The following is a 56,839-nucleotide window of genomic DNA, read 5'->3' as shown; positions in this document are numbered from 1 at the left end:
CGCGGTCGGAGGTGGGGCGGGTGCCGGTGCCGGGCGGCACCGCGAGGCGACGTCCGCCGGCTGCACCGGCGATCACGCGGGTCATCTTCGGTCCTTGGTCGTGGGGTGCGGTTCCGTCCTAGTGTGGCTGGTCGCGCAGTTCTCCGCGCCCCTGGGTGGGGACACTTCAGCCTTTTTCCAGGTACTGCTCCCGCTCGTCGTCCACGAGGGCGTCCAGAGCCGTGCGCAGCCCCGGGAACTGCTCCAGCTCCGGATCCGCCGCGACGACCGCCGTCGCCTCCTGTCTCGCCTCGGCGATGACCTCCTCGTCCTCGATGACCGCGAGGACGCGCAGGCTGGTGCGGGCGCCGGACTGGGCCTGGCCGAGGACGTCGCCCTCCCGGCGTTGTTCGAGGTCGATGCGGGAGAGCTCGAAGCCGTCGAGGGTGGAGGCGACCGCGTTCAGCCGCTGGCGGGCCGCGCTGGCCTCCGGCATCTCGGTGACCAGCAGGCACAGACCGGGGGCCGAGCCACGGCCGACGCGGCCGCGCAGCTGGTGGAGCTGGGAGACGCCGAAGCGGTCGGCGTCCATGATGACCATCGCCGTGGCGTTGGGGACGTTGACGCCCACTTCGATGACGGTCGTGGCGACCAGGACGTCCGTCTCGCCGGCCGCGAAGCGGCGCATCACCGCGTCCTTGTCGTCGGGGTGCATACGGCCGTGGAGGACCTCGACCTTCAGGCCCTTCAGGGGCTCGCGGCCCAGTTGGTCGGCCACGTCCAGGACGGCGAGCGGCGGGCGCTTCTCCACCTCGTCCTCCGGGGACTTCTTCCCGGCGGCCTTCTTCGGGTCGTCCTCCTCGTCCCCGATGCGGGGGCAGACGACGTACGCCTGGTGGCCGCCCGCGACCTCCTCGCGGACCCGCTCCCAGGCGCGGGCGAGGAAGTGGGGCTTGTCGGCGGCCGGGACGACATGGCTGGCGATCGGGGAACGGCCGGCCGGGAGCTGGTCGAGGACGGAGGTCTCCAGGTCGCCGAAGACCGTCATGGCGACCGTGCGCGGGATCGGGGTGGCCGTCATGACCAGCAGGTGCGGGGGCTGTTTGCCCTTGCCGCGCAGGGCGTCGCGCTGTTCGACGCCGAAGCGGTGCTGCTCGTCGACCACGACCAGGCCGAGGTCGTGGAACTGGACCTTGTCCTCGATCAGGGCGTGTGTGCCGATGACGATGCCGGCCTCGCCGGTGACCAGGTCCAGCAGGGCCTGGCGGCGGCCGGCGGCGCCCATGGAGCCGGTGAGCAGCACGACCTTGGTGGCATGCTCGGCGCCGCCCAGCATGCCCCCCTCGGCGAGCTCGCCCATCATCTCGGTGATCGAGCGGTGGTGCTGCTGGGCGAGCACCTCGGTGGGCGCGAGCATGGCCGCCTGACCACCCGCGTCGACCACGGCGAGCATGGCCCGCAGAGCCACCATGGTCTTCCCGCTGCCGACCTCGCCCTGGAGCAGGCGGTGCATCGGGTGTTCGGTGGCGAGGTCGGCGAAGATCTCCTGGGAGACCTTCTGCTGGCCCTCGGTGAGGGTGAAGGGCAGACGGTCGTCGAAGGCCGCGAGGAGGCCGTCGGGCTCGGGGCGGCGGGGGACGGCCGGGAGTTGGGCGTCGGCGTGGCGGCGGCGGGCCAGGGCGACCTGCAGGACGAAGGCCTCGTCCCACTTCAGCCGGGCGCGGGCGTCGGCGATGTCGGCCTTGGTGTGCGGGCGGTGGATCTTGAGCAGGGCCTCGGTGAGCGGGAGCAGGCCGCGGCCCGCGAGGAGGGGGCCGGGCAGCGGGTCGAGGGCCTCCTGGGCCGTGGGCAGGACCGTCTGGACCGCCTTGCCGATCTTCCAGGACTCCAGCTTTGCCGTGGCCGGGTAGATCGGGATCAGGGCGCCGGCCCAGCTCTCGACCGATTCGTCGCCGTCGCCCCGCAGCAGCTCGTAGGCCGGGTGGGCCAGCTGGAGGCGGCGGTTGAAGACGGAGACCCTGCCGGAGAACATCGCGCGGGTGCCCGGCAGCAGCTCCTTGTGGGGTTTGTGCACGCCGTTGCCGAAGAAGACCAGCTGGAGCCGGCCGCTGCCGTCGGTGATCGTGACCTCCAGCCGCTGGCCCTTGCCGCGCGGGGCCTTGGCGGAGGCGAAGGAGTGCAGGCGGGCGTCGGCGACCTGGGCGACCACCGTGACGTGCTCGTCCATGGGGAGGTCGGCGAGATGGGTGAGCTGACCGCGCTCCTCGTATCTGCGCGGGTAGTGGTGGAGGAGGTCGCCGACGGTGTGCAGGCCGAGGTGCTCGGCCATCACCTTGGCGGTGGCGGGGCCGAGCACTGACTTCAGTGGCTGTTTCAGTGGTTCTTCCAGTGCGGGCACGAGATCCATTGCACACCACGGCACTGACAATGCCGTAGACGCTGCGCTGCGGATCCGCGGTGGACGCGCCGTGACCGGGCCTCGCCGATTCGTCCCCGGCTGCCGTCAACATCCGGAAGCCCCTGGTCAGGCGGGCAGATCCGGCTCTAGGATGACGCGCTCCGGCCATCCTTCGCGGTCACCGGCCCCGCCGGGACCGCCCGACCCCGCGCCGTACGCACTCCCCCTCCGGCGCAGTGACGATGGACTCCCAGACCTCACAGTCATCCCAGGCATCCCAGTCACCTCACCCACCTCACACGTTCCAGGTCGACCTGCGCGGTCTGGTGGACCTGCTCTCCCATCACCTCTACTCCAGCCCCAAGGTCTATCTGCGCGAGCTGCTGCAGAACGCCGTCGACGCCGTCACCGCGCGGCGCGCCGAGCAGCCGGACGCCCCGGCGGTGGTCCGGCTGCACCCGGCGGACGGCGGGCTGCGGGTGGAGGACAGCGGTATCGGGCTCACCGAGGCGGACGTGCACGATCTGCTGGCCACCATCGGGCGCAGCTCCAAGCGGGCCGAGGGCCTGCAAGAGGCCCGCGCGGACTTCCTCGGCCAGTTCGGCATCGGCCTGCTCGCCTGCTTCCTGGTCGCCGAGCGCATCCGGGTGGTCAGCCGCAGCGCCCGTACGCCGGGCGCCGCTCCGGTGGAGTGGACGGCGTGCGACGACGGCTCGTACACCGTGCGCACGCTGGACGGCTCGGCGCGGCCCGAGCCGGGCACCACCGTGTATCTGACCGCCCGCGCGGGCGCGGCCGAGTGGCTGTCGCCGGAGCGGGTGCGGGCCCTGGCCCGGGACTTCGGCGCACTGCTGCCGTATGACGTCCGGGTCGGCGAGGAGCCGGTCGCCGAGCTGCCCGCGCCCTGGGACCGGCCGTATCCGTCGCCCGCCGCACGCCGGGGCGCGCTGGCCCGGCACTGCCGCGAGCTGTTCGGCTTCGCGCCGCTGGACTCGATCGACCTGGCCGTGCCGCTGGCCGGCGTCCGCGGGGTGGCGTACGTGCTGCCCGCGGCCGTGAGCCCCGCCCAGCGGACGGCCCACCGGGTGCACCTGAAGGGCATGCTGCTCACCGAGCGGGCCGAACAGCTGCTCCCCGACTGGGCGTTCTTCGTGCGGTGCGTGCTGGACACCGACAGTCTGCGGCCCACGGCCTCGCGCGAGTCGCTGTACGAGGACGAGACGCTGGCCGCAGTGCGGGATGCGCTCGGCGAAAGGATTCGCTCGTGGCTCACCGGGCTGGCCGCCGGTGATCCCGAGCGGCTGACGGCCTTCCTCGCCGTCCACCACCTGGGAGTGAAGTCCCTCGCCCGGCACGACCGCGCCATGCTGCGCACGATGCTGCCGTGGCTGCCGTTCGAGACGACGGACGGGCAGGTGTCCCTGGAGGAGTTCGCGCGGCGACACCCGGTGGTCCACTTCACCCGGACCGTCGAGGAGTACCGGCAGGTCGCGCCGATCGCGTCGGCGCAGGGCATCGGGGTCGTCAACGGCGGCTACACGTACGACGCCGAGCTGGTCGAGGCGCTGCCGTCGGTGCGGCCGGGGACGGTCGTCGCCGAGTTGGACGCGGACACCGTGACCGCGCACCTGGACGCCGTCGACCCGGGCGAGGAGCTGGCCCTGTCCGGCTTCCTGGCGGCCGCGCGGGCCAAGCTCGACCCGCTGGGCTGCGAGGTCGTACTGCGTGCCTTCCACCCGCTGTCGGTACCCGCGCTGCACCTGGACGACCGGGCCGCCCGGCACGAGCAGGCGCGCGCGGCGGCCGAGGAGCAGGCCGACGACCTGTGGGCGGGCATCCTGGGCTCGCTGCGCGGCGGCGCGCCACGCGCGCGTCTGGTGCTCAACCATCTCAACCCGCTGGTCCGGCGCATCGGTTCGCTCAGGGACCCGGAACTGATCGGCACCGCCGCCGAGTCGCTGTACGGACAGGCCCTGCTGATGGCGCAGCGCCCGCTCAGGCCGGCGGACTCGGCGCTGCTGAACAGGTCGTTCATCGGCCTGCTGGAGTGGGCCACGCACGGCGGGTCCGCGCACGGCGAGTCCACGTACGGAGAGGACGGTCGCTGATGGGAGACATCGCGGACTTCGACGCGCTGCGCCGGGCGATGGCGGAGAACTCCGAGCAGCCGGAGGGCCCGGCCCGCAACGCGCGCGCGGAGCAGCTGCTCGCCGAGGCCGAGCGGCTGGACGTCCCGCTCGCCGTGATCGAGGCGCTCGGACACCAGCTGAAGGTCTACAACTACAGCTCCGAGAAGGACAAGATGTTCGTCCCGTTCGCGCGGCTGTTGCGCATGTGGGACGAACGGCCCGAGGACTTCGACGAGTACGAGGCGCACTCGCTGCACTGGGTCTTCAAGTGGATGTCGGCGGGCATGCTGGACCAGCCGCACATCCCGCTCGCCTCGGTCGAGAAGTGGCTCGGCGAGATGGAGCAGCGCTACCGGCTCGCCGGGCACTCCGAACGGGCCGTGCGCAGCGCCGAGTTCAGCGTGGCCGAGCATGTCGGTGACCTGGCGCGGGCGGAGCGGGCGTACGCGGCGTGGCTCGCCGCGGACCGGGACGCGATGGCCGACTGCCACGCGTGCGAGCTGCACGGGCAGGGCACCTGGCAGGTCACGCGCGGGCGCGACGCGGAGGCGCTCGCGCTGTGGCGGCCGGTGCTGGAGGGCGAGTTCGCCTGCGCGCACGAGCCGCACACCGTGCTGGCCGCCTCACTGGCCCCGCTGCTGCGCCTGGGGCGGACGGACGAAGCGCGCGCCCACCATCTGCGCGGCTTCCGCCTCGTCCGCCCGATGGAGTCGATGCGCGGCGCGTACGCCGACCATGTGGAGTTCTGCGCGCTGACCGGCAACGAGGCGCGCGCCCTGGAGCTGCTCGCCGAGCGGCCGGCGTACTTCACCGACACCGGGCATCCGCGCAGCCGGCTGGAGTTCCTGGCCGTGGTGGCGCTGCTGATGGACCGGCTGACCGAGCTGGGGCTGGCCGGGCAGCGGGTTCCGGGGCCGGCCGGGCGGGCCTGGACGGCCGGGGAACTCGCCGGGCACGCGCGCGTGGAGGCGCTGGAGCTGGCCGAGCGGTTCGACCGGCGCAACGGCACGCCGTACGTCGGCGAGCAGACACGCGCGCGTATGACGCAGCGACCGCTGGTGGACCGGCTTCCGCTGGGGGTGCGTACGGTGCGCCCCGCGCCGGCGCAGGTGGTCGTGCGCCCGGCGCCCGAGGTCACGGACGCGCCCGACCTGGCGGCCCTGCTGGCCCAGGCGCGGCAGCTGTCGGACACTCTGCGACCACACGCCCTCCAGGCCTGGGCGGCGCTCGCGCGGGCCGCGGGCGACACCGAGCTGGCGCCGCGCGACCGCGCGGAGATCACCGATCACGAGGCGATGGGCCGCGGCCCCGAGGGCGTCGAGCTGTTCGAGCGGGCGGCGGCCCTGTACACGGAGGCCGGCGACCTCGGCGAGGCACTGGCGGCACGCGCGCGTGGAGCGTACGTCCGCGCCCTGGCGGGCGAGGTGGACGCGGCCCTGGAGGCGGTCACCGGCTTGTACGACGAGGCGCTCGCGCTCTACGCCGACGAGGCCACCGGCCTACGGCAGACCGCCTCGGTGGTGATGAGCCGGGCCCGGATCCTCCTGCGCCACGTGCACGAGGGAGCCGGGCAGCCGGCCGCCGAGGACAGGCTCGCACGGGCCGAGCAGGCGGCGCGCGAGGTGCTCGCGCTGGTCGGGGGGCGGGTCGCGGACGATGTGCGGCTGGCCGCCCGGGACGCGGAGGCGCGCGGGATGCTCGCCGAGCTGGCGTGCCTGCGCGGGGACGGCGGGCGGGCCGCGGAGCTGTTCCGGCGGGCGGCGTCCGCGTATGTGAGCGCCGGGCTGCCGTGGTTCGTGGTGGAGTACGAGGCGCAGGTCGCCGCCCTGGCCCATCAGGCCGGTGATCCGGCCGAGGCGGAGCGGGCGCTGCGCTCCGCCCTGGAGCACGGCGGGCCGTACGTGGAGCCGGTCGGGCGGGCGCAGCTGCATCTGCAGCTCGCCGAGGTCCTCGGCGGGCGGGGTGAGGTCGTCGAGGCCGCCGAGCACGCGTGGGAGGCCGCGCACTGGGCCGACGAGGCGGGCGCCGGGGACGCTCCCTCGGGGGCGGGCGCGCTGGGCGGCTGGGCGCGGCAGCAGCTGGGCGGGCTCCTGCTCCGCCAGGGCCGCTGCGCGGAGGCCGCCGAGGTGCTGGAGTCGGCGCTGGCCGACCTGTCCGCGAAGACGCACGGCGACGGGGCCGTCGTACAGACGCGGTGGTGGCTCGGCGACTGCCTGAGCGAGCTGGGCGACCACCGCGCGGCCGCCGAACACCGGCTGCGCGCGGCGGAGATCGCCCGGCACTGGCCCGAGCAGCAGGACCACGCCACGCTCGCCCACCTCGCCGCCGAGTCACTGGGCAAAGCCGGTCTGCCGGAGGAGGCGGAGCAGGCCTACGCGCGCGCGGGCGAACTGTGGCGCGCGCTCGGCAACACGCCTTTCCTCGTCCGCTCGTTGCGTGCGCGCGGCTGGCTGGCGCTGCGCGGCGACGGCGGGGCCGGGGGCGCGCGTGAGCTGATGACCGAGGCGGTGCGGGAGTGCGAGCGGGCGCTGGAGGCCGCCGCGGACCCGCCGGCCCGGGAGCAGCTCGGCTTCGAACTGGGCTGCACCCACCGCCAGTTCGGCGACCTGCTGGCCCGCTCGGCGACGGAGCGGGCCGAGGAGAGCGGAGAATCCGGAGAGACCGGGGAGGAGGCCGAAGACGGTCTGATCCAGGCCGCGTTCGAGGCGGCGCTGGTCCAGCTGGAGCGGGCGGCCGTGCTGTTCGGCGCGCTGGGCGCGGACGGCCTGCACGACCGCACCGGCGCGGAACTGGCCGCCGGATGGCTGGAGGCCGACCTGGGCCGGCCCGCACAGGCCGCCGCACGCGCGCGTGCCGTGCTCGCGGCCTACGAGGACGCCGACGACGAGGACGAGACCGTCCTGGCACGCCGGGCGGAGGCCGCCCAGCTGCTGGGGGCGCACCAGTGAGTCCCGCTCACTCCACGCCGATGAGCAGCAGCGTCCCCTGCCGGCCGCCGCGGTACACCACGGTGTCCACGGCGAGGTAGGCCTCGCGGACGCGGGCCTCCAGGTGCTCGGCGATGGTCTCGGGGGCCTCGTCGCCGACGACGAGGGTGACCAGCTCGCCGCCGGCCCGGAGCATGCGGTCCAGGACGGTCGCGGCGGTGGCGGTGACGTCCGGGCCGATCACCGCCACGTCGCCGTCGATCAGCCCGAGCACGTCCCCGGCCTGGCAGATGCCGGCCGTCGTCCACGACTGGTGCTCGGCGACGACGACCTCGGCGTACCGGGTGGCGCCCGCCGCCGCGGTCATCTGGACGACGTCCTCGTCGAACCGGCGCTCCGGTTCGTGCACGGCGAGCGCGGCGATGCCCTGGACCGCCGAGCGGGTCGGGATCAGTGCCACCCGGATGCCCTCGGTGCGGGCCTGCTCGGCGGCCGCGGCGGCCGTGTGGCGCAGCTCGGCGTCGTTGGGCAGCAGGACGACCTCGCGCGCGTGGGCCCGCCGTACCGCCTGCACCAGCTCCCCGCTGGCGGGCGGCTCCCCCGGGCGCGCGAGGACGGTGGTGGCGCCCGCCTCGGTGTACAGCCCGGCCAGGCCCTCGCCCGGCACGACGGCGACGACGGCCCGCTGGACGCGCTCGCGCGGGGGCCGACCGCGCCCGGTGTGCACGTCCCCGAGCCCGAAGTGGGTGATCCGGATCCGGTACGGCCGCCCGGCCTCGACGCCCGCCTCCACGGCGGCGCCCGCGTCGTCGACGTGCACATGGACGTTCCACAGCCCGTCGCCGCCGACCACGACCAGGGAGTCGCCGAGGGCGTCGAGGCGGGCCCGCAGCCGGACCACGGCCGCGTCGCCGGCCTCGAGGAGATAGATCACCTCGTAGGCGGGCCCGTCGTCGTCACCGGCGTCCGCGCAGGGCCCGGCGTCGGAATCGGCCGCCCCGCACGCGTGCGCCGGCGCGACCGCCACGCACGCGTACGCCTCGGGTATGGCCGCCTCGCCCGTGAACGCCTCCACCAACGCCCCCAGCACCGCCACGAGCCCGCGTCCGCCCGCGTCGACCACCCCGGCTCGGCCGAGCACGGCCAGCTGGTCCGGAGTGGCCGCCAGGGCCGTCCGCGCCCCCTCGTAGGCCGCCCGCGCGACCGTCGCGCAATCGCCCTCGCTCGTCTCGGCGGCCTCGGCGGCGGCCGAGGCGACGGTCAGCACCGTGCCCTCCACGGGGTGGGCCACGGCCTGCCGGGCGGAGTCGGCGGCCCGCCGCAGCGCCCGCCGCAGCCCGGCGCCGTCGGTATGGGGCGGCTCACGCCCGGTGTCGTCGGCGAGCACCTGTGACATGCCGCGCAGCAGCTGCGCCAGGATCGTCCCGGAGTTGCCGCGGGCCCCGATGAGCGCCCCGTGGGCCATCGCGCGCACGGCGTCCGCGAGGGACGGCTCGCCGGCGCCCGTCTCGTACCCGGCGAACACCGCTTCCACGGCGGTGGCCGCCGACTCCAGGGTCAGGTAGAGATTCGTTCCGGTGTCGCCGTCGGCCACCGGATAGACGTTGATCGCGTCGATCTCCTCACGCGCGCGTCCCAGCGCCGCGAGCGCCAGACCGCACCAGGTGCGCACCGCGAGAGCATCGAGGAATGTCTGCGGCACCTGCGCCACCTGCGCTTCCCTGAACTGGCTGGACGTGGGACGCAGCGTAGACCCCGGGGCGGTGTCCACCGGAAGAGGGCCGGGAACCGGGCCCCGAGTTGCCATGGTAGTTTCGTTGTACGGACGCAGCCGTTGTATGCTGCTCCGGTTGGCCCGATCCGATCGGGCCGTTCCCCTGGCAACGCCACTCAGATCTCAGGTCGTACGATCTCGATCCCGGCATGCCGGGATTATCCGTAAGTGCATCTGAAGTCTTTGGAGTGACCCGTGGCTGCCAACTGCGACGTCTGCGGCAAGGGGCCGGGCTTCGGCAACAACATCTCGCACTCGCACCGCCGTACGTCTCGCCGCTGGAACCCGAACATCCAGCGTGTGCGTACCGTGGTCGGCGGGACGCCGAAGCGCGTGAACGCTTGCACCTCGTGCATCAAGGCCGGCAAGGTCTCGCGCTGACGCCAACAGCTGAGCGCGCGGCCACTGCTGGTTCGCTGCACTGAGCCGGTCCACCTGAGGGTGGGCCGGCTTTTTGCCGTACCCGAAAACGCCCTTGCCGTGCCCCGGCATGCCGACCGCTGCCAGAAGATCTCCGGCGACGCGGGCCCGTTCTTCACACCTGCCGGGCGGCTTCTTCAAGCGGCTCACCGAGAAGGCGGCCACGGACGTCGAACCGTGCGACTACCCGGCGTGAGTCGCGCGCAGCGCCCACGCGTGGTCCACCGGGCCGATGCCCGCGCCCAGCGCGAACCCGGCCGCGATCGCCCCGGTGACGTACTCCTTGGCCCCGGTGACAGCTTCGGGCACGGTGAGCCCCTTCGCCAGCCCCGAGGCGATCGCGGAGGCCAGGGTGCAGCCCGTGCCATGGGTGTGCCGGTTGTCGTGGCGGGGCGCGCGCAGCCAGTGCTCGCACGAGCCGTCCGTCAGCAGATCGAGGGCGTCCCCCGAGAGGTGCCCGCCCTTGATCAGCACCCACCGCGGCCCGTACGCCAGCACCGCTGCCGCCGCCCGCCGCAGATCGTCCTCGGACTCGACGCGCACTCCGGTGAGTTGGGCCACCTCGTCGAGGTTGGGGGTGGCCACGGTGGCCGCCGGCAGCAGCTTCGTCCGTACGGAGTCCAGGGCGGAGGCGGCCAGCAGCGGGTCGCCGTGCTTGGAGACGCCCACCGGGTCCACGACGACCGGCGCGTCCGTGCCGGAGATCAATTCGGCGACCGTCTCGACCAGTTCCGCCGAGGCCAGCATGCCCGTCTTCACGGCCTGGACGCCGATGTCGTCGACGACGCTGCGGTACTGGGCGCGCACGGCCTGCACGGGCAGCTCCCAGGCGCCCTGGACGCCGAGGGAGTTCTGCGCGGTCACCGCCGTGATCACGCTCATCCCGTGCACGCCGAGCGCCAGCATCGTCTTCAGGTCGGCCTGGATGCCGGCGCCGCCGCCGGAGTCCGACCCGGCCACCGTCAGCACGCGGGGCGGCACCCGGGCGGGCACAGGCGCGCTCATGACTCGATGTCCCCGAAGTGGTCCCAGCCGCCCTTGCTGGTCCAGGGCGCCCCGTCGACGGTCACCTGGGGCAGCGCGGAGGGGTTGAGGACCTCGCCGATGACCTTCCAGCGGGCCGGCAGCTTGGTGTCCGAGGGGAAGGTCGCGACGATCGCGTGGTCCTCTCCCCCGCTCAGCACCCACTGCAGCGGGTCGACGCCGACGGCCTGCCCGATGTCGTTCATCTGGGTCGGGATGTCGATCGCGCCGGAGCGGATGTCGATGCGGACCTTGCTGGCCTCGGCGATGTGCCCGAGGTCGGCGATCAGCCCGTCGCTCACGTCGCACATCGCGGTCGCGCCGAGGCCGGCCGCCGCCGGACCCGCGTGGTAGGGCGGCTCCGGGCGCCGGTGGGCCTCCACGAAGGCGCGCGGGGAGCGGAAGCCGCGGGACAGGACCGCGTACCCGGCCGCGGACCAGCCCAGCCAGCCCGTGACGGCCACCAGGTCGCCGGGCTGGGCGCCGGCGCGGGTGACGGGCTCCTGGTTGCGCAGATCGCCGAGCGCGGTGATCGACACCATGATCGTGTCGCCGCGGACCACGTCCCCGCCGACCACGCAGGCGCCCGCGACCTGGCACTCGTCGCGCAGGCCGTCCATCAGCTCGCTGGGCCAGGTCACCGGTAGCTCGGCGGGGACGACCAGGCCGAGCAGCAGGGCGGTCGGTACGGCGCCCATCGCGGCGATGTCGGCGAGGTTCTGCGCCGCCGCCTTGCGCCCGACGTCGTAGGCCGTGGACCAGTCGCGGCGGAAGTGCCGCCCCTCCAGCAGGATGTCGGTGCTCGCCACCACCCGCCGGTCGGGCGCGGCGACCACCGCGGCGTCGTCGCCGGGGCCGATCCGGACCGCCGGGGTGGTGGTGAGCCGAGAAGTCAGCTCCCTGATGAGCCCGAACTCCCCCAGCTCGCCGACAGTGCCCTTCATTGCCCTTGCTTCCCTTCTCTGCCTCGCCGTGCCCACTCGCGCGTCATCAGTGTCCCCGATACGGTCGAGATGACCGTCGCCACGGTCCCTCACAGCCGTCGACACGGTCACGAACACCGTCAACTTCCGTCGTGCCTGCACCCTGGCGCGCAAGCCCGGTTCCCGCAGGTCTCCCCGCGAGGAGCGGCGACGCGATACCGTGGCGTTCCTTTTCCCCACATGATCCTCGTGGCCGCCCTGGAGGTTCCGTGGTACAGGCGTACATCCTGATCCAGACGGAGGTCGGCAAGGCGTCGACCGTCGCCGAGACGATCAGCAAGATCCCTGGAGTGATCCAGGCCGAGGACGTGACGGGTCCGTACGATGTCATCGTGCGCGCCCAGGCCGACACGGTCGACGACCTCGGTCGCATGGTGGTCGCCAAGGTCCAGCAAGTGGAAGGCATCACCCGCACCCTGACCTGTCCGGTCGTGCATCTGTAGCCCCCGTCTACGCTTGGCCGGTGAACTTCTTCCGTCACCGGCCCTTCGGCCTGCTCGCGCCCGCGCTGCTGATCGCGGTCGCGGGCTGCTCATCGGCAGACGTCAGCGCCACGGTGGCGGTTCCCAGCCCCGACGCGAAGACGGCGAAGGTGTGCCGGGATCTGCACCGGGTGCTGCCGCAGAAGCTCGACGGACGCGACCGCGACGACCCCGAGCCCCGGTCCGCCTACACGGCGGGCTGGGGAAACCCGGCGATCATACTGCGCTGCGGCGTCGCTCGGCCGCCGAAGATGATCGACCCCAAGGTGGCCGAGGGCGACGACCCCGACGCCATCGCGGGCGGGGTCAACGGGGTGGACTGGCTGATGGAGAAGCAGGGCGACGGCACCTGGCGGTTCACCACCGCCAATCGCGTGGCCTATGTGCAGGTCGGTCTGCCCAAGGGGATGTCCGCGCAGAACGAGGGCACGGCCGTGCTCACTGATCTGGCCGCCCCCGTCAAGAAGGCGATCCCCACGGGGATCGCCTCCATGAGGTGAGCCCGCGGGCTCAGCGAAGTCCGGTCGAGCGGCGCAGCGCGGCCTGCACCAGGCGGTCGATCAGCTCCGGGTAGCTGACGCCGCTGGCCTGCCACATCTGCGGGTACATCGAGATCGGCGTGAAGCCGGGCAGGGTGTTGATCTCGTTGATCACGAACTCGCCGTCCTCGGCGAGGAAGAAGTCCGCGCGGACCAGGCCCTCGCAGGAGGCCGCCTCGAACGCCTCGACCGCGAGCCGCCGCACCTCGGCGGTCTGCTCCTCGGTGAGCGGCGCCGGGACGATGCCGGGCGTGGAGTCGATGTACTTGGCGTCGAAGTCGTAGTACGCGTGCGCGTCCGGCGGCGGGATCTCGGCCGGTACGGAGGCGCGCGGCCCGTCCTCGAACTCCAGGACGCCGCACTCGATCTCGCGGCCGCGCACCGCGGCCTCCACCAGGATCTTCGGGTCGTGCCGCTGGGCCTCGGCGATCGCCTCGTCCAGGCCGGAGAGGTCGTCGACCTTGGTGATGCCGATCGAGGAACCCGCGCGCGCGGGCTTCACGAACAGCGGCCAGCCGTGCTCGCCGGCGAGGTCGACGATCTTCTTGCGGGCGGCGGCCTCGTCCTGCTGCCACTCGCGGGGGCGGATCACCACGTACGGGCCGACCTTGAGCCCGAAGGAGGTGAACACCCGCTTCATGTACTCCTTGTCCTGGCCGACGGCCGAGGCGAGCACACCCGAACCCACGTACGGCACCCCGGACAGCTCCAGGAGGCCCTGGAGGGTGCCGTCCTCGCCGTACGGGCCGTGCAGCACCGGGAAGACCACGTCGACCTCGCCGAGGGCCTTGGGCACCGATCCGGGCTCGCTGTAGACGACCTCGCGGTTGGCGGGGTCGACGGGGAGCACCACACCGCCCTCGGTGGACTCGGCCAGCTCCTCGACGGCGGGCAGGCGGCGGTCGGCGATGGCCATCCGCTCCGGCTCGTCGGCCGTCAGCACCCAGCGGCCTTCCCGGGTGATGCCGATCGGCAGGACGTCGTACTTCGTCCGGTCGATGGCGGCGAGGACGGCTCCGGCGGTGACCATGGAGATCCCGTGTTCGGAGCTGCGCCCGCCGAACACGACGGCCACACGGGGCTTGCGTGAGGCCTGCTCAGGGCTCTGGGGAAGGTTCTCGGTGCTCATATCGCGTTGAGAGTACCCGGTGGTAGAGCCCTGATACAGCGGCGACTCAGGGGGTTCGCTCAGCGTCGCTCGGGCTTCGCGCTGCGCGACATCAGCTCCTTGAGGGCGACCACCGGCGGCTTGCCCTCGTGCACGATGTCGACGACCGTCTCGGTGATGGGCATCTCGACCCCGTGCCGGCGGGCCAGATCCGCCACCGACTCGCAGGACTTGACGCCCTCGGCGGTCTGCCTGGTCACGGCGATGGTCTCCTCGAGGGTCATGCCCTTGCCGAGGTTGGTGCCGAAGGTGTGGTTGCGGGACAGCGGCGAGGAGCAGGTGGCCACCAGGTCGCCGAGGCCCGCGAGTCCGGAGAAGGTCAGCGGGTCGGCGCCGAGCGCCACCCCGAGCCGCGCGGTCTCGGCGAGGCCCCGGGTGATGAGCGAGCCCTTGGCGTTGTCGCCGAGCCCCATGCCGTCGGCGATGCCGACCGCGAGCCCGATGACGTTCTTCACGGCACCGCCCAGCTCGCAGCCGACCACGTCGGTCTCCGTGTACGGCCGGAAGTACGGCGTGTGGCAGGCGGCCTGCAGGCGCTGGGCGACGGCCTCGTCGGTGCAGGCGACGACGGCCGCGGCGGGCATCCGGGCGGCGACCTCGCGGGCCAGATTGGGCCCGGTGACGACCGCGATGCGGTCCACGCCGACCTTGGCGACGTCCTCGAAGACCTCGCTCATCCGCATGGTGGAGCCGAGTTCGACGCCCTTCATCAGGGAGACGAGCACGGTGTCCGGGGCGAGCAGCGGGGTCCACTCGGCGAGGTTGGCGCGCAGGGTCTGGGAGGGGACGGACAGGACCGTGAAGTCCGCGCCGGCCAGGGCCTCGGCGGGGTCGGTGGTGGCCCGGATGTTCTCGGGGAGTTCGACGCCCGGCAGATAGTCGGGGTTGATGCGGGTGGTGTTGATCGCCTCCGCGACCTCGGCGCGACGGGCCCACAGGGTGACCTCGCACCCGGCGTCCGCGAGCACCATGGAGAAGGCCGTACCCCACGAACCGGCGCTGAAGACCGCCGCCTTAACCGCCTTGCTCACTTGCTCTGCCCCTCCGGTTCCTTGCCCTGCGTCTGTGCCTGGGTGCGGCGCCGCTGTTCGATGCGCTCGCGACGCGGGTCGTAGGGCGTCCTTGGCGCCTTCTCGCCGCGGATCTCCTCGAGCTGGCGGGTGACGGCCGCCATGATGACCTCGGTCGCCTCCTTCAGCAGGTCCGGGGTCATCTCCTGGTCGTAGAAGCGCGACAGGTCCACGGGCGGGCCCGCGAGCACGCGATGGGTCTTGCGCGGGAAGAGGTTCGGCTTCTTGGCGTACGGCGGCAGGAGTTCGTTGACGCCCCACTGGGCGACCGGGACGACCGGGCACTTGGTCTGCAGGGCCACACGGGCGGCGCCGGTCTTGCCGGTCATGGGCCAGCCGTCCGGGTCGCGGGTGAGGGTGCCTTCGGGGTAGAAGGCGACGCACTCGCCGCGCTCCACGGCGTCGATCGCGGCGCGGAAGGCGCTGAGCGCGTCCGTGGACTCGCGATAGACGGGGATCTGCCCGGTACCGCGCATGGCGGCGCCGACGAATCCCTTCTTGAAAAGTCCGCTCTTCGCCAGGAATCGCGGAACCCGTCCGGTGTTGTACTGATAGTGCGCGTACGCGAAGGGGTCCACGTGGGAATTGTGGTTCACCACGGTGATAAATCCGCCCTCGGCCGGAATGTGCTCCATTCCACGCCAGTCCCGCTTGATCAGAACCACCAGCGGCGGTTTGCAGATCACCGCGGCGAAGCGGTACCAGAAGCCGATTCTGCGGCGGGGCACAAGGACACCTTCCTCTAGGGCTGTCGCCCCGGCGGGGGGCCGCACAAGTCTCGCCCCGAGCCGCCGGTCTGTCGAGAACACCGTACGCCCGAGGCCCTGGGCACCAGATGACCCGGGGGACAATGATCGCGACACGAGAGGGACGGTACGCCAGTGCAATGGACCTTGGTCATCCCGCTGAAGCCCCTGACCCGGGCCAAGAGCAGACTCTCGGACACCGCCGCCGAAGGCGTGCGGCCGGGGCTGGCGCTGGCGTTCGCGCAGGACACGGTGGCCGCGGCGGTGGCCTGCGCGGCTGTTGCGGATGTGGCGGTCGTCACGGACGACGAGCGGGCCGCGCGCGAGCTGGCCGCGCTGGGCGCGCGCATCGTCCCGGACACCCCGGCAGGCGGGCTGAACGCCGCGCTGGCGCACGGCGCGGGCGTCGTACGCGAAATGCGCCCGCGCACACCGATCGCGGCGCTGAACGCCGATCTGCCGGCGTTGCGCCCGATGGAACTGGCCGTTGTCCTGGCCGCGGCGGGCGAGTTTCCGCGGGCGTTTCTCGCGGATGCGGCCGGGCCGGGCACCACGTTGCTGGCCGCGGGGCCGAACGGGGAATTGCGGCCGGAGTTCGGCCCCGATTCCCGCTCCCGACATCGCATCTCCGGGGCGCGGGAACTGGAACTTCCCGGCGTCGATTCGGTACGGCAGGACGTGGATACCGGTGACGACTTGCGGGCGGCATTGGCTTTGGGCGTGGGTCCGTATACGGCCGCGGTATCGGCGGGATTGCTGATCCCGGGCTCCTGAGGGCGCCCGGCGGGCGACGGCCCCGCACCTCGCGGACGGCCCCGGTCCCCACGGCGGTCCCCGTCGTCAGAACCACCAGTACGCTGCAGTCATGCAGGCCACCGCATACACCTACGACCCCGCGACCCGCAGCGGACAGGTGCTCCTGGACGACGGCACCCCGGTGCCCTTCGACTCCGCCGCCTTCACCGCCGGGGGTCTGCGGCTGTTGCGCCCCGGGCAGCGCGTGCGCATCGAGACCGAGGGCCGGGGCGACGCCCTGCGCATCACCCTCGTAACCCTTCAAACCCTGTAACCGCCCTTACCGCCCTGAACACGCCGCGGGCCGGGCTCCCGAGGGGAGTCCGGCCCGGCGCGTGAGTGCCCTGGCGTGCCCTGGCGTCCTTACGACGTCGCCTTGCGGGCGGTGGCCTTCTTCGCGGTGGTCTTGCGGGCCGTCGACTTCTTGGCCGGGGCCTTCTTCGCGGTGACCTTCTTCGCCGGGGCCTTCTTCGCCGTCGCCTTCTTGGCGGTGGCCTTCTTCGCGGCGGCGGTCTTGGCGGTCGCCGTGGCCTTCTTGGCGGTCGTCTTCTTCGCCGTGGTCTTCTTGGCGACGGCCGTGGTCTTCTTCGCGGTGACCTTCTTCGCGGTGACCTTCTTCGCGGCCGCCTTCTTGGCCGTGGTCTTCTTCGCGGCGGCCTTCTTGACCGTCGCGGAAGCACCGCCGGTCAGGCTGCCCTTCGGCGCCTTCTTGACCGAGACCTCGCCACCGCGCGGCAGCTTCTTCGAGCCGCTCACCAGGTCCTTGAAGCCCTGACCGGCGCGGAAGCGCGGCACGGAGGTCTTCTTGACCCGAACCCGCTCGCCCGTCTGAGGGTTGCGGGCGTAACGGGCGGGGCGGTCCACCTTCTCGAAGGACCCGAAGCCGGTGACCGAGACCCGCTCGCCCGCGACGACCGCGCGGACGATGGCGTCCAGGACATGATCGACAGCCTCGGCGGCCTGCTGGCGGCCACCCACCTTGTCGGCAATCGCTTCTACGAGCTGCGCCTTGTTCACGTCTTCCCCTTCGGAGACATCGCCAGAACGAAAGTGTTCAAGCTTTTTCGCACGTTAGGCAGATATATACCGCAAATCAAACACGAAACGGGCTTATCACCCTTGTGCCGCAACGGACTCGGTGGTCTCGGGCTGTTCAGTGGTCCTCGTCGGGGATCCGACCCTCGTCGAGGTCCGCGTTGAACCGCTCGAGCCGCCTTGCCGCAGCGGCGAGATCGTGCTTGGCCGCGGCCGTAATGACCAGCAGCTTCCGGGTCAGCGCCATCCGTACGCCCTCCGGGACTTGCAGTGCGCGCACCCTTGCGTGCGCTTCCTTGAGCTGGTTCGCGACTGCCGTATAGAGCTGGAGTTGGCCGTCGTGTTCCATGCACAGATTGTGCCATCTGGGGCGAGTTGTCGCCTGCGCAGGGGGCAACTGCCGCCTCAAATGGCCTTCCAGGCACTTGCGGCGGCCGCGATCCCAGCACTCACGTACCCCGACAACCTCCTTCGTAACGTGGGAAGTTGAGCGCCGCGTAAGAAGCGTGCGGGGTGATTCGGGGGCAGACATGCCGGTACCCCCGATCGTGGCGATCGGGGGTACCGGCGGGGATGTTGACGTGGCCGAAACCTGCCCCGCTGAGGGGGTCCGGATCAGGCCTGGAGGGTCTGCGGCTTGTGGGCGGGCCGCTTCGCCTCGTACGCGGCGATGTCGGCCTCGTTCTGGAGCGTGATGGAGATGTCGTCCAGGCCGTTCAGCAGCCGCCAGCGGGAGTTCTCGTCCAGCTCGAAGGAGGCGGTGACGCCCTCGGCGCGAACCTCACGCGCCTCAAGGTCCACAGTGACCTCAGCAGTCGGGTCCGCTTCCGTCAGCTCCCACAGGGCGTCGACGATCTTCTGGTCCAGGACCACCGTGAGCAGGCCGTTCTTCAGCGAGTTGCCCCGGAAGATGTCCGCGAAGCGGGCGGAGATCACGGCCTTGAAACCGTAGTTCTGCAGCGCCCAGACGGCGTGCTCACGGGAGGAGCCGGTACCGAAGTCGGGGCCGGCGACCAGAACCGTGGCACCCTGCCGCTCGGGGCGGTTGAGGATGAAGTCCTGGTCCTTGCGCCAGGCCTCGAACAGCCCGTCCTCGAACCCGTCCCGCGTGACCTTCTTGAGCCAGTGAGCAGGGATGATCTGGTCGGTGTCGACGTTGCTGCGGCGCAGCGGGACGGCCCGGCCGGTGTGCGTGGTGAAGGCTTCCATGGTGTCTCAGACTCCAGCGGGCGTACGGACGTCGGTCAGGTCGGCCGGGGAGGCCAGATGGCCCAGGACGGCGGTGGCCGCCGCGACCTGCGGCGACACCAGATGAGTACGGCCACCCTTGCCCTGCCGGCCCTCGAAGTTGCGGTTGGAGGTGGAGGCGGAGCGCTCGCCGGGGGCCAGCTGGTCGGGGTTCATGCCGAGGCACATCGAGCAGCCCGCGTGCCGCCATTCGGCGCCGGCCTCCTTGAAGACCACGTCCAGGCCCTCGGAGACGGCCTGCAGACCGACCCGCGCGGAGCCCGGGACGACCAGCATCCGTACGCCGTCGGCGACTTTGCGCTCCTTGAGGATGCCCGCGGCGGCGCGCAGGTCCTCGATGCGGCCGTTGGTGCAGGAGCCTACGAAGACGGTGTCCACCTTGATGGAGCGCAGCGGCTGACCGGCCTCCAACCCCATGTATTCCAGGGCCCTTTCGGCGGCGTGGCGCTCCGAAGCGTCTTCGTACGAAGCCGGGTCGGGGACGGACGCCGAAAGCGGCGCACCCTGGCCGGGGTTGGTGCCCCAGGTGACGAACGGGGACAGCTCGTCGGCGCGGATGACGACCTCGGCGTCGAACCGGGCGTCGTCGTCCGTCCTCAGCGTCTTCCAGTACGCGACCGCGGCGTCCCACTCCTCGCCCTCGGGGGCGTGCGGGCGGCCCTTGAGGTACGCGAAGGTGGTCTCGTCGGGGGCGATCATGCCCGCGCGGGCGCCGGCCTCGATCGACATGTTGCAGATGGTCATCCGGGCCTCCATCGAGAGGTTCTCGATGGCGGAGCCGCGGTACTCCAGGATGTAGCCCTGGCCGCCGCCCGTACCGATCTTCGCGATGATCGCCAGGATCAGGTCCTTGGCGGTGACGCCCTCGGGCAGCTCGCCCTCGACGGTGATGGCCATGGTCTTCGGGCGGGCCAGCGGCAGCGTCTGGGTGGCCAGCACATGCTCGACCTGCGAGGTGCCGATACCGAACGCCAGCGCGCCGAAGGCGCCGTGCGTGGAGGTGTGCGAGTCACCGCAGACCACGGTCGTACCGGGCTGGGTCAGGCCCAGCTGCGGGCCGACGACGTGCACGACACCCTGCTCGACATCGCCCAGCGGGTGCAGCCGTACGCCGAACTCGGCGCAGTTCTTGCGCAGCGTCTCCAGCTGGGCGCGCGAGACCGGGTCGGCGATGGGCTTGTCGATGTCGAGGGTCGGGGTGTTGTGATCCTCGGTGGCGATGGTGAGGTCGAGGCGCCGCACCGGGCGACCGTTCTTGCGCAGTCCGTCGAAGGCCTGCGGGCTGGTCACCTCGTGCAGCAGGTGCAGATCGATGAAGAGGAGGTCGGGCTCGCCCTCGGCGCGCCGGACGACGTGGTCGTCCCAGACCTTCTCCGCGAGTGTCCTACCCATCGCTTTCCCTCCGGCCGGCCACGGTCACGCCGACGCAACTAGAGATCTTGAGGAAGCGGCGCCGCGGTCCCTGGTGTCCGGTGGCTGCGGGCGCCCTACACCCGGCCCCTTGGTCTGCGAGCCGCTGTGTGATTCCAGGGTGGCGCGTTCCACGGAAAATTGAACTTGCGTTTCACAGAGTGAGACGTGAGTATCGTTTCATGGACAACAGTAGCGGCGTCGGCGTTCTGGACAAGGCGGCCCTCGTCCTGAGCGCTCTGGAGTCGGGTCCGGCCACCCTCGCGGGCCTGGTCGGCGCGACCGGACTGGCACGACCCACGGCTCACCGCCTGGCCGTGGCCCTGGAACACCACCGCATGGTGGCACGCGACATGCAGGGCCGTTTCATCCTCGGCCCGCGCCTCTCGGAACTCGCGGCGGCGGCCGGCGAGGACCGCCTGCTCGCCACGGCCGGCCCCGTGCTCACGCACCTGCGTGACGTCACGGGCGAGAGCGCGCAGCTCTACCGCCGCCAGGGCGACATGCGCATCTGCGTGGCCGCGGCGGAACGCCTGTCCGGCCTTCGGGACACCGTCCCGGTCGGCTCCACGCTCACCATGAAGGCCGGCTCCTCGGCGCAGATCCTGCTCGCCTGGGAGGAGCCGGAGCGGCTGCACCGCGGCCTGCAGGGCGCCCGTTTCACGGCGACGGCCCTGTCGGGTGTACGGCGGCGCGGCTGGGCCCAGTCCATCGGCGAGCGCGAGCCGGGCGTCGCGTCCGTCTCCGCGCCCGTGCGCGGGCCCTCCAACCGCGTGGTGGCCGCCGTGTCGGTCTCCGGCCCCATCGAACGCCTGACCCGGCACCCGGGCCGTATGCACGCCCAGGCGGTCATCGACGCCGCCGCCCGCCTCTCCGAGGCCCTGCGCCGCTCGGGCTGACCGACCGCCGTCCGGGAACACCGAGGAGGGCCTGCCCCAACGCCGCGGCAGGCCCTCCTCGCTCCCCCGACCCCCCTGGTCAGCCCGTCTTCTCCGGCTCCGGTTCCGGCGCCCGCTCCGACTGCGCCACCCGCTCCGGCCCCGGCGCCTTCTGCGACCGGTAGGCGAACCGGTCCTTGGCATACCGGCCCCGCTTCTCCAGCGGCACCTGCCCGTGCGCGGCGGCGAGCCCGAACGCGGGCATGTCCCCGTAGATCGCCTCGTACGACCCCTCGGGCACGATGTACGCCTCGTGCCAGATGCCCACCTGCCCGCGCAGCTTCCCGGACCGCTCCTTGCGGTTGAGGCGCGCCCAGGCCTTGTGGTGGAAGGCGTCCGGCGCGGTCGCGTAGGCGTACAGCCTCTCCTTGGACTCCCAGTACTGCACGACGTAGTACGTCCGCGGCGAAGCCGTCAGCAGGACGCGGCTCAGCAGCCCCTGCTCGGGTTCCCTCCGCAGATCCCTCAGCATGCGGAGCATCGCGAGCATCACCGGCAGCCACAGGTGCACCGCCCAGAAGCGGTTGATACGCATGCCGATCAACAGGACGACGACGTCGCCCTTCGCATCAGCAGTCGTACGGGTCACCATGTCCACTTCCCCCTCGTTGGCGAGCGGAGCTATCCAAGAAGTGCTGATTGGATAGTGCCGTTATCCGAGAAGGAGCGCAAGAGATGCGGCTGGCGGAGCTGAGCGAACGCAGTGGCGTGTCCACGGCGACGATCAAGTACTACCTGCGCGAAGGGCTGTTGCCGGCCGGCCGCCAGATCAACGCCACCACGGCCGAGTACGACGAGGAGCACCTGCGCCGGCTGCGGCTGGTACGGGCGATGATCCAGGTGGGCCGGGTGCCGGTGGCGAAGGTGCGCGACGTGCTCGGGCACGTGGACGACGACTCCCTGCCCCGCACGATCCGCCTGGGCGCGGCGCTGTGGGCGCTGCCGCAGGTGCCGGAGCCGGACGAGGACGACGAGTACGTCCAGGCCGCCCACCTGGAGGTCGACAAGCTCCTGGACCAGCTCGGCTGGGAGAACGCCAAGCAGCTCATCACCATCTCCCCCGCGTACCGCTCGCTGGTGGTGGCGGTGGCCGCGTTCCGCCGGATCGGCTACACCTTCGGCGCCGAACTGCTCGCGCCGTACGCCGAGTTGATGTACCGCACGGCCGTCCTCGACCTGGACAACATGGAGGCGTACCCGTCGGAGGCGGAGCGGATCGAGTTCGCGATCCTGGGGGTGATCCTCAACGAGCCGGTGAAGCAGGCGCTGCACCGGCTGGCGCAGGAGGAGGAGACGGCACGGCGGTACGGCTTCGAGTAGCCCGCGCGGGGCACGACGAAGGCCCTCCGCCGAAGCGAAGGGCCTTCTCCTGTACCCCCGACCGGATTCGAACCGGCGCTACCGCCTTGAGAGGGCGGCGTGCTAGGCCGCTACACAACGGGGGCCTGGACACTGCGTTTCCGCAGGTCCGAGCTGGTCTACCTGGACTCGAACCAAGACTAACTGAACCAGAATCAGTCGTGCTGCCAATTACACCATAGACCAATGATGGTTTAGACCAGTCAGTACCCCCGACCGGATTCGAACCGGCGCTACCGCCTTGAGAGGGCGGCGTGCTAGGCCGCTACACAACGGGGGCCCTAGCGATCCTGCATCGACGACGGTGGGAGCTACCCGAGCCGTCCTCGCGGGAAGGATCTGTACCCCCGACCGGATTCGAACCGGCGCTACTGCCTTGAGAGGGCAGCGTGCTAGGCCGCTACACAACGGGGGCTTTGCAGATAAGCTCTGCGAGCTGGCCTACCTGGACTCGAACCAAGACTAACTGAACCAGAATCAGTCGTGCTGCCAATTACACCATAGGCCACTGGAACTCAAGCCCCTGCGGGGTCCTTGTTCTAGCGTGCTCCTCGGGGTCCCGGCCTTCCGGCCTGCTCCCCTCGGCGCAGGAAGAACATTACCCGAAGGTGGACGGGGCTCCAAAACGGGTATCCGCGCGGACGAGCGCGGGGAGTTCGGCGAGGGTCGAGATCCGGTGCACGACAGCTGTCCGCGCGAGCTGCGCGGGGGCCGTACCGCGGTCGATCCACACCGACAGCAGACCCGCCTCGGCGGCGCCCCGCCCGTCGATCTCCGGATGGTCGCCGACGTACGCCACCTCGTGCGCGGGCAGACCGAGCGCCTCGCAGGCCGCCAGGAAGGCGCCGGCCTCGGGCTTGGAGACACCGAGTTCGGCGGCGCACAGGACGGTCTCGAAGCGGTCGAGGAGGCCGAGCGTGCGCAGCTTGTGCTCCTGGACCTTGAGGCTGGAGTTGGACAGCACCGCGTGCCGGTGGCTGGCGGAGAGCGCCTCCAGGGCGGGCAGGACGTCCGGGAAGAGGCTCCAGGCGGCCTCGTAGTGGGCCAGATAGCGCCCGAACCACGCGTCGGCCTCGCTGTCGGTCAGCTCCCGGCCCAGGAAGACCCGGGTGCGGTCGCGGCGCTGTGTGACGAAGTCGACCTCACCGGAGGCGAAGCGGGCCCACTGGACGTCGGTGATCTCCCGCCAGCGCACCAGGGCCTGCTCCGGGGTGGCGTACACGGCGAGCAGCCCCTCCGCCGCGAGATGGGCACGCATGCCCTCCCGGTCCGCGGTCGTGTAATCGAAGAGGGTGTCGTCCACGTCCCAGACCACGGCTCTGATCGTCATGACACCGACCGTACCGCCGAACGGCTGGCACACTGAGGGCCATGAGCGAGTACCGCGTCCAGTTCACCGTCGAGGCCCGTGCGACGTTCGACGCCCTGCCCGCAGAGCGCCGGGCCCAGTTGGACAGGGCCGTGCTCATACTGGCCCGTGACCCGTTCCGGAAGACCTCGACCGCGCCGCTGGGACCGGACGACAATCTGCGCAAGGCTTATGTGGCTCCTGGCCTGATGCTGGAATACATGGTGGCCGGCGCCATCATGGTCGTCGTTGTGGTCTGGATCTTCGACGAAAGCCAGTACCTGATCGACGAAGCCGACGCGCAGTGACCGACGCGTGAGGGGCGGTACCCGGAACTTCGGGTACCGCCCCTCACGCTTGGGTCGGCTAGGCGCTCAGCTTGGCCAGCGCCGTGTCGATGCGGGCCAGTGTCCTCTCCTTGCCCAGGACTTCCAGGGACTCGAAGAGCGGCAGGCCGACGGTGCGGCCGGTGACGGCGACGCGGACCGGGGCCTGGGCCTTGCCGAGCTTGAGGCCGTGCGCCTCGCCGGCGGCCAGGACGGCCTCCTTCAGGGACTCGGCGGAGGTCCAGTCCGCGGACTCCAGCTTCTCGCGGGCGGTGCGCAGGAGGGCGTCGCTGCCTTCCTTCATCGCCTTGGTCCACGAGGCCTCGTCCCAGGCCGGCTCGGCGAGGAACAGGAAGTCGACGTTGTCGGTGATCTCCGACAGGACCTTGAGGCGGGTCTGGGCGTGCGGGGCGATCGCCTCCCACCTGGCCTCGTCGAAGTCCTCCGGCGCCCAGGGGGCGAACGGGGCCTTCAGCCACGGGGCGCAGCGGGTGGTGAACTCCTTCACATCCAGCATGCGGATGTGGTCGGCGTTGATCGCCTCGCACTTCTTGAGGTCGAAGCGCGCCGGGTTGGGGTTCACGTCGGAGATGTCGAAGGCGGCGACCATCTCCTCGATCGTGAAGATGTCCTGGTCCGCGGAGAGCGACCAGCCCAGCAGGGAGAGGTAGTTGAGCAGGCCCTCGGGCAGGAAGCCCTGCTCGCGGTAGAGGTTCAGCGACGCCTGCGGGTCACGCTTGGAGAGCTTCTTGTTGCCCTCGCCCATCACGTACGGCAGGTGGCCGAAGGCCGGGATCTCCTTGGCGACGCCCAGCTCGATCAGCGCCTTGTACAGCGCGATCTGGCGCGGGGTGGAGGAGAGCAGGTCCTCGCCGCGCAGGACGTGGGTGATCTCCATCAGGGCGTCGTCGACCGGGTTGACCAGCGTGTACAGCGGGGCGCCGTTCGCGCGGACGATGCCGTAGTCGGGCACGTTCTCCGGGGTGAAGGTCAGCTCGCCGCGGACCAGGTCGGTGAAGGTGATCGTCTCGTCAGGCATCCGGAAGCGGACGATCGGGGTGCGGCCCTGGGCCTCGTACCCGGCGACCTGCTCGGCGGTCAGTTCGCGGCAGTGGCCGTCGTAGCCGGAGGGCTTGCCGGCGGCGCGGGCGGCCTCGCGGCGGCTGTCCAGCTCCTCCTGGGAGCAGTAGCAGCGGTAGGCGTGGCCGGCGTCCAGCAGCTTCTGCGCGACGTCCTTGTAGAGGTCCATGCGCTGCGACTGCCGGTACGGCGCGTGCGGGCCGCCGACCTCGGGGCCCTCGTCCCAGTCGAAGCCGAGCCAGCGCATCGCGTCGAGCAGCTGGTTGTACGACTCCTCGGAGTCGCGGGCCGCGTCGGTGTCCTCGATGCGGAAGACCAGGGTGCCCTGGTGGTGGCGCGCGAACGCCCAGTTGAACAGGGCGGTGCGGACCAGGCCCACGTGGGGGTTACCGGTGGGCGAGGGGCAGAAACGGACGCGTACGGGGGAGCCGGGTGCGCTAGCCACGCTTGACAACCTTGTTGGTGAGAGTGCCGATGCCTTCGATGGTGACGGCGACCTCGTCGCCGACGTGCAGGGGGCCGACCCCCGCGGGGGTGCCGGTGAGGATGACGTCACCGGGGAGCAGGGTCATGGCCTCGGAGATGTTGACGACCAGGTCCTCGATGGAGTGGATCATCTCGCTGGTGCGGCCGAGCTGGCGCTGCTGGCCGTTCACCGTGCACTGGACGGTCAGGTCGCCCGCCCGCTCCAGGTCCAGGTCCGTCTCCACCCAGGGGCCGAGCGGGCAGGAGGTGTCGAAGCCCTTGGCCCGCGCCCACTGCTTCTCGCGCTTTTGCACATCGCGGGCGGTGACGTCGTTGGCGCAGGTGTAGCCGAAGATCACGTCCTTGACGCGCTCGCGCGGCACCTCGCGGCACATGCGGCCGATGACCACGGCCAGCTCTGCCTCGTGGTGCAGTTCCTCGGAGAACGACGGGTACTGGATGTCGTCGCCGGAGCCGATCACCGAGGTGGACGGCTTGAAGAAGGCGAACGGGGCGTCGGGCACCTCGTTGCCCAGCTCACGCGCGTGCTCGGAGTAGTTGCGGCCGAACGCCACGACCTTGTTGGGCAGGACCGGCGGGAGCAGTCTGACCTTGCTCAGCGGCACCTTCGTACCGGACAGCTCGTGGTCCGCGAACGGGATGCCCTTGATGATGTCGAGGACGAGTTCGTCCTGCTTGTCGCCCTCGACCGCGCCGAAGGCTACGTTCCCGTCGATGGAGAACCTGGCGATGCGCACGGGATCCTTGCGCCCCTTAGTGAGAACCGGCGTACTGACGCCCCAGGTTAACCGGTCGGACCGCCCGGCGTTCGGCACGGGGAATTCACGCAAGGGGTGCGGCGGTATTTCCACGGACGGGGACCGCGGCCGCGCGGGCAACGGTGCGCGGGGCTGCCGGCGGGCGCGCGCGAGGCTGGTTCCCGGCCCTGTCGGCGGGGCCGACGGGGGGAGTCCGGCCGCTCTGCGGGGTCCGCGGGAGGACCCGCGCGCGTGCCTTTCGGGCGGCGCTCGGGGTGCGTGGGAATTCGACGCCGGGACACGGAAAGGCGTCGCACGAAAACAGGGCCGCGGAATTCGGTGGGAAAGGTGAACGCGGAGCCCGGCCGGCCGCCGAACGCGGGAGCCGGGCCCGGTCGGCTACTCTCCGGCCGGGGCCGCCGCGCCCACCGGGACGTCCACCAGGATCGTGCGCCGGGGATTGGCGGTCTGGGCGGGGAGATCGACGGAGTGCTCCGGCTGCTCGGGCGTCTGCAGTTCGCCGGCGTCCTCGAGGTGTGCCAGGGTCGTGCGCCGCGGGTTGGCGATCTTGTGGAACATCGTCGTCGTCTTCACCGTTGTCGTCCTGTGGCCTCTGATCGAAATGGGGGTTTACGGAGTCGTCCCTGTTGTAAAGCGTCAGGCTAAACATCCAATTCCCCGCCGAAGGCGCCAACTGACCACGATCAGCATGTGAGTTTGCTCACGACGTCGCGGACAAATAGGTCAAACCTGACCCGCAACACGCCCCAACGAAACGGACATTGGCCCCCTGAAGCCATCATTCCGCTCCTGATCATGGCGACTCAGACACCTGACCTCGGGCGACAACTCGCAGGGATACGCCCGATATGTTCAAGAACTGCTTCCACGTCTGGTGACACGGCACTCACAGCCCGTCACGTAGGTCACAGCTCGGACCACGGCCCTTGTTGGAGATCCGGCACTGTGCTGGAATTCCACGGACCGCCGCGGGATCGAGCCGGCGCACAGGGGCGCGACGCAGCGCCGAGCGGCGGCGAGAACAGGGGGGAACCAGCGCCGGTCACTCAAGACCACCGGGGGGCGTTTTCAGGGCGCTCTCCAGAACGCCGACACCGTGTCACTCCGTTCGCGCGGAGGGGCGCCTGGTCCAGAGGTTGCGACGCTAGTGCAGGGACGTTTCAAGAGGGATGGCAGCGCTTCGGCGGAGCCGGAGTCGCACGACGGGACTGGCCCCGTGAAGGGCAGCTCCTCACCCCAGCACGCCCAGAACCCGGGCTCGGCCCCGTCGGGTGACGGCGGTCAGCGCAGCGGACGCCCCGGCGTGTCGGGCCCCACGGCCAGCACCGGATCGGGCACCACCGGCGCCACCCCCGCGCCGGCCGTGAAGCCCCCGAAGGGCTCCACCGGCCCCGGTTCCCGCATGGCCCTGCGCAACTGGCGCATCTCCACGCGCCTGGTGTCGCTGCTCGCGCTCCCCGTGGTCGCGGCGACCTCGCTGGGTGCGCTGCGCATCGACCAGAACATCACCGACATCCAGCAGCTCGACAACATGAAGCTGCTGACGGACATGACCAAGCAGGCCACCGAGCTGGCCGCCGCTCTCCAGGAGGAGCGCGACCAGTCCGCCGGTCCCCTCGCCCACGGCCTGAGCGCGAACGACTACACGGTCAAGGGCTACGAGGAGAAGACCGACCGGGCCCGCGAGAACTTCCTCAACGCCTCCGAGCAGATCGACTCGGCCAGCAAGAACGGCAACCTCCAGGGCGTCCGTGACGCCCTGGTCGGCCTCGCCAACCAGCTGGACGACCTGGCCAAGATCCGCAAGACCGCCTACAAGGCCAGCGGCAACTCGACCCAGACGATCGAGTCCTACCACCGGCTGATCAGCCAGCTGATCAGCCTGTCCCAGGACATGGCCGAGGCGTCCAGCAACCCGGAGATGATCTCCCGCACCCGCGCCCTGGCGGCCTTCTCCACCGCCAAGGAGTACGCCTCCGTACAGCGCGCCACGATCGCCGCCGCGCTGCCCGCGACCACCACCTCCAAGGGCGACCTCTCCGAGAACGACCGCCTGTACGGCCAGTCGGCGTACGAGAGCGAGAACTCGGAAATCGCGATCTTCCGGAAGATCTACGCCAGCAACAACGCCGAGGAACTCCTCAAGCCGATCGACGAGGGCAACCCGACGATCGAGTCCGCGGACACCTACGCCAAGCGCGTCTTCGACTCCCGCGACGGCATCCAGACCCTGAACGCCCGTTCCTACAAGGACTGGGTGGACGACAGCTCGACCAAGATCGAGCAGATGAAGAAGATCGAGCACACGCTGCTCGAGGACATGGAGCAGAAGGCCCGCGAGCTGAAGAGCGCCACCCAGCAGGACGCGATCATCTCCGGTGCGCTGATCCTGCTCGTGCTCGGCGTGTCGCTGGTCGGCGCGTTCGTCGTGGCCCGCTCCATGATCCGCTCGCTGCGCCGGCTGCAGGAGACCGCGACCAAGGTCGCCCAGGACCGTCTGCCCGAGCTGGTCAAGCAGCTGTCGGAGTCCGACCCGCAGGACGTCGACACCTCCGTGGAGTCGGTCGGTGTGCACTCCCGGGACGAGATCGGCCAGGTGGCCGCGGCCTTCGACGACGTGCACCGCGAGGCGGTCCGCCTCGCCGCCGAGCAGGCCCTGCTCCGGGGCAACGTCAACGCGATGTTCACCAACCTCTCGCGCCGCTCCCAGGGCCTGATCCAGCGCCAGCTGTCGCTCATCTCCGAACTGGAGTCCCGCGAGGCCGACCCGGACCAGCTGTCCTCGCTGTTCAAGCTGGACCACCTCGCCACGCGTATGCGCCGTAACGGTGAGAACCTCCTCGTCCTCGCGGGTGAGGAGCCCGGCCGCCGGTGGACCCGCCCGGTCCCGCTGGTCGACGTCCTGCGCGCCGCCGCCTCCGAGGTGGAGCAGTACGAGCGCATCGAACTGGCCTCCGTGCCCACCACCGAGGTCGCCGGCCGCGTGGTCAACGACCTCGTGCACCTGCTCGCCGAGCTGCTGGAGAACGCGACCTCGTTCTCCTCGCCGCAGACCAAGGTCAAGGTCACCGGTCACGCGCTGCCCGACGGCCGCGTGCTGATCGAGATCCACGACACCGGTATCGGCCTCTCCCCCGAGGACCTCGCGGCGATCAACGAGCGGCTCGCCTCGCCGCCCACCGTGGACGTGTCGGTGTCCCGCCGCATGGGTCTGTTCGTGGTCGGCCGTCTGTCCCAGCGCCACGGCATCCGCATCCAGCTGCGCCCGTCCGACTCCGGTGGTACGACCGCGCTGGTCATGCTGCCCGTGGACGTGGCCCAGGGCGGCAAGAAGCCCGCTCCGGGCAAGCCGGGCGCGCCCGTCGCCACCGGTGGTCCCGCCGCCGCGCAGGCCGCCGCCGGTGCGGCCGCGGCCCGGCGGCAGGCCGGCAACGCGGGCGGCGGTGCCCTCGGCGGCGCCCCGACCGGCGGCGGTCTGCTCGGCGCCGGTCCCGCTCCGCGCGGCCAGGTCGGTGCCGGCCAGGGTCCCCGGGCCGCGCTGCCCGGCACGGGCCAGGGCGGCCGTCCCGGTGCGCCGGGCGGTGCGCGTGGTCCCCAGGGCGGTCCCGGCGCACCCGGTGGCCCGGTCGGTCCGCAGCAGGGCCGGCCGCTGCCCGCGGGTGCCGGTGCGGGCGGTTTCGGCGGTCAGGCTCCCGGCGCCCCGCAGGGCCTGCAGGCCGCGAACCCGGGCGGCCCGCAGCAGGACGCCTTCGGCGGCCGTGGCCCGCAGCGGCCCGACGCCGCCGACCAGGGCCGTCGACCCCAGCTGCCGCCGCGCGGCGGCCCGCGGGCCGAGCTGCCCGGCGGTGACCAGCCGCGCACGCCGGGCTGGGCCGACCCCCAGGCCCCGCTGTCGCGTGCCGCGATGGACACGCCGCGCGGCCACGACGAGCAGGGCCCGGCGCACACCGCGCGCATGCCGCGCGTCGACGACCGGCAGGGTCCGGGCGCGACCGCCGAGATACCCCGGATGGACGACCAGGGTCCCTCCGCCACGGGCCAGTTCCCGCGCGCCGAGCTGAACGGCCTGGGCGGCCCCCAGAACACGGGCCAGTTCACCCGCCCGGAGAACCCGCAGCAGACCGGCCAGTTCGCCCGACCGGACGCCCCGCAGCAGACCGGCCAGTTCACGCGTCCCGAAAACCCGCAGCAGACCGGCCAGTTCGCCCGACCCGACGCCCCGCAGCTGCCCGGGGGCTTCGACCGTGCGGACGGCGGCAGGCAGGACTCCGGTGCGTTCGTGCGCTCCGACGTCTTCGGCACGTCGGCGCCGCGGCAGGAGGAGACCCCGCAGAACACGGGTCACGGCACCGGCCAGTTCGCGGCTCCGCAGGGCTTCGACGGGGGCTACGACGGCAGCTCCACCGGACAGCACGCCCTGCCCGGACGCCCGGACCCGGCGCACACCGGCCAGTTCGAGCGTCCGCAGCCGGCCGCCCGGGACGACTTCGGCGCCCCGCGCCCGCCGGCCCCGCAGCAGCGGCCCGTGCACCACGAGCCCGGCAACCGGGGCCCCGCGCAGCGGCCCGACGAGGGACGTGGATCGGCTGACGGGTGGGCTCTGCCGCCGGCCAGCGGCCCGGTCGACGGCCGTACCCCGCTGTACGACACGCTGGAGACCAACTGGTTCCACGGCGGTCCGCAGCAGGAGGCCGCGCCGCAGCAGCAGCCGCAGGCCCCCGCCCCGGCTCCGCAGCGCCCGGCCGGCACCAACGGCAACGGCTCCGCCACCGGTTCCTGGCGCACCTCGCCCAACGACGAACTCGTCCGGCAGGCCGAGCGTGTCCGGCAGCCCGCGGCGGGCGGTGTCACCACCTCCGGTCTGCCGCGCCGGGTGCCCCGGGCCAACCTCGTCCCGGGCACGGCTCAGCAGCAGCAGAACCAAGCCGGTCCGCAGGTCTCGCGTGCGCCCGATGACGTACGCGGACGGCTGACCAATCTCCGTCGGGGCATCGCTCAGGGCCGTCAGGCCGGCAGCGGCCAGACCGGCAGCTTCCCGAGCCCCACTCACCAGCAGGAGCGTTAGTTGAGTCCGATGAGCCAGGCGGCACAGAACCTGAACTGGTTGATCACCAACTTCGTGGACAACACCCCCGGGGTGTCGCACACGGTGGTGGTCTCCGCCGACGGCCTTCTGCTGGCGATGTCCGAAGGATTCCCGCGGGACCGCGCCGACCAGCTGGCGGCCGTCGCGTCCGGACTGACCTCGTTGACGGCCGGGGCCTCCCGGATCTTCGAGGGCGGCACCGTGGCACAGACGGTCGTCGAGATGGAGCGCGGGTTCCTCTTCCTGATGTCCGTCTCGGACGGATCGTCCCTCGCGGTCCTGGCCCACCCCGAGTGCGACATCGGTCTCGTCGGCTACGAGATGGCACTGCTCGTCGACCGCGCCGGGGCGGTACTCACCCCGGACCTGCGCGCCGAACTCCAAGGCAGTCTGCTCCACTGACCGCCCCGGCACCACCCACCTCACCAAACCACCGTCCGGCCGACACAATCCCCCCACCGGCCCCCGACAGACGGCTTGACCGACCGACTTGCTGTCCCGCCCGGAGGATTCATGACCCCGCCCACCGCCCATCACGATCCGTATGCGGAACCGTACGGGGACGAGGGCGACCAGCCGCTGGTCCGTCCGTACGCGATGACCGGCGGCCGGACCCGGCCGCGCTACCAGCTCGCGATAGAAGCGCTGATCAGCACCACGGCCGACCCGGCAGCACTCATGGGGCTGCTCCCGGAGCACCAGCGCATCTGCCATCTGTGCCGTGAGGTCAAGTCGGTCGCGGAGGTCTCCGCGCTGCTGGCCATGCCGCTCGGAGTGGCCCGGATCCTGGTCGCCGACCTCGCCGAGGCCGGCCTGGTCGCCATCCACCAGCCGGGTGGCGACGAGAACAACGGCGGCGCTCCGGACGTGACGCTGCTCGAAAGGGTGCTCAGTGGACTTCGCAAGCTCTGACGCGGGCCGGGCCACCACCTCCGCGAAGATCGTGGTGGCCGGTGGCTTCGGCGTGGGCAAGACCACGTTCGTCGGCGCCGTCTCGGAGATCAACCCGCTGCGCACCGAGGCCGTCATGACGTCCGCGTCGGCCGGCATCGACGACCTCACCCACACCGGGGACAAGACCACCACCACGGTGGCCATGGACTTCGGCCGCATCACCCTGGACCAGGACCTCATCCTGTACCTGTTCGGCACCCCCGGACAGGACCGCTTCTGGTTCATGTGGGACGACCTGGTACGCGGCGCGATCGGCGCGGTGGTGCTCGTGGACACCCGGCGCCTCGCCGACTGCTTCCCGGCCGTCGACTACTTCGAGAACAGCGGTCTGCCCTTCGTCATCGCCCTCAACGGCTTCGACGGCCATCAGCCCTACGCCCCCGACGAAGTGCGGGAGGCGCTGCAGATCGGGCCGGACACCCCGATCATCACGACCGACGCCCGCCACCGCGCCGACGCCAAGAGTGCGCTGATCACGCTGGTGGAGCACGCCCTGATGGCACGCCTCAAGTAGCACACGCGTACGCGTCAAGTACAACGTCCCGTACGGCAGTTGTGATCAACAGTCCGGAGCCGACTGTGGCCTTTGACACGGTCGGCTCCGGTGTTCATAACAGTTCGGCAGAGGAATCGCCGGGCATCACCACGCGACGCGGTCGGGCAGTACCGCTGTGCTCACAAAAGCCCCGCCTTTTGGCGGGGCTCGCTCTTTATGACCGTTTTATCTGGGACTTACAAGCGGACCGCTCGGAGGTTTCCGCTGTTTGGAAGAGCACTGGTCCACGTGCTGGAATGCCTGAACTGCCCAATAGTCAATGACGTACTCACCAGTCGATGACGAACCGGGTTCTGAGAGACTGCGGCACGACGTAGGTGCCGACCGCCGAGAGGTTGTTGGTCGAGTGAGGCGAAGCAAGAACGGTCCCGAGCCGTCGGCGCGGGGCAACTTCACCCCGCCGCCGCGCGCTGCGGCGCCCACCCCTGTGACCGGCGGTGAGCCGGCGGCCACGCCCGCGCCGAGCGGCGGCCGTTTCTCGCCGCGCAACTGGCGCGTGCCCACCAGACTGAACGCGATCCTGCTGATACCCGTGGCGGTCGGCCTCGTCATGGGCGGCTTCCAGGTGAAGAGCTCGATCGACACCTGGCAGCAGGCACGCGACGCCGAGAACACCGCCCGCCTGGTACGTGCCGCACTCACCTATGCGGACGCCCTCGAGAACGAGCGTGACGTCACCGCCGCGCCCCTGCTGGTGGACCCGACCAGCGCCAAGAGCAAGGCGACCGTCGCCGCGGCCCGCAAGGCCACGGACGACGCCGCCGACGGCTTCGACCAGGCCGCGAAGGACATGCCGCAGAAGTCGGGCCTGGTGCGCCGGCTGAAGCTGTTCCGCGAGGCCGAGCCCGAGCTGACCCAGCTGCGCCAGCTCGCGTACACCTCCAAGATGACCGGCGTGAAGACCGAAGAGGGGTACGTCGACGTCACGCACCCCCTGATGGAGTTCGCCAACGAGCTCGGTCTGGGCACCGGCAACATCACCTCCTACGGCCGTACCGTCTACGCCATCTCCCTGACCAAGGCGGCACTGTCGCTGGAGCGGTCGATCGGCACGCATCTGCTGGTCAAGCCCGGTCCGGACGCGGGGAACCTGGCGACCCAGCGGGTGTCGCTGTCCTCGTACGCCTATCTGGAGCGCATCGCCGTCGAGGAGTACAAGGGCGGTGGCACCGAGGCGGACGCGCAGAAGCTGCAGCAGAAGCAGGCGCAGATCGAGTCGGACGGCGCCGCGATGGCCGCGCAGGCCAAGCAGAAGAACCCGAGCTACGTCCCGCCGCCCTCGGACCCGACCAAGATGGTCTCGGCCCTCGCCACCATGAAGGACACCAGTCTCCTCACCCGGCAGGAGCTGGCCGCCAAGGGCATCACCGCCGACAACTGGTTCGCGGTCAACACGCTGAAGTACAAGGCCTACCGCCAGATCGAGGCGGACATGGCCGACAAGGCGGTGAACGAGGCCTCCTCGATCGCCGACGACGCCAAGACGTCCGCGTTCATCACCGGTGCCGTCGTCGTGGTCGCCCTGCTGCTCGCCTTCATCCTGGCCGGTGCCGTGGCCCGCCAGATGAGCCGCTCGATGCGCCAGCTGCGCAACGCCGCCTTCGGCATCGCCGAGCAGCGCCTGCCGATGCTGGTCGACCAGCTCTCGCGCACCGACCCCGGCCGCGTCGACACCCGGGTCGCCCCGATCCCGATCAACACCAAGGACGAGATCGGCGAGGTCGCCCGCGCCTTCGACCAGGTCCACCGCGAGGCGGTGCGGCTCGCCTCCGAGCAGGCTCTGCTGCGGGGCAACATCAACGCGATCTTCACCAACCTCTCGCGCCGCAACCAGTCGCTGATCGAGGGCCAGCTGACCCTGATCACCGACCTGGAGAACAACGAGGCCGACCCGGACCAGCTGGAGAACCTCTTCAAGCTGGACCACCTCGCGACCCGTATGCGCCGCAACGGCGAGAACCTCCTGGTCCTCGCGGGCGAGGAGCCCGGCCGCCGCTGGGACCAGCCGGTCCCGCTGGTCGACGTGCTGCGGGCCGCCTCCTCCGAGGTGGAGCAGTACGAGCGCATCGAGCTGTCCGGCGTGCCGGAGGCCGAGATCCACGGCCGCGCGGTCACCGACCTCGTGCACCTGCTCGCCGAGCTGCTGGAGAACGCGACGACGTTCTCCTCGCCGCAGACCAAGGTTCGTGTCACCGCCACCCGGCTGCCCGACGGTCGAGTCATGATCGAGATCCACGACAAGGGCATCGGCCTCACCGCCGAGGACTTCGCGGACATCAACCACAAGCTGGCCAATCCGCCGACCGTGGACGCCGCGATCTCCCAGCGCATGGGCCTGTTCGTGGTCGGCCGGCTGTCCGACCGGCACGGCATCCGCGTCCAGCTGCGCCCCTCGGGCGAGCAGGCCGGTACGACCTCCCTGGTCATGCTGCCGGACGCGATCACGCACGGCGGTGGCGGCGAGGCGCCGCTGGACCGCGAGGAGTTCACGGTCTCGCAGATCATCCCGGAGCAGCAGTTCCAGGGCGAGAACTTCAACCAGCTGCAGCCGATGCGCACCGCCGCCGAGCTGGGCTTCGACGACAGCCAGTACACGGAGGTCCCCGACGACATCCGTGACCTGGACCCCGTCGGCCGTTCCCTGATGCGCGAGGGTCGCCGGGCGGCCCTGGAGGCTCAGACCCACGGGCAGCAGCCCGACCAGCCGCAGCAGGGGACCGACGAGGCCCCCGCCCGGTACGAGGCTGCGCCGTTCGGCGGGCAGCCCGGCTACCAGGAGCAGCAGCGGACGTACGAGGAGCCCTCGTACGAGAAGCAGCAGCCCGCGTACCAGGAGCCCTTCCCGGAGTCCTACCCGCAGTCGCACGCGTCGTACGAGGAGTCGCACTCGCCGTCCCAGGCGGCCTACGACAAGCCGTACGAGGAGCAGTACTTCCCGCAGAACGGCGAGCTGCCCCAGCACGACCGCTTCACCGCGGGCGGCGGCTTCCCGGAGCCCGCGTACACCGAGCCGGCCCCGAACCCGTCGTACCAGGACGACTGGCCGCAGCAGGACGGGTACCAGAACGGCTATCCGGCCCAGTACGCTCCGGAAACGGAGTCTTCGCAGGCCGCTGACGCAAGTGAGCGGAACCGCGTAGGCTTCGACCGTCCGGGACCGGCCTCTCCCGCCGCCCACGAGCTGACCGACGCCGGGCTGCCCCGCCGCGGTTCCAACGCGAGCGGTTCCAACGGCTCGGGTGGCGCGGCGCGCGTGCAGCAGGAAGCTCCGGCACCGGGCGACACACCGGCGGCGGGCGGCGACAACGGCTGGCGCTCGGCCAACGACGAACGGTGGCAGCAGGCGTCGCAGCTCCGCAAGCCCAAGGCGGGCGGGGTGACGGCCTCCGGTCTGCCGCGGCGGGTACCCAAGGCCAACCTGGTCGAGGGCGCCGCAGAGAACACCCCTCAGGGAGGCCCCCAGGTCTCCCGCGCCCCGGAGGACGTCCGGGGCAGGCTGAGCAACCTGCGTCGGGGCGTCCAGCGCGGACGCAGCGCAGGCAGTGAAACGAACGGCCAGGGCTTCGGTCCTGACAGCACCTACAACCAGGAGCGTTAGTGTGAGCCCGATGAGCCAGGCGGCACAGAACCTGAACTGGTTGATCACCAACTTCGTGGACAACACCCCGGGGGTGTCCCACACGGTGGTGGTCTCCGCCGACGGACTCCTTCTGGCGATGTCCGAAGGCTTCCCCCGCGACCGCGCCGACCAGCTCGCGGCCGTCGCATCCGGTCTGACGTCGCTGACGGCGGGCGCATCCCGGATCTTCGAAGGGGGCGCCGTGAACCAGACAGTTGTGGAGATGGAGCGGGGATTCCTCTTCATCATGTCCGTATCCGACGGTTCCTCGCTCGCGGTTCTGGCCCACCCGGAAGCGGACATCGGCCTCATCGGGTACGAGATGGCCCTTCTGGTGGACCGCGCGGGCACGGTCCTGACCCCGGATCTCCGTGCGGAGCTCCAGGGCAGCCTTCTCAACTAATAAGCGGACGGTGCGTTTTCGCGTCCCGGGGCCGTAAGGTTTCGGGACGCGGCTCCACAGCGATGGGTGCCCGGCACAGTCGGAGGAGGAGAAAGTGGCAACACCCCCAGGCGGTTCGCATTCGGGAAACTGGTCGTACGGCCCTGCCCAGGGCCAGGGCGACGGTTCGGCGAACCGGTACAACTTCCCCTCCGCCCCGAGCCACCGGCAGCCGTACGCGCCGCAGGGCCCCGGCCCGTCGCCGTACGACCAGCCGTCGGCCCCGCGCATCCAGCCGGTGCAGCCGCAGCGCCGCCCCGAGCCGGCGCCCGCAGCGAACAACCCCTTGGTGCGTCCGTACGCCATGACCGGTGGCCGGACCCGCCCGCGGTACCAGCTCGCCATCGAGGCACTGGTGCACACCACCGCCGCTCCGCACCAGATGCAGGGCCAGCTGCCCGAGCATCAGCGGATCTGCAACCTGTGCCGTGAGATCAAGTCCGTGGCCGAGATCTCGGCCCTGCTGACGATCCCCCTCGGCGTGGCCAGGATTCTCGTCGCCGACTTGGCGGAGGCGGGCCTGGTCGCCATCCATCAGCCCGGCGGCGACGAGAACGCCGGTGGCCAGCCAGACGTGACACTGCTCGAAAGGGTGCTCAGTGGACTTCGCAAGCTCTAGCGGCGGTCCTTCCCGCTCCACCACCTCCGCGAAGATCGTGGTGGCGGGCGGCTTCGGCGTGGGCAAGACCACGTTCGTCGGCGCCGTCTCGGAGATCAACCCGCTGCGCACCGAGGCCGTCATGACGTCCGCGTCGGCCGGTATCGACGACCTCACCCACACCGGGGACAAGACGACCACCACGGTCGCCATGGACTTCGGCCGTATCACCCTCGACCAGGACCTGATCCTGTACCTCTTCGGTACGCCCGGTCAGGACCGTTTCTGGTTCATGTGGGACGACCTGGTGCGTGGCGCCATCGGCGCGATCGTGCTGGTGGACACCCGGCGTCTGGCCGACTGCTTCCCCGCGGTCGACTACTTCGAGAACTCGGGCCTGCCCTTCGTCATCGCCCTCAACGGCTTCGACGGCAACCAGCCGTACAACCCGGACGAGGTCCGTGAGGCGCTGCAGATCGGCCCCGACACCCCGATCATCACGACCGACGCCCGCCACCGCGCGGACGCCAAGTCGGCGCTGATCACGCTGGTGGAGCACGCCCTGATGGCACGCCTGCGGTAGTCGCAGCTCCGCCCCCCGCCGCTGGAAGCAAGAAGGGCCCCTCTCTTCCGAGAGGGGCCCTTCTGCCATGTGGAGCTTGTACGTTCGAGTGGGCCGAGCGGGGCAGCCTAGCCGTGCCAGCTGTGCGGGGCGCGGAAGCCGCCCTCGCGCTCCAGGCGGCGCCAGCCGGCCTTGGCGCGGCCGCGGTGGGTCTGGGGTGCGGGCTGGGCGGCGGCGCGGGCCATGAGGACGGCCGTGATGGCGGCGACTTCCTCGGGCTCGGCGTGGCCCTTCTCGACGCGGATGTCAGGAGTGCTCATGGGTGTCAGTCTCCGTGAGAGAGGGGTCCGCGGGGTTGCCGCGGCGGGTCCGCTCGGTTACTGCGGCGGGTTGCCGTGCTTGCGGGAGGGCAGGTCGGCGTGCTTGGACTGGAGCATCGCCAGGGACTTCGCCAGGACCTCGCGGGTCTCGGCCGGGTCGATGACGTCGTCCACCAGGCCGCGCTCGGCCGCGTAGTAGGGGTGCATCAGCTCGGCCTTGTACTCCTTGACCATCTTCTGACGCATGGCCTCGGGGTCTTCGGCCCCGGCGATCTGCCGGCGGAAGATGACGTTCGCGGCGCCCTCGGCGCCCATCACCGCGATCTCGTTGGTCGGCCAGGCGTAGGTGAGGTCGGCGCCGATCGACTGGGAGTCCATGACGATGTACGCACCTCCGTACGCCTTGCGCAGGATCAGCGAGATCCTCGGCACGGTCGCGTTGCAGTACGCGTACAGCAGCTTCGCACCGTGGCGGATGATCCCGCCGTGCTCCTGGTCGACCCCGGGCAGGAAGCCCGGCACGTCCAGGAAGGTGACGATCGGAACATTGAAAGCGTCACACATCTGGACAAAGCGCGCAGCTTTTTCACTCGCCTCGATGTCCAGCACACCCGCCAGGACCTGCGGCTGGTTGGCGATGATGCCGACCACCTGGCCGTCGATGCGGCCCATCGCGCAGATGATGTTGCGCGCCCAGCGCTCGTGGACCTCCAGGTAGTCGCCGTCGTCGACGATCTCCTCGATGACCTTGGTCATGTCGTACGGCCGGTTGCCGTCCGCCGGGACCAGGTCGAGCAGGTTGTCGGAGCGACGCTCGACGGGGTCGGAGCACTCCACCCGCGGCGGGTTCTCGCGGTTGTTCTGCGGGAGCAGGGAGAGGAGGTAGCGCACCTCCGCGATGCAGGTCTCCTCGTCGTCGTACGCGAAGTGGCACACACCGCTGGTCTCGGCGTGCACGTCGGCACCGCCCAGGCCGTTCTGGGTGATCTCCTCGCCGGTGACCGCCTTGACCACGTCAGGTCCCGTGATGAACATCTGCGAGGTCTCGCGGACCATGAACACGAAGTCCGTCAGGGCGGGGCTGTAGGCCGCGCCGCCCGCGCACGGGCCGAGCATCACGCTGATCTGCGGGATGACACCGGACGCCTTGGTGTTGCGCTGGAAGATGCCGCCGTAGCCGGCCAGCGCGCTGACGCCCTCCTGGATCCGGGCGCCCGCGCCGTCGTTCAGCGAGACCAGGGGCGCACCGGCCGCGATGGCCATGTCCATGATCTTGTGGATCTTCGTCGCGTGGGCCTCGCCCAGCGCGCCGCCGAAGATCCGGAAGTCGTGCGCGTAGACGAAGACCGTACGGCCCTCCACCGTGCCCCAACCGGTGATCACACCGTCGGTGTACGGCTTCTTCGCCTCCAGGCCGAAGCCCTGGGCGCGGTGCCGACGCAGCTGCTCGACCTCCTGGAAGGACCCGGCGTCGAGGAGCAGCTCGATCCGCTCCCGCGCCGTCAGCTTGCCCTTGGCATGCTGCGCCTCGGTCGCCTTCTCGCTGGGGCCTGACACGGCCCGGGCACGAATGTCGTGCAGCTCGGCGACCCGTCCGCGCGCGTCCGTCGGCTCACCGGTCGGCTCACCCGTCGTCTCTTCCAAAACGGTCATGTAGCGACCTTACGAAGGACACCAAGGAAAGCGAGCCGTTGACTCCGTACAGTCTCCGGCCCGTTTTCCTGGTACCAGTGAACAGAACCATGGCCGTGTGCAGCCCTTCCGACTGCTCACAGGGCGTTGGCGTTGTAGGGGGGCCACAAAGGCGTCACCTGAGAGCCACCTCACATTCGCGGCCGGCGCATGCCATCCCCGGAGTGACACGGAGCCTCAGAGAGCGGTCCGCCGACAGGACCTCCACACCCTCTCCGGCTCGGTTCACCGCCCGCACCGGACGGTGCCAGACGATCTCCAGCGGTTCACCCGTTCGGGGTGGTTCGCTCACGTGGAGGGTGGCCGTACGGCCCCGGCGTACGACGAGCACGCTCGCGCCCCCGGAGACGGCGAGGCCCCCCACCGTACCGGCCCGCCAGAAGTTCGCCCCGATCAGCCCCAGCCGGGGGACGACGACGGCCTGGCGGCCGGTGTCGTTGGCGAGGACGGACCACCAGTGGCGGTGTGCGGCCCGTGCGGCGGTCTCGGCGCGGGTGGCACCGGGCAGCAGGACATACGCGTAGCGGGCATCGGCCGGATCGGTGCCGTGGTCGAACCACAGGGTCTGCCAGCGCCGGGTGCGCCGCTCGTCCGTGCCGCCCGTGTTGATGTCGGACCAGGCGCCGGTGCGGTCCTCGCGCAGGGTGTGCAGCTCGCCTCCGCACGACAGGATCCAGCCACCGTGCTCGGCGAGGTGCGCCCAGTTCGGGCCGCGCGCGAAGGCCTGGGTGCCGCTCTCGCCCAGATTGCGGTTGTCCACGACCGTCTCGACCGGGACGCCGTCGGCGCAGGTGATCCCGGCGCCGAGACAGACCACGGCGTCGTCGAGGAAGAACCAGGACTTGCGGGCCCGCAGCGTGGAGCCGAGCCCTTTCAGATCCTGCCCGACGGCCGCGTACCGGCCGTCCGTGACCCCGCCCACCCAGCGCGCGTCCGGTCGGGGTTCGCCCCACTCGCCGCCGGCGCGGTCGGCGAGCCGCCTGGTCGAGACCGTGGTGCCGGGCAGCCGGTACCAGTCGACGGTCGGCCAGAACCAGTCCGTGTACTGGTCGGCCCGGCTGCCGCGGCATTCCGGCCACCAGTACAGCATCCCGGATCCGGTGTGCCAGCCGCGCGGGTTCTCGCCGTTGCCGCACTCGTAGTGGGCGATGCGGTCGCTGGCCATGGCGAGGGCCGCGGTGAACCGGGGGCCGCGGTGGACGGCACGGTCCATGGCCGGAAAGAGCCGGTGACCGAGCCGTTCCGGGGCCGGCGGGACGGACGAGCCGACGACCGCGGCAAGGCGCGCGAGGTCGGCCACGCCGAACTGGTCCGCGGTCGGCACCGGTGTGACGGTGTCCCGTTGGGCCCACCCCTTCACCAGCCCCGACCACCGGCGCCGCTCCCGCCGCCCCGCACCGGCCGCGAGCAGCGCGACGGCGGCGGCGAGCGCCTGCCCGTGGTAGTGGTCGCTGCGCATGAGGTGGAGATCGTCGCCGCGCAGGCAACCCCGGCTGATGGCACGGCCGTTGACGCAGTCCATCACCAACCCGTCGTGGATCAGGGGCGCGTAGGCGTGCTCGACGGCGTCGAGGATGTTCCGCCGGGCGGGGTCGGTGATCTCCCACGGCGATCCGGCGAGCAGGGCGAACAGCCGCCCGAGGCCGTCGAGCAGGACCTGCCCGTACGTCCCCGAGTACGCGACCCGCGTGTGCTGGACGAAGGAACCGTCGGCGTAGAGCCCGTCGCCCCGGGTGACGTACGGGAAGACCGGTGAGAGCGCGTCCCGGGCGAGGGCGAGGCGGCGCGCGTCCCGGCCGAGGACGCCGCGCAGGGCGACACAGCGACACAGGTCGACGCGGTTGGCACCGGTGGAGATGCCGGAGTAGTCGGTGAGCAGGGCGTCCGGGACGAAGTGGTCGACGGTCGCGCACGCGGCGCCGACGCGGTCCGCGCCGAGCTGCTCGTACAGGGCGGCGGTGATGTCCATGAGCAGGCGCGGACTGCCGATCCGCCACTCCCACCAGTTGCCGTACGGGCTGGTCGAGGGGGTGTAGACGGTGGCGGAGAGATGGTCGAGGCCGCGCAGTACGGCGGCCAGGAGGCCGGGGTCCGCGGTGACGCCGGTGCCGGGCTGGACGCAGGCCTGGGCCATGGTCCACAGCCGGTCGTAGCTGAAGGTGATGCCGGAGGGCGGGTCGAAGGCGTGACCGGGCCAGAGGGAGTCGGCGGCCGGGGCCATGGCGGCCGCGAAGTCCCGTGCCCGGGTACCGAGTCGGTGGAGCCGGGAGGCGTACGGCTCGGCGTCCGGGTCGTAGCCCGAGCCGAGGGCGATGCGGAGCCAGCGGCGGCGCAGGATGCCGTAGGGATCGGCGGATGCCGGGCCCGGGACGAGGGCGGCGGCCAGCAGCGCGCGTCGGGTCAGCCGAATGGAACCGGTCACCGCCCTCGCCACCCCCTCCTCGACATCACTCCATGTAATCATGAAGACACGTCGTGGATGCAGTTGAAAACTGAACCGAATGGGTCTAACGTCAAATCCACGGGGTTCGTTCAACGTTCAACATACTCTCGACAGACACACCTCTGGAGCACGTCATGGGCATCTTCGGCCGCAAGGACACCACCCCCAAGACCACCGCCGCGGGCGCCGACCTGACCGCGCTGAGCGGCGACTACACCATCGACCCCGCGCACACCACGATCGGCTTCACCGCCCGGCACGCCATGGTGACCAACGTCAAGGGCGGCTTTCACGACTTCACCGGGACGCTGCACCTGGACGGTGCGGACCCGGCGAACTCCACCGCCACGCTCGACATCACGATGGACAGCATCGACACCGGCAACGGCGACCGGGACGGTCACCTGAAGTCGTCCGACTTCTTCAAGATCGACGAGTTCCCGACCATGACCTTCCGCTCCACCAAGGCGGAGGCCCTCGGCGGCGACGAGTACCGCATCACCGGCGATCTCTCGCTGCTCGGCGTGACCAGGCCGATCACCATCGACCTGGAGTTCAACGGCGCCGCGAAGGACCCGTTCGGCAACGAGCGCGTCGGCTTCGAGGGCAAGACCGAGATCCTGCGCTCGGAATGGGGCCTGACCTGGAACGCGGCACTGGAGACCGGTGGCGTCCTGATCTCGGACAAGATCAAGCTGAACTTCGACATCTCGGCGATCAAGAACGCGTGACCCTCCGGGGGTTCGGCCGGACCGCCCCACGCCTCGAACTCGCACCGCGCGAACGGGGAGGGCCGGCCCTCGCGCGACGCGGTCGCATCGCCCCGCCCTCAGAAGCCCCCGCCGAAGTCGCCCCCTCCGCCGTCTCCGCCGCCCCCGTCGAAGCCTCCGCCGTCTCCGAACCCGCCGCCGAAGTCACTGGAGTCGAAGTCGGTGCCGGAGACGTCGCCGCCCTGGTAGCCGCCGCCGAAGTCGGGGCCGCCGAAGTCGCCGTAGCCGGTGCCGTAGTCGGCCGCGTACGACGGGGTGGCCATCATGCCGCCGAGGAGGGTGCCGACGAGCAGGCCGGGCAGGATGCCGCCGCCGAAGTAGCCGCCCGCCCAGGGGCCGTAGGCGGGGCCCGCGTCCCAGTAGGGGCGGCGGCCCTGGTCGGTGTCGACCTCGCGGATCACCGGGTCGCGGCCGTCGGCCAGCCGGGTGGCGTCGGCCGCGCAGACGGGGACCTCGCGCGGGGCGCCGCCGGGCGGGGTCCAGGCGGCGTCGGCGACCGAGGGGCCGTGGCGCGGATCGAAGAAGCAGGGCGGACGGCGCTCGGGCAGCGACCGGCCCTCGCGGCGGGCGGCCAGCAGGGCGAGTGAGAAGCGGCCGTCCTGAAGCGTCTCGGTGACGGTGCGGACGTCCTCCGGGCGGCCCGCCTGGGCCATGCGCTGCTTGGCGGTCTCGTAGGCGTCCAGCGCATGCGCGTAGTCGGCACGCATCGCGTCGTCGGCGCCGGGCTCCCCGGGCTGGAAGTCGAGGCGGTCCAGTTCCTCGCCGAAGGCGGTGATGTCCTCGTCCACGACCACCCGGAGCCGGTCCAGGGCGGCCCGCTGCTCCTCCTCGTGGCGCCGGCGGTTGCGGCGGACCAGCGCGTACGCGCCCGCGCCGACGGCCACCACCACCGCGCCGAGGGCGATCAGCGCCGTGGCGGACCCACCGCCGCCCGAGTCGGAGACCCCGCCCCAGCTCTTCGGGGCACGGCCGCCCATGTTGGCCAGCGCGCGGTCGGTGAAGTCGGTGAGCTGCGCCTTGGCGGACTCGCCCTGGACGCTCGCCACCAGGTTCTGGCGGGCCGTCGCCGACATGACGGAGGAGTCGGCGCGGGCGTCGAAGCGGTCGCCCAGGCGGATGCCGTACAGGCCGGTGACACCGGTGGCCGCGCGCAGGTCGGAGAAGAGGCCCGCGGTCGGGTAGCCGGCCGGAAGCACCGCGATGAACAGGGGTTTGTCCGCGTCCTTGATACGTTTCGCGAGCGCGTCGGTGTCCGTCCTCGACAGCTGGCCCGAGGCGGCCGGGTCGACGTAGACCGGGCTCTTGCGGAGCGCCTGGGCGATCGTGGAGACACCGGTCTGCGCGCTCGCCCCGGGCGCGAACACGGTCGCGAGGACCAGGGCGAGGGCGGCCAGCAGCAGTGCTGGGAGGCTTCGGTTCCGCAGGGCCTTCATGCCCCGAAAGTACCTGAAGCCTCCCATAGCCGAACACTTCGGAAGAGGCTAGGCGGCCCGGTACGCCTCCGTCAGCTTCTCCACCGCCTTTCCGTACCGGCCGGTGAGCAGCAGATGGTCGGCGTCGGCGAAGGGCTTCGCCACCGCCTCGGTCATCCGCTCCCCCACCCTGTTCTGCACCAGCAGCCGCGCCCGGGTCACCAGGTCACGGCCGGTCCGGCCGTCGCCCGTCCGCTCGGCCGCCGTCGCCGCCGCGGCCCACGCCTTCAGCGTGGCCGTACCGCCGCGCGGGACGTCGGTGAGCGTGGTCAGCCCCCAGCCGTAGGGGAACTGCGGGTCGTACGACGGGTCGCCCACGTTGATCGGCAGCTGGGACTCGGACTTCGGCCAGGTGACGGGGAGCTGCCCGGTGAAGGGGCGCTTGCCGTAGAGGACGTCGGCGACGCCCTCGCCCTCGGTGCCGGGCAGCCAGGAGGCCACGAGCGCGTCGATCCCGTCGAGCCGGTCGCCGACGAGCTGCGGGCGGCCGGAGACGATCAGCACCGCGCACCGCATGGCCGCGCACACCTTGTCCACGGCCGCCTGGTCGGCGGCGGACAGCCGCAGGCTGTGGCCGTTGCCGACGTCGCCGACGCCCTCGGCGTAGGGGGTCTCGCCGACGACGACCACACCGACGTCGTAGCCGTCGGTCGGGGCGGAGGCGTCCTTGGAGTAGGTGACGTCCCCACCGGCCTCGCGCATGCCCTGCAGGACGGTGGTGCCCTGGGTGCGGGTGCCGGACGCGCCCTGCCAGGTGAGGGTCCAGCCGCCGGTCTGGTTGCCGAGGTCGTCGGCGTTGGACCCGGCGACGTACACCTTCTCGCTCTTCTTCAGCGGCAGCAGTCCGCCGGAGTTCTTCAGCAGCACCTGCGACTCGGCGGCGGCCCGGCGGGCGACCGCCCGGTGGGCCGGGGAGCCGATGGCGGCGGCGCCCTCGGTGTCGGCGTAGGGGTGCTCGAAGAGGCCCAGCTCGAACTTCCGGGTGAGGATGCGGGAGACCGCGTCGTCGATCCGCGCCTCGCTGATCCGGCCCGCCTCGACCTCGTCGACGAGCGTGCCGCTGAAGTCCTTGTAGCCGTACGGCACCATCATCATGTCGACGCCCGCGTTCACCGACGTGCGGACGTGGTTCGCGTAGTCGCCGGGGAGCTGGTCGATGGCGTTCCAGTCGCTGATGACGAAGCCGTCGAAGCCCATGCGGCCCTTCAGCTCGCCGTTGATCATGTCGCCGCGGGCGTGCATCTTCACCGCGCCCTTGCCGTCGCCGACGATGTCGAGGGAGGAGTACGACGGCATGACCGTGCCGATCCCCCGCTCGACGGCGGTCCTGTACGGCGCCAGGTGGATGTCCTCGAGCTGCTGGCGGGTGACCGTGGTGACGCCCTGGTCGATCGTGTAGGTGCCGGTGGTCGAGGAGCCGTAGGCGGTGCCGCCGTCGCCGACGAAGTGCTTGGCGGTGGCGAGCACCTTGTCGTTCCGTTTCAGGTCCCGGCCGTCGGCCCGGCCCTGCAGGCCCTGGATCATGGTCTCCATGGACTGCACGAGGGCGGGGTCCTCGCCGAAGGACTCGTAGGAGCGGCCCCAGCGTTCGTCGCGGCTCACGCACAGACAGGGCGCGAAGTCCCAGGGGATGCCGGTGGCGCGGACCTCGGCGGCGGTCACCGACCCTGTGGTGTAAGCGAGTTGGGGGTCGCGGCTCGCGCCGATGCCGATGTTGTGCGGCATGATCGTGGCGCCGGCCAGGTTGTTGTGGCCGTGGACCGCGTCGACGCCGTAGATCAGCGGGATCTGGAGGCGGGTCGCCTGGGCCCTGAGCTGGAAGCCGTCGATCATCTGCGCCCAGGCCCCGGGGGTGTTGGGCGTGGGCGTGGAGCCGCCGCCGGAGAGCAGCGAGCCGAGGGCGTACGTCGCGATGTCGCCGCCGGTGCCGACGGCCCCGCGCTCGGCCTGGGTCATCTGCCCGGCCTTCTCCGCCAGGGACATCCGGGACAGCAGATCAGCGACGCGCTTCTTCACCGGCAACGCGGCGTTCTGGTACGGCAGTCCGTGTGCGTCGATGACGATCTGCGGGGTCTCGGCGGGGGCCTTGGCGCCGGTGACGGTGAGCTTGAGCGGGACGGTCTTCGCGACTGCGGCGCCCTTGCTCCTGCGCGTCGGCACCTCGATCGTCCGTGCCGCGCCCGAGGCGGTGCCGGCCGGGAAGGTGAGGGTGCCGGAGACCGGGGTGTAGTCCTTTCCGGCGGTGGCGGTGCCGCCTTCCGTCGTGTAGGTGACCGTCACCGGGTCGTCGACGGGCCGGTCGCCCGTCGTGGCCAGGGTGACCTTCACCCTGGCCGTGCCGCCCGGCGCGACCGGGTGGACGGGCGCGTCGATGCCGACGGAGGCGCGCAGCGACTGGTCGGCCCTGCCGTACAGCTCGACGTCGTCCACGGCGAAGTCGCCCTTGGTGCCGGCCGGGAGGGTGACCGCGTACCCCCACATCTGTGTCAGGCCGAGGACGTGGTCGATGCCGCCGACCGGCTGGTAGTCGGTGCGGTAGGTGAAGTCCGTGAAGGGGATCTCCATCCGCTTCCAGCCGGTGAAGTCGTCGGTGAAGGAGGTCGTCCAGAGTTCCGAGGCCTCGCCGTTCGCACCGCCGTCCTTGATCTCGAAGGCGATCTTCCGGCCGTTGTTCCGGCCGTCCCACCAGAAGCGGATGCCCTGGTGCGCGGACCAGTCGTGGGCGGGCCGGTCGGCGGCGAAGTCGTGGGTGAAGCCGCCGTAGCCGCTGATGTCGTAGGTGCCGGAGAGCACCTTGGCGCCCTCGGGGGCGTCGGCGCGGTCGGCGAGGCTCAGGGTGGGCGGGTCGTCGGCGTCGCTCCCCCAGGTGAAGATGCCGTCGGCGGGCTGGGCGGCGAAGGGGACCTCGCCCTCGAAGCGGTCGACGGGCACGGGGGCGGGGTCGTCCGCGGCGTGGGCCGCGGCGGACAGGGGCAGCAGGGCGGCGAGCAGGGCGCCGGAGACGAGCAGGGCGGTTCTCGGCATAGACCTTCCCTCGGCTCTCATGGTTCACTCATGGCTTAGATCACGCCGTGAGTTAACTAACGGCTCCCCAACACGTCAAGACGGTACGTCAGTTGTGCCGTCCCCCGCTCGATCCCCGTTCTGCCGATCCCGGCTCTGTCGACCCGAGAGGAAGGGCGACGCACCATGAGGAGAACCCGGAGAACCCCCCGCACCGTCCGGCTGCTGCTGGCCGGGCTGCTCTCCGCCGCCGGCTTCACCGCCGCCGTACCCCCCGCGCACGCGGCCGGCGAGCAGGTCACCGCATGGCTCACCACCACCGACGACTCCGCCGGACGGCATGTCGTCCGGGGTCTGCAGGCGCAGACGCCGTTCGCCTTCCAGTCCGGCACGGGCGGTGGTGGCACGAACATCACCGTCGACGAGAACACCCGGTACCAGACCTTCACCGGCGGCGGCGCGTCCTTCACGGACACCGCGGCCTGGCTGATGAACAGCAGCGGCGCGCTGTCGCAGAGCACGCGGGACGCCACCATGCGCAAGCTGTTCTCGCCGAGCGACGGCATCGGGCTGTCGTTCCTGCGCAATCCGATGGGCGCCTCGGACCTCGCGCGGTACGGCTACACGTACGACGACGTGCCGTCCGGGCAGACGGACCCGAACCTGAACAGCTTCTCCGTCGCACACGACCTCGCGGACGTCGTGCCGCTCACCAGGCAGGCGCTCCAGCTCAACCCGTCCCTGACGGTGATGGCCTCGCCGTGGACGGCCCCGGCCTGGATGAAGGACAGCGGCTCGCTCAACGGCGGCTGGCTGAAGGCCGAGGACTACGGGGCGTACGCCGCCTACTTCGTGAAGTACCTCCAGGCCTACCGGGACCAGGGGATAGACGTCTCGTACGTGACCCCGCAGAACGAGCCGACCTGCTGCTCCGGCTACCCGTCGATGAGCTGGAACGCGAGCGGGATCGACTACTTCCTCAAGAACGACCTGCTGCCGCAGCTGCAGTCGGCGGGGCTGTCGACGAAGGTCCTGGCCCACGACTGGAACTGGGACACCTACGACTCCTACGCCGCCCAGTCCGTCGACGACGCGGCGATCCGCAACCATCCCGACTTCGGCGGGATCGCCTGGCACGGCTACGGCGGTGACGTCTCCAAGCAGACCACCGTGCACGACCATTACCCCGCGCTGGACGCCTTCGCCACCGAGCACTCCGGCGGCACCTGGATCGCCGACCAGCAGCACGAGGACATGACCGACATCATCGACTACACCCGCAACTGGGCGAAGTCGGTGACCAAGTGGTCGCTGGCCGTGGACCAGAACATGGGCCCGCACAACGGCGGTTGCGGCACCTGCACCGGGCTGGTCACCGTGCACGACGGGGACGGCGCGAGCGGGACGGTGGACTACACGGTCGAGTACTACGACATGGGCCATCTGACGAAGTTCGTCCGGCCGGGCGCCCAGCGGATCGCGTCGACGGCGTCCACCACGGTGCCGAACGTGGCCTGGCGCAACCCGGACGGCAGCAAGGCCCTGATCGCCTACAACGGCTCCTCCTCGGCGCAGACGGTCACCATCGACTGGGGTTCGCAGCACGCCACCTACACGCTGCCCGGGAAGACCTCGGCGACCTTCACCTGGTCCGGCACGCAATCGGACGGCGGCAGCGGCCCGTCGGGCTCGTTCGTCGGCCTGGCGGGCAAGTGCCTCGACGTCGCGGGGGGTTCGAGCGCGAACGGTACGGCCGTGCAGCTCTACGACTGCAACGGCAGCACCGCCCAGAAGTGGACGGTGGCGGCCGACGGCTCGGTGCAGGCGCTCGGCAAGTGCCTGGACGTGACGTCCGGCTCGACGGCGGACGGGGCGAAGGCGCAGCTGTACGACTGCAACGGCACCGGGGCGCAGCGGTGGTCGTACAACGCGTCCACCGGGGACGTCGTGAACCTCGCCGCGAACAAGTGCCTCGACGTGACGGACAACTCGTCGGCGAACGGGGCACGGGCGCAGATCTGGTCGTGCACGGGTGCCGCCAACCAGAAGTGGCGTCTGGGGTGACGGTTCCCTGACGGCGCGGGTCATGGCCGAGCGGGTGGGCGGTGGGTGGGAGACGATGACGGTATGACCACACCGCAGGATCTGTTCCTCGTCAGCCTGGACGTACCCGGCGAGCGCCCCGTCGAGCAGGGCGATCTGTCGCTGGCGCTCGCGGGCGCCGAACTGATCGACCTGCTCGGCACGCGGGCGCTCACTCTGGACGGTGAGCGCATCGTGCCCGGTCCCGTGCCGGCCACGGGCGACCGGACGCTGGACGCGGCCGGGGCGGCGCTGAACCGGCAGGAGCCGTACGAGACGGTCGAGGACTGGCTCTGGCGCCGGGGGCAGGGGCTGGCCGCCACCTACCGCGACGCCCTGGACGCCGAGGGGCAGCTCTCCGGGAAGCGGCCCCGCTGGCCGCGCCGGGCCGAGAAGGAGGCGGCCGACACCCCGGCCCGGCGGCAGGCGGCCGACCGCTGGTGGTCCCGGGAACCGGTCCTCGCCGCCCTCGCCGCCACCCTGGGCATCGAGGACGAGCGCCCTGCAGAGGCCCCCGCCGAGGAGGCCGTCGTCCTGGTCGTGGCGGCGGTCGGCGACGCGGTGACCGAGCTGAACGCGGTCCGCGAACGGCGCCGCATCGAGAACGCGGCCTTCGACAACATCTGGCGGGCGCCCTGACTACCGCGTCGGCTCCCCGATGCCCATCAGGTTGCCCTCGCTGTCGCGGAACCAGGCGGCACGCTCGCCGCGCGCGCCCCTGCTCGGGTAGTTGCCGTCGATCTGCGCGATGCCGTCCCGGGTGCGGAACCCGGGCGCGTCCACGTCCTCGAACACCACGCCCCGGCCGCGCAGCTCCGCCACCACCGCGTCGAGGTCGTCCACCTCGAAGGCCATCTGGGTGAAGGTGCCCGGCGAGGCCCCGGTGGAGCGGAACACCACGAAGTCGATCCCGCCGCAGCGGTACAGCAGCCCGCCGGGGCGTTCGTCGACGGCTTCCAGGCCGAGCTTGTCGGCGTAGAAGCGCCGGGCCCGCTCCAGGTCCCCGGCAGGCAGCCGGGTCGCCACGCGGGCCCGGGAGAGAAGGTCGTGCGCGTCGTCGCTCATACCTCCACTGTGGCTACTCGGCCGGTTCCACGCCCGCCCGCAGCAGCCCATAGGTGTACGCGTCCTCCAGGGCCTGCCAGGAGGCGGCGATGACGTTCTCGGCGACGCCGACCGTGGACCACTCGCCGGAGCCGTCGGAGGTGGAGATGAGCACCCGGGTGGTGGACTGGGTGCCGTGCTTGCCCTCCAGGATGCGGACCTTGTAGTCGACCAGGTCCAGCTTGGCGAGCTGCGGGTAGATCTTCTCCAGCGCGACGCGCAGGGCGCGGTCGAGCGCGTTGACCGGGCCGTTGCCCTCCGCCGTGGCGACGATCCGCTCGCTCTTGGCCCACAGCTTGACCGTGGCCTCGTTGGCGTGGGTGCCGTCGGGGCGGTCCTCGACGATGGCCCGCCAGGACTCGACGTCGAAGTACTTCAGCGGGCGGCCCTCCACCTCGCCGCGGAGGAGGAGTTCGAAGGAGGCGTCGGCGGCTTCGTAGGTGTAGCCCCGGAGTTCGCGCTCCTTCACCCGCGCGACCACCCGGCCGACCAACTCGCGGTCGCCGCCGAGGTCGACGCCCAGCTCCTTGCCCTTCAGCTCGATCGAGGCGCGGCCCGCCATGTCGGAGACCAGCATGCGCATGGTGTTGCCGACCAGCTCGGGGGCGATGTGCTGGTAGAGGTCCGGGTCGACCTTGATCGCGGAGGCGTGCAGACCGGCCTTGTGGGCGAAGGCCGACACTCCCACGTACGGCTGATGGGTGGAGGGTGTCAGGTTGACGACCTCGGCGATGGCGTGCGAGATCCGCGTCGTCTCGCGGAGCTTGCCCTCGGGCAGCACCTTCTTGCCGTACTTCAGCTCCAGGGCGGCGACGACCGGGAAGAGGTTGGCGTTGCCGACGCGCTCGCCGTAGCCGTTGGCCGTGCACTGCACATGGGTGGCGCCCGCGTCGACGGCGGCGAGTGTGTTGGCGACCGCGCAGCCGGTGTCGTCCTGGGCGTGGATGCCGAGCCGGGCGCCGGTGTCGGCGAGGACCGTGGCGACGACCGCGTGGACCTGGGCGGGGAGCATGCCGCCGTTGGTGTCGCAGAGGATGACGACGTCGGCGCCGGCCTCGGCGGCGGTGCGGACGACCGCCTTGGCGTACTCGGGGTTGGCGCGGTAGCCGTCGAAGAAGTGCTCGCAGTCCACGAACACCCGGCGGCCCTGCTCCCGCAGATGGGCGACGGTGTCCCGGACCATCTCCAGGTTCTCGTCCAGGGTGGTGCGCAGCGCCAGTTCCACATGGCGGTCGTGCGACTTGGCGACCAGGGTGATCACCGGGGCGCCGGACGCGAGCAGGGCCTTGACCTGGGGGTCCTCGGCGGCCTTGGCGCCGGCGCGGCGGGTGGCGCCGAAGGCGACCAGTTGGGCGTGCCGGAAGGCGATCTCGGCCTGCGCGCGGGCGAAGAACTCGGTGTCCCGGGGGTTCGCACCGGGCCAGCCGCCCTCGATGAAGCCGACGCCGAAGTCGTCCAGGTGCCGGGCGATGGCGAGCTTGTCCGCGACGGTGAGGTTGATGCCCTCGCGCTGCGCGCCGTCGCGCAGCGTGGTGTCGAAGACGTGGAACGAGTCGTCGAGCTCGCTGGTTGCCGTCTCGGTCATGGTCTCAAGGCTCCTGATTGTGGATCTTCGGTCTTACCGGATCGACCGGCTCCACCGTCCCCCAATGGTCCCTCGCGCTGCGCCGCCCGGCTGTCGGTGGGCCGGAAAACGAAAAAACCCCTCGCGGGTGCGAGAGGTCTGCGCGCGGGTCGAGGACGACGATGGCCACCCGTACCTGGTCGTACGTGTGGTCACTGCGGACCGGCGCGCCTGCTGCCAATAATCATGGCGAACGAGAGCACGGAGGCAGTCTCGCACAGCGCCGCCCCCGACTCACGGACCGTCTCAGGATGCGGTCGTCAGACTGGACTCCCCGGCCCCTTCCGCCTTCTTCACCCGGGTCAGATCCAGATCCCTCGTCTCGCGCATGGCGACGTAGACCACGAGCGACACGGCGGCGCACCCGGCGACGTACCAGAAGAAGCCGGACTCGATCCCGGCGTTCTTGAACCACAGCGCGACGTATTCCGCGGTGCCGCCGAACAGGGCGTTGGCGATGGCGTACGGCAGGGCCACCCCGAGGGCGCGCACTCCGGTCGGGAACAGCTCGGCCTTCACGCAGGCGTTGATCGAGGTGTAACCGGTGACGACGACCAGGGCGAGCAGGGCGAGGCCGAGGGCCGGCCAGTAGCCGTGCGCGTGCCTCAGCAGGGTCATGATCGGCACGGTGAGGAAGGTGGAGCCGACCGCGAAGGTGATCAGCAGCGGGCGCCGCCCGATCCGGTCGGAGAGACGGCCCGCGAGCGGCTGGAGCGCGGCGAAGACGGTCAGCGCGGTGAAGGAGACGAGCGTCGCGGTCTGCTTGGGCAGGCCGGCCGAGTTCGACAGGTACTTCGTCAGATAGGTGGTGTACGTGTAGTACGCGACCGTGCCGCCCATGGTCAGGGCGATGACCAGGAACGCCTCCCGCCTGTGCTGCCACAGGGCGCGCAGGGTGCCGCGCTCCTCGGCGTGCGAGTCGTCCTCCTCGTACACCTCGGTCTCCAGCATGCTGCGCCGCAGATAGAAGATGACCGCCGCGCCCAGCGCGCCCACGATGAACGGGATGCGCCAGCCGTAGCTGTGCAGCGCGCTGTCGGACATGGTGTGCTGCAGGATGATCTGCAGCCCGAGGCCGAGGATCTGCCCGGCGGTCATGGACACGTACTGGAAGCTGGAGGCGAACCCGCGGTGCTCGGGGGCGGAGGCCTCCGTCAGATAGGTGGCGCTGGCCGCGTACTCGCCGCCGACCGAGAGTCCTTGCAGCAGGCGGGCCACGAGCAGCACGAGCGCGCCGCCGTAGCCGGCGACGCCGTAGGTCGGGGCGACGGCGATGAGCACGGCCGAGGCGGACATCAGCGTGACGGTCAGCGTCAGCGCCGCCTTGCGGCCCTTGCGGTCACCGACCCGGCCGAGCAGCCAGCCGCCCACCGGGCGCATGAAGAAGCCGACGGCGAAGATGCCCGCGGTGTTCATCAGCTGGGCGGTGGGATCGCCGCTCGGGAAGAACGCGCCGGCGAAGTACGTGGCGAAACTCGCGTACACGAACCAGTCGAACCACTCGACCATGTTCCCCGCCGAGCCGACCCAGATCTTCTTCCAGTGTTGTCGTCCCATGCGGCGTAACCTGCCCGGCGGCGGCGCGGGCAACCACAACGGTCCCGCGGCTACGGGACCAGAAGCGCATCGGCGACGAACTCCCGTACATGCGCCAGCACTTGCTCGCGACCGGTGCCGCGCAGCCCGATGGCCACATGGATGGAGAACCCGTCGAGCAGCGCACGCAGCCGCGCGGCGAAGCGGTCGGCGTCGACCTTCCGGAACTCTCCCCGCGACATGCCCTCGGCGAGCAGCGCGACCAGGTCGCGGTGCCAGGCCCCCTCGATCGCGGCCTGCCGCGCACGCGCGTCGTCGTCGGCGTTCAGCGAGCGGTTCCAGACCTCCAGCCACAGCGTCCAGTGCGGATCGCGGTGGCCGTCCGGGACGTACAGGTCCACATACGCGTCGAGGCGCTCGCGGGCCGGGCCGCCGGCGGCGAGCAGACGGCCGCGCTCGGCGCCCAGCCGGCCCTCGCTCCACTCCAGGGTCTGCAGCAGCAGCTCGTCCTTGGAGCGGAAGTAGTAGAGGAGATGGCCGCTGCTCATCCCGACCTCGCGGCCGAGCGCCGCCATGGTGAGCTTCTCCAGACCGCGCTCGGCGATCATGTCCATGGCGGCGGCGAGTACCTCCTCGCGCGGCGGCGCGTTCCTCCGCGCCCGTGCCGCACCGGCCATCCCTGTCTCCTACACGTTCATGCCTTCGGCTGCTGCTGGGTGATGCAGTGGATGCCGCCCCCACCCGCAAAGATCGTACGCGCGTCCACCAGGGTCACCGTCCGCTCGGGGAACAGGCGGCGGAAGATCCCGGCGGCGATCTCGTCGCGCGGGTCGTCGAAGCCGCACAGCACCACGCCGCCGTTGCAGATGTAGTGGTTGATGTAGGAGTAGTCGGCCCAGTGGCCGTCGGCCTCCAGGACGGTCGGCGCGGGCACCTCCACGACCTCCAGCCGGCGGCCCCGGGCGTCGGTCGCCGACTTCAGCAGGCCGATGACCTCCTTGCTGACCTCGAAGTCGGGGTGCGCGGGGTCCGGCTGGTGGTGGGCGACGACGACGCCGGGCCGGGCGAACGCGGCGACGATGTCGACGTGGCCGAGGGTGCCGAAGCCGTAGGGAGGGTAGTCGCCGGTGAGACCGCGCGGCAGCCAGATCGCCTTCTGGGTGCCGAGGTGGGCGTGGATCTCGGCCTCGACCTCCGCCTTGGACCAGTGCGGGTTGCGCTCGGGGCCGAGCTGCACGGTCTCGGTGAGCAGCACGGTGCCCTCGCCGTCGACGTGGATCGCGCCGCCCTCGTTGACCAGCTTCGAGGCGTACGTCTTCGCGCCCGCGAGGTCGCCGACATACGCGGCGATCTTGGAGTCGTGCTCCCAGCGGGCCCAGTCCTGGGCGCCCCAGCCGTTGAACGTCCAGTCCACGGCGGCCAGTTCGCCCTGGCCGTTCGTGAGGAAGGTGGGGCCGATGTCCCGCATCCAGGCGTCGTCCAGCTCGCGCTCGACGGTGGTGACGGCAGGGCCGAGGAGAGCCTGCGCGTCGGCCGACTGGCCGGGGCCGCAGACCACCGTCACCGGCTCGAAGCGGGTGATCGCGCGCGCGACCGACGCCCAGGCGGCGCGCGAGGCGGCCAGGTCGTCGGGGGCGTCGAAGGTGGGGTTGGGGCCCGGCCACGCCATCCAGGTGCGCTCGTGCGGGGTCCACTCGGCAGGCATGCGGAAGCCGTCGGCGGCGGGGGTGCTCATAAGTGGTCCTTGTCTGACGAACATCACAGGAAGTAGAGGCGGTTGAGGGAGACCGAGTCGGCGGGCTCGGAGCGCAGCGGGTCGCCGTCCAGCGTGACCAGACCGGTGCGCTGGTCGACGTCGACCGCCCCGACACGGGCGTTGAGCCGCAGGTCGGCGGGGCCGATGCCGCGGGTGCCGCGCACGGCGACCCTCCTGCGCCGGGTGGGCATCTGGTCGCCTCCCTGGTCGACGGCGGCCTGGGCGACGAACGCGACGGAGATGTCCGCGGGCGTGGCGCCGTACGAGCCGAACTGCGGGCCCAGCACGAGGGGTTCGCAGGTGTCGGTGGCGGCGTTGGGGTCGCCGACCACGCCGTACGCCGGGAAGCCGGACTTGAGGACGAGCTGCGGTTTGGCGCCGAAGTACTCCGGGCGCCACAGCACGATGTCCGCCAGCTTGCCGGTCTCGATGGAGCCGACCTCGTGCGAGAGTCCGTGGGCGATGGCCGGGTTGATGGTCAGCTTGGCCATGTAGCGCAGGACGCGCGCGTTGTCGTCGCCCTCGCCGTCGCCCTGCATCGGGCCCAGCTCGGCCTTCATCTTGCCGGCCATGGCGAACGTGCGGCGCACGGTCTCGCCGGCCCGGCCCATGCCCTGGGCGTCGGAGGAGGTGATGCCGATCGCACCCAGATCGTGCAGCACGTCCTCGGCGCCCATCGTGCCCGCCCGGATCCGGTCGCGGGCCATGGCCGCGTCGCCGGGCAGGTCGGGCTTGAGGTCGTGGACGGAGACGATCATGCCGTAGTGCTCGGCGACCGCGTCCCGGCCGAAGGGCAGAG

Annotated in this window: 48 protein-coding genes, 5 tRNA genes and 1 pseudogene (1 of these 54 only partly in view); 21 read left to right on the top strand and 33 right to left on the bottom strand. The window is 71.3% G+C overall.

Going from position 1 to position 56,839, the window contains the following annotated elements:
• Positions 1-88, bottom strand: a pseudogene (gene rsmD, locus AQI95_RS29980) (16S rRNA (guanine(966)-N(2))-methyltransferase RsmD); its annotated part reaches 503 nt to the left of the window's first position; the annotation flags it as partial.
• A 78-nt stretch (positions 89-166) separates the two neighbouring features.
• A complete protein-coding gene (gene recG, locus AQI95_RS29975; RefSeq protein ID WP_067130709.1) occupies positions 167-2,386 on the bottom strand; it encodes an ATP-dependent DNA helicase RecG in 2,220 nt (739 codons plus the stop codon).
• Positions 2,387-2,619: 233 nt separating this feature from the next.
• On the opposite strand from recG, the gene AQI95_RS29970 reads away from it, so the two are divergent.
• Both AQI95_RS29970 and AQI95_RS29965 read left to right on the top strand, forming a co-directional pair.
• Positions 2,620-4,485 (top strand): HSP90 family protein, encoded by a 1,866-nt coding sequence (locus tag AQI95_RS29970; protein WP_079071543.1) that lies wholly within the window; start codon positions 2,620-2,622, stop codon positions 4,483-4,485.
• On the top strand, positions 4,485-7,454 hold the full coding sequence (locus AQI95_RS29965; protein WP_067130704.1) for a hypothetical protein: 2,970 nt from the start codon (positions 4,485-4,487) through the stop codon (positions 7,452-7,454). The genes AQI95_RS29970 and AQI95_RS29965 overlap by 1 nt, the downstream gene beginning before the upstream one ends.
• 7 nt (positions 7,455-7,461) lie before the next feature.
• On the opposite strand, the gene AQI95_RS29960 is transcribed toward AQI95_RS29965, so the two are convergent.
• Positions 7,462-9,144 carry a DAK2 domain-containing protein gene (locus tag AQI95_RS29960; protein WP_067130701.1) on the bottom strand — a complete coding sequence of 561 codons (1,683 nt, stop codon included), beginning with the start codon at positions 9,142-9,144 and terminating at the stop codon, positions 7,462-7,464.
• Positions 9,145-9,402: 258 nt separating this feature from the next.
• Between AQI95_RS29960 and rpmB the strand changes: the two genes are divergently transcribed.
• Positions 9,403-9,588: a 50S ribosomal protein L28 gene (rpmB, locus tag AQI95_RS29955; RefSeq protein WP_003993230.1), complete on the top strand. Its 186-nt coding sequence runs from the start codon at positions 9,403-9,405 to the stop codon at positions 9,586-9,588.
• Between the two features lie 222 nt (positions 9,589-9,810).
• On the opposite strand, the gene thiD is transcribed toward rpmB, so the two are convergent.
• A complete protein-coding gene (gene thiD / locus AQI95_RS29950) occupies positions 9,811-10,632 on the bottom strand; it encodes a bifunctional hydroxymethylpyrimidine kinase/phosphomethylpyrimidine kinase (protein ID WP_208614298.1) in 822 nt (273 codons plus the stop codon).
• Positions 10,629-11,594, bottom strand: a complete 966-nt coding sequence (locus tag AQI95_RS29945; protein ID WP_067130698.1) for a thiamine-phosphate kinase — start codon at positions 11,592-11,594, stop codon at positions 10,629-10,631. Before AQI95_RS29945 ends, thiD begins: the two co-directional genes overlap by 4 nt.
• Positions 11,595-11,842: 248 nt before the next feature.
• On the opposite strand from AQI95_RS29945, the gene AQI95_RS29940 reads away from it, so the two are divergent.
• Both AQI95_RS29940 and AQI95_RS29935 read left to right on the top strand, forming a co-directional pair.
• Positions 11,843-12,076 (top strand): Lrp/AsnC family transcriptional regulator, encoded by a 234-nt coding sequence (locus AQI95_RS29940; protein WP_019889749.1) that lies wholly within the window; start codon positions 11,843-11,845, stop codon positions 12,074-12,076.
• A gap of 20 nt (positions 12,077-12,096) precedes the next feature.
• Positions 12,097-12,615 (top strand): DUF3515 domain-containing protein, encoded by a 519-nt coding sequence (locus AQI95_RS29935; RefSeq protein WP_067130695.1) that lies wholly within the window; start codon positions 12,097-12,099, stop codon positions 12,613-12,615.
• Between the two features lie 10 nt (positions 12,616-12,625).
• Here the strand turns inward: AQI95_RS29935 and AQI95_RS29930 are convergent, their stop codons facing one another.
• Genes AQI95_RS29930 through AQI95_RS29920 form a run of 3 tightly spaced genes read right to left on the bottom strand, consistent with a single transcriptional unit; the run spans position 12,626 to position 15,620 of the window.
• A complete protein-coding gene (locus AQI95_RS29930) occupies positions 12,626-13,783 on the bottom strand; it encodes a D-alanine--D-alanine ligase family protein (RefSeq protein WP_067130692.1) in 1,158 nt (385 codons plus the stop codon).
• A 59-nt stretch (positions 13,784-13,842) separates the two neighbouring features.
• Positions 13,843-14,853: an NAD(P)H-dependent glycerol-3-phosphate dehydrogenase gene (locus AQI95_RS29925; RefSeq protein ID WP_067130689.1), complete on the bottom strand. Its 1,011-nt coding sequence runs from the start codon at positions 14,851-14,853 to the stop codon at positions 13,843-13,845.
• Positions 14,850-15,620, bottom strand: a complete 771-nt coding sequence (locus AQI95_RS29920; protein WP_067130686.1) for a lysophospholipid acyltransferase family protein — start codon at positions 15,618-15,620, stop codon at positions 14,850-14,852. Before AQI95_RS29920 ends, AQI95_RS29925 begins: the two co-directional genes overlap by 4 nt.
• Positions 15,621-15,773: 153 nt before the next feature.
• Here AQI95_RS29920 and cofC point away from each other — a divergent pair, with 153 nt between their 5' ends.
• Complete coding sequence (gene cofC, locus AQI95_RS29915) at positions 15,774-16,412, top strand: 2-phospho-L-lactate guanylyltransferase (RefSeq protein WP_067130682.1); 639 nt, start codon at positions 15,774-15,776, stop codon at positions 16,410-16,412.
• A gap of 91 nt (positions 16,413-16,503) precedes the next feature.
• A complete protein-coding gene (locus tag AQI95_RS29910; RefSeq protein WP_067130679.1) occupies positions 16,504-16,707 on the top strand; it encodes a hypothetical protein in 204 nt (67 codons plus the stop codon).
• Between the two features lie 89 nt (positions 16,708-16,796).
• Here AQI95_RS29910 and AQI95_RS29905 read toward each other — a convergent pair whose 3' ends face one another.
• The 4 genes from AQI95_RS29905 to leuC form a co-directional block, all read right to left on the bottom strand.
• A complete protein-coding gene (locus tag AQI95_RS29905) occupies positions 16,797-17,450 on the bottom strand; it encodes an HU family DNA-binding protein (RefSeq protein WP_067130676.1) in 654 nt (217 codons plus the stop codon).
• Positions 17,451-17,586: 136 nt separating this feature from the next.
• Entirely contained in the window at positions 17,587-17,817 is a 231-nt protein-coding gene (locus tag AQI95_RS29900) for an SCO5555 family protein (protein WP_067130673.1), read from the bottom strand.
• A gap of 266 nt (positions 17,818-18,083) precedes the next feature.
• A complete protein-coding gene (leuD, locus tag AQI95_RS29895; protein WP_067130671.1) occupies positions 18,084-18,677 on the bottom strand; it encodes a 3-isopropylmalate dehydratase small subunit in 594 nt (197 codons plus the stop codon).
• Between the two features lie 6 nt (positions 18,678-18,683).
• Positions 18,684-20,108: a 3-isopropylmalate dehydratase large subunit gene (gene leuC / locus AQI95_RS29890; protein WP_067130669.1), complete on the bottom strand. Its 1,425-nt coding sequence runs from the start codon at positions 20,106-20,108 to the stop codon at positions 18,684-18,686.
• Positions 20,109-20,308: 200 nt separating this feature from the next.
• Between leuC and ndgR the strand changes: the two genes are divergently transcribed.
• Entirely contained in the window at positions 20,309-21,025 is a 717-nt protein-coding gene (gene ndgR / locus AQI95_RS29885; protein WP_067130667.1) for an IclR family transcriptional regulator NdgR, read from the top strand.
• Positions 21,026-21,104: 79 nt separating this feature from the next.
• Here the strand turns inward: ndgR and AQI95_RS29880 are convergent, their stop codons facing one another.
• Entirely contained in the window at positions 21,105-21,656 is a 552-nt protein-coding gene (locus AQI95_RS29880; protein WP_067131056.1) for a DUF4188 domain-containing protein, read from the bottom strand.
• Between the two features lie 83 nt (positions 21,657-21,739).
• Here AQI95_RS29880 and AQI95_RS29875 point away from each other — a divergent pair, with 83 nt between their 5' ends.
• Positions 21,740-22,384: a MerR family transcriptional regulator gene (locus AQI95_RS29875; RefSeq protein ID WP_067130666.1), complete on the top strand. Its 645-nt coding sequence runs from the start codon at positions 21,740-21,742 to the stop codon at positions 22,382-22,384.
• A 52-nt stretch (positions 22,385-22,436) separates the two neighbouring features.
• Here the strand turns inward: AQI95_RS29875 and AQI95_RS29870 are convergent.
• The 6 genes from AQI95_RS29870 to AQI95_RS29845 form a co-directional block, all read right to left on the bottom strand.
• Positions 22,437-22,509 (bottom strand) — tRNA-Glu (locus AQI95_RS29870).
• Between the two features lie 28 nt (positions 22,510-22,537).
• Positions 22,538-22,609: transfer RNA gene (locus tag AQI95_RS29865), tRNA-Gln, on the bottom strand.
• A 21-nt stretch (positions 22,610-22,630) separates the two neighbouring features.
• Positions 22,631-22,703 (bottom strand) — tRNA-Glu (locus AQI95_RS29860).
• Positions 22,704-22,765: 62 nt separating this feature from the next.
• Positions 22,766-22,838, bottom strand: a tRNA-Glu gene (locus AQI95_RS29855).
• Between the two features lie 21 nt (positions 22,839-22,859).
• Positions 22,860-22,931, bottom strand: a tRNA-Gln gene (locus AQI95_RS29850).
• A gap of 90 nt (positions 22,932-23,021) precedes the next feature.
• Positions 23,022-23,753 (bottom strand): HAD family hydrolase, encoded by a 732-nt coding sequence (locus AQI95_RS29845; RefSeq protein ID WP_107121798.1) that lies wholly within the window; start codon positions 23,751-23,753, stop codon positions 23,022-23,024.
• A gap of 41 nt (positions 23,754-23,794) precedes the next feature.
• On the opposite strand from AQI95_RS29845, the gene AQI95_RS29840 reads away from it, so the two are divergent.
• Positions 23,795-24,079 (top strand): type II toxin-antitoxin system RelE family toxin, encoded by a 285-nt coding sequence (locus AQI95_RS29840; RefSeq protein ID WP_067130664.1) that lies wholly within the window; start codon positions 23,795-23,797, stop codon positions 24,077-24,079.
• Between the two features lie 58 nt (positions 24,080-24,137).
• Here AQI95_RS29840 and gltX read toward each other — a convergent pair whose 3' ends face one another.
• From gltX to AQI95_RS29825, 3 genes are all read right to left on the bottom strand, one after another.
• Positions 24,138-25,622, bottom strand: a complete 1,485-nt coding sequence (gene gltX / locus AQI95_RS29835) for a glutamate--tRNA ligase (protein WP_079071542.1) — start codon at positions 25,620-25,622, stop codon at positions 24,138-24,140.
• Positions 25,615-26,400: a fumarylacetoacetate hydrolase family protein gene (locus AQI95_RS29830; protein WP_067130660.1), complete on the bottom strand. Its 786-nt coding sequence runs from the start codon at positions 26,398-26,400 to the stop codon at positions 25,615-25,617. The genes gltX and AQI95_RS29830 overlap by 8 nt, the downstream gene beginning before the upstream one ends.
• Before the next feature lie 399 nt (positions 26,401-26,799).
• Positions 26,800-26,994 (bottom strand): hypothetical protein, encoded by a 195-nt coding sequence (locus AQI95_RS29825; RefSeq protein ID WP_067130658.1) that lies wholly within the window; start codon positions 26,992-26,994, stop codon positions 26,800-26,802.
• Positions 26,995-27,568: 574 nt separating this feature from the next.
• On the opposite strand from AQI95_RS29825, the gene AQI95_RS29820 reads away from it, so the two are divergent.
• The 8 genes from AQI95_RS29820 to AQI95_RS29785 all read left to right on the top strand — a co-directional run bounded on the left by AQI95_RS29820 (position 27,569) and on the right by AQI95_RS29785 (position 38,259).
• The gene (locus AQI95_RS29820; protein ID WP_107121792.1) at positions 27,569-31,486 is read left to right on the top strand and encodes a sensor histidine kinase; all 3,918 of its coding nucleotides are present in this window, start codon (positions 27,569-27,571) and stop codon (positions 31,484-31,486) included.
• A gap of 9 nt (positions 31,487-31,495) precedes the next feature.
• Positions 31,496-31,909 (top strand): roadblock/LC7 domain-containing protein, encoded by a 414-nt coding sequence (locus AQI95_RS29815; RefSeq protein WP_023546525.1) that lies wholly within the window; start codon positions 31,496-31,498, stop codon positions 31,907-31,909.
• Positions 31,910-32,020: 111 nt separating this feature from the next.
• Complete coding sequence (locus tag AQI95_RS29810) at positions 32,021-32,419, top strand: DUF742 domain-containing protein (protein WP_009190816.1); 399 nt, start codon at positions 32,021-32,023, stop codon at positions 32,417-32,419.
• A complete protein-coding gene (locus AQI95_RS29805; RefSeq protein ID WP_067130656.1) occupies positions 32,400-32,975 on the top strand; it encodes a GTP-binding protein in 576 nt (191 codons plus the stop codon). Before AQI95_RS29810 ends, AQI95_RS29805 begins: the two co-directional genes overlap by 20 nt.
• A gap of 388 nt (positions 32,976-33,363) precedes the next feature.
• Positions 33,364-36,615, top strand: a complete 3,252-nt coding sequence (locus AQI95_RS29800; RefSeq protein ID WP_208614297.1) for a sensor histidine kinase — start codon at positions 33,364-33,366, stop codon at positions 36,613-36,615.
• A 10-nt stretch (positions 36,616-36,625) separates the two neighbouring features.
• Positions 36,626-37,039, top strand: coding sequence for a roadblock/LC7 domain-containing protein (locus AQI95_RS29795; protein ID WP_003993185.1), 414 nt, complete (start codon positions 36,626-36,628; stop codon positions 37,037-37,039).
• A gap of 94 nt (positions 37,040-37,133) precedes the next feature.
• On the top strand, positions 37,134-37,697 hold the full coding sequence (locus tag AQI95_RS29790) for a DUF742 domain-containing protein (RefSeq protein WP_067130654.1): 564 nt from the start codon (positions 37,134-37,136) through the stop codon (positions 37,695-37,697).
• Entirely contained in the window at positions 37,678-38,259 is a 582-nt protein-coding gene (locus AQI95_RS29785; RefSeq protein WP_026248371.1) for a GTP-binding protein, read from the top strand. Before AQI95_RS29790 ends, AQI95_RS29785 begins: the two co-directional genes overlap by 20 nt.
• A gap of 107 nt (positions 38,260-38,366) precedes the next feature.
• Here AQI95_RS29785 and AQI95_RS29780 read toward each other — a convergent pair whose 3' ends face one another.
• The 3 genes from AQI95_RS29780 to AQI95_RS29770 all read right to left on the bottom strand — a co-directional run bounded on the left by AQI95_RS29780 (position 38,367) and on the right by AQI95_RS29770 (position 42,714).
• A complete protein-coding gene (locus AQI95_RS29780) occupies positions 38,367-38,558 on the bottom strand; it encodes an acyl-CoA carboxylase subunit epsilon (protein ID WP_067130652.1) in 192 nt (63 codons plus the stop codon).
• Between the two features lie 57 nt (positions 38,559-38,615).
• A complete protein-coding gene (locus AQI95_RS29775) occupies positions 38,616-40,211 on the bottom strand; it encodes an acyl-CoA carboxylase subunit beta (protein WP_067130650.1) in 1,596 nt (531 codons plus the stop codon).
• 154 nt (positions 40,212-40,365) lie between these two features.
• A complete protein-coding gene (locus AQI95_RS29770) occupies positions 40,366-42,714 on the bottom strand; it encodes a polysaccharide lyase 8 family protein (protein WP_107121790.1) in 2,349 nt (782 codons plus the stop codon).
• Positions 42,715-42,827: 113 nt separating this feature from the next.
• On the opposite strand from AQI95_RS29770, the gene AQI95_RS29765 reads away from it, so the two are divergent.
• Positions 42,828-43,424: a YceI family protein gene (locus AQI95_RS29765; RefSeq protein WP_067130646.1), complete on the top strand. Its 597-nt coding sequence runs from the start codon at positions 42,828-42,830 to the stop codon at positions 43,422-43,424.
• Positions 43,425-43,522: 98 nt separating this feature from the next.
• Here the strand turns inward: AQI95_RS29765 and AQI95_RS29760 are convergent, their stop codons facing one another.
• Both AQI95_RS29760 and AQI95_RS29755 read right to left on the bottom strand, forming a co-directional pair.
• Complete coding sequence (locus tag AQI95_RS29760; RefSeq protein ID WP_067130644.1) at positions 43,523-44,896, bottom strand: hypothetical protein; 1,374 nt, start codon at positions 44,894-44,896, stop codon at positions 43,523-43,525.
• Between the two features lie 48 nt (positions 44,897-44,944).
• Complete coding sequence (locus AQI95_RS29755; protein WP_067130642.1) at positions 44,945-47,959, bottom strand: glycoside hydrolase family 3 protein; 3,015 nt, start codon at positions 47,957-47,959, stop codon at positions 44,945-44,947.
• 165 nt (positions 47,960-48,124) lie between these two features.
• On the opposite strand from AQI95_RS29755, the gene AQI95_RS29750 reads away from it, so the two are divergent.
• Positions 48,125-50,002: a ricin-type beta-trefoil lectin domain protein gene (locus AQI95_RS29750; RefSeq protein WP_067130639.1), complete on the top strand. Its 1,878-nt coding sequence runs from the start codon at positions 48,125-48,127 to the stop codon at positions 50,000-50,002.
• 63 nt (positions 50,003-50,065) lie between these two features.
• On the top strand, positions 50,066-50,659 hold the full coding sequence (locus tag AQI95_RS29745; RefSeq protein ID WP_067130637.1) for a GOLPH3/VPS74 family protein: 594 nt from the start codon (positions 50,066-50,068) through the stop codon (positions 50,657-50,659).
• Here AQI95_RS29745 and AQI95_RS29740 read toward each other — a convergent pair whose 3' ends face one another.
• The 6 genes from AQI95_RS29740 to AQI95_RS29715 form a co-directional block, all read right to left on the bottom strand.
• Positions 50,660-51,085, bottom strand: coding sequence for a VOC family protein (locus AQI95_RS29740; protein ID WP_067130635.1), 426 nt, complete (start codon positions 51,083-51,085; stop codon positions 50,660-50,662).
• A gap of 13 nt (positions 51,086-51,098) precedes the next feature.
• Complete coding sequence (cimA, locus tag AQI95_RS29735) at positions 51,099-52,709, bottom strand: citramalate synthase (protein ID WP_067130632.1); 1,611 nt, start codon at positions 52,707-52,709, stop codon at positions 51,099-51,101.
• Positions 52,710-52,994: 285 nt separating this feature from the next.
• A complete protein-coding gene (locus AQI95_RS29730; protein WP_067130629.1) occupies positions 52,995-54,305 on the bottom strand; it encodes an MFS transporter in 1,311 nt (436 codons plus the stop codon).
• A 50-nt stretch (positions 54,306-54,355) separates the two neighbouring features.
• Positions 54,356-54,961: a TetR/AcrR family transcriptional regulator gene (locus AQI95_RS29725; protein WP_067130626.1), complete on the bottom strand. Its 606-nt coding sequence runs from the start codon at positions 54,959-54,961 to the stop codon at positions 54,356-54,358.
• A 17-nt stretch (positions 54,962-54,978) separates the two neighbouring features.
• Complete coding sequence (locus AQI95_RS29720; RefSeq protein WP_067130623.1) at positions 54,979-56,019, bottom strand: agmatine deiminase family protein; 1,041 nt, start codon at positions 56,017-56,019, stop codon at positions 54,979-54,981.
• 23 nt (positions 56,020-56,042) lie between these two features.
• On the bottom strand, positions 56,043-56,839 hold a 797-nt coding region (locus tag AQI95_RS29715; RefSeq protein ID WP_159056606.1), incomplete at its 5' end, for an amidohydrolase family protein.

It is taken from the genome of Streptomyces yokosukanensis, from assembly GCF_001514035.1.
Taxonomy (GTDB): domain Bacteria; phylum Actinomycetota; class Actinomycetes; order Streptomycetales; family Streptomycetaceae; genus Streptomyces; species Streptomyces yokosukanensis.
Note: the sequence above shows the minus strand (reverse complement) of the source record. Positions and strands in the feature narration are given on the sequence as shown.

Bases quoted from the DNA above. Each gene is read 5' to 3' on its own strand.
- AQI95_RS29900 (WP_067130673.1), bottom strand. From the start codon at position 17,817: ATGGAACACGACGGCCAACTCCAGCTCTATACGGCAGTCGCGAACCAG.
- ndgR (WP_067130667.1), top strand. From the start codon at position 20,309: ATGGACAACAGTAGCGGCGTCGGCGTTCTGGACAAGGCGGCCCTCGTC.
- AQI95_RS29740 (WP_067130635.1), bottom strand. From the start codon at position 51,085: ATGAGCGACGACGCGCACGACCTTCTCTCCCGGGCCCGCGTGGCGACC.
- cimA (WP_067130632.1), bottom strand. From the start codon at position 52,709: ATGACCGAGACGGCAACCAGCGAGCTCGACGACTCGTTCCACGTCTTC.
- AQI95_RS29880 (WP_067131056.1), bottom strand. From the start codon at position 21,656: ATGGTGACCCGTACGACTGCTGATGCGAAGGGCGACGTCGTCGTCCTG.
- AQI95_RS29815 (WP_023546525.1), top strand. From the start codon at position 31,496: ATGAGCCAGGCGGCACAGAACCTGAACTGGTTGATCACCAACTTCGTG.
- AQI95_RS29750 (WP_067130639.1), top strand. From the start codon at position 48,125: ATGAGGAGAACCCGGAGAACCCCCCGCACCGTCCGGCTGCTGCTGGCC.
- AQI95_RS29810 (WP_009190816.1), top strand. From the start codon at position 32,021: ATGACCCCGCCCACCGCCCATCACGATCCGTATGCGGAACCGTACGGG.
- thiD (WP_208614298.1), bottom strand. From the start codon at position 10,632: ATGAGCGCGCCTGTGCCCGCCCGGGTGCCGCCCCGCGTGCTGACGGTG.
- leuC (WP_067130669.1), bottom strand. From the start codon at position 20,108: ATGGGTAGGACACTCGCGGAGAAGGTCTGGGACGACCACGTCGTCCGG.
- AQI95_RS29780 (WP_067130652.1), bottom strand. From the start codon at position 38,558: ATGAGCACTCCTGACATCCGCGTCGAGAAGGGCCACGCCGAGCCCGAG.
- AQI95_RS29745 (WP_067130637.1), top strand. From the start codon at position 50,066: ATGACCACACCGCAGGATCTGTTCCTCGTCAGCCTGGACGTACCCGGC.
- AQI95_RS29970 (WP_079071543.1), top strand. From the start codon at position 2,620: ATGGACTCCCAGACCTCACAGTCATCCCAGGCATCCCAGTCACCTCAC.
- AQI95_RS29770 (WP_107121790.1), bottom strand. From the start codon at position 42,714: ATGATTACATGGAGTGATGTCGAGGAGGGGGTGGCGAGGGCGGTGACC.
- AQI95_RS29910 (WP_067130679.1), top strand. From the start codon at position 16,504: ATGCAGGCCACCGCATACACCTACGACCCCGCGACCCGCAGCGGACAG.
- AQI95_RS29775 (WP_067130650.1), bottom strand. From the start codon at position 40,211: ATGACCGTTTTGGAAGAGACGACGGGTGAGCCGACCGGTGAGCCGACG.
- AQI95_RS29840 (WP_067130664.1), top strand. From the start codon at position 23,795: ATGAGCGAGTACCGCGTCCAGTTCACCGTCGAGGCCCGTGCGACGTTC.
- AQI95_RS29730 (WP_067130629.1), bottom strand. From the start codon at position 54,305: ATGGGACGACAACACTGGAAGAAGATCTGGGTCGGCTCGGCGGGGAAC.
- AQI95_RS29720 (WP_067130623.1), bottom strand. From the start codon at position 56,019: ATGAGCACCCCCGCCGCCGACGGCTTCCGCATGCCTGCCGAGTGGACC.
- leuD (WP_067130671.1), bottom strand. From the start codon at position 18,677: ATGGAAGCCTTCACCACGCACACCGGCCGGGCCGTCCCGCTGCGCCGC.
- AQI95_RS29945 (WP_067130698.1), bottom strand. From the start codon at position 11,594: ATGAAGGGCACTGTCGGCGAGCTGGGGGAGTTCGGGCTCATCAGGGAG.
- AQI95_RS29930 (WP_067130692.1), bottom strand. From the start codon at position 13,783: ATGAGCACCGAGAACCTTCCCCAGAGCCCTGAGCAGGCCTCACGCAAG.
- recG (WP_067130709.1), bottom strand. From the start codon at position 2,386: ATGGATCTCGTGCCCGCACTGGAAGAACCACTGAAACAGCCACTGAAG.
- AQI95_RS29845 (WP_107121798.1), bottom strand. From the start codon at position 23,753: ATGACGATCAGAGCCGTGGTCTGGGACGTGGACGACACCCTCTTCGAT.
- AQI95_RS29755 (WP_067130642.1), bottom strand. From the start codon at position 47,959: ATGCCGAGAACCGCCCTGCTCGTCTCCGGCGCCCTGCTCGCCGCCCTG.
- AQI95_RS29765 (WP_067130646.1), top strand. From the start codon at position 42,828: ATGGGCATCTTCGGCCGCAAGGACACCACCCCCAAGACCACCGCCGCG.
- AQI95_RS29965 (WP_067130704.1), top strand. From the start codon at position 4,485: ATGGGAGACATCGCGGACTTCGACGCGCTGCGCCGGGCGATGGCGGAG.
- AQI95_RS29795 (WP_003993185.1), top strand. From the start codon at position 36,626: ATGAGCCAGGCGGCACAGAACCTGAACTGGTTGATCACCAACTTCGTG.
- AQI95_RS29725 (WP_067130626.1), bottom strand. From the start codon at position 54,961: ATGGCCGGTGCGGCACGGGCGCGGAGGAACGCGCCGCCGCGCGAGGAG.
- AQI95_RS29875 (WP_067130666.1), top strand. From the start codon at position 21,740: ATGCGGCTGGCGGAGCTGAGCGAACGCAGTGGCGTGTCCACGGCGACG.
- AQI95_RS29760 (WP_067130644.1), bottom strand. From the start codon at position 44,896: ATGAAGGCCCTGCGGAACCGAAGCCTCCCAGCACTGCTGCTGGCCGCC.